49 protein-coding genes, 2 tRNA genes and 1 pseudogene (1 of these 52 running past the window's edge) are annotated in these 57,272 nt (G+C 59.9%); 19 read left to right on the top strand and 33 right to left on the bottom strand.

What is annotated here, in order from left to right; translation table 11 throughout:
* The 5 genes from surE to AC0L2H_RS12045 form a co-directional block, all read right to left on the bottom strand.
* On the bottom strand, window positions 1-589 hold the 5' portion of the coding sequence (surE, locus tag AC0L2H_RS12065; protein ID WP_473590428.1) for a 5'/3'-nucleotidase SurE. Its footprint begins 170 nt before the window's first position; 589 of the gene's 759 nt are visible here — the first part of the coding sequence; it begins with the start codon at window positions 587-589; its stop codon lies off the left edge, out of view.
* Window positions 589-2,109 (bottom strand): serine--tRNA ligase, encoded by a 1,521-nt coding sequence (serS, locus tag AC0L2H_RS12060; RefSeq protein WP_473590427.1) that lies wholly within the window; start codon window positions 2,107-2,109, stop codon window positions 589-591. Before serS ends, surE begins: the two co-directional genes overlap by 1 nt.
* A gap of 126 nt (window positions 2,110-2,235) precedes the next feature.
* Window positions 2,236-3,111 carry a twin-arginine translocase subunit TatC gene (gene tatC, locus AC0L2H_RS12055; RefSeq protein WP_473590426.1) on the bottom strand — a complete coding sequence of 292 codons (876 nt, stop codon included), beginning with the start codon at window positions 3,109-3,111 and terminating at the stop codon, window positions 2,236-2,238.
* Complete coding sequence (gene tatB, locus AC0L2H_RS12050; protein WP_473590425.1) at window positions 3,108-3,902, bottom strand: Sec-independent protein translocase protein TatB; 795 nt, start codon at window positions 3,900-3,902, stop codon at window positions 3,108-3,110. The genes tatC and tatB overlap by 4 nt, the downstream gene beginning before the upstream one ends.
* 29 nt (window positions 3,903-3,931) lie before the next feature.
* Window positions 3,932-4,153: a twin-arginine translocase TatA/TatE family subunit gene (locus tag AC0L2H_RS12045; RefSeq protein WP_473590424.1), complete on the bottom strand. Its 222-nt coding sequence runs from the start codon at window positions 4,151-4,153 to the stop codon at window positions 3,932-3,934.
* A gap of 16 nt (window positions 4,154-4,169) precedes the next feature.
* On the opposite strand from AC0L2H_RS12045, the gene AC0L2H_RS12040 reads away from it, so the two are divergent.
* Window positions 4,170-4,379, top strand: coding sequence for a hypothetical protein (locus tag AC0L2H_RS12040; RefSeq protein WP_473590423.1), 210 nt, complete (start codon window positions 4,170-4,172; stop codon window positions 4,377-4,379).
* Here AC0L2H_RS12040 and scpB read toward each other — a convergent pair.
* From scpB to AC0L2H_RS12010, 6 genes are all read right to left on the bottom strand, one after another.
* A complete protein-coding gene (gene scpB, locus AC0L2H_RS12035) occupies window positions 4,366-5,145 on the bottom strand; it encodes an SMC-Scp complex subunit ScpB (protein WP_473590422.1) in 780 nt (259 codons plus the stop codon). The two genes, AC0L2H_RS12040 and scpB, sit on opposite strands and share 14 nt — an antisense overlap.
* On the bottom strand, window positions 5,142-5,942 hold the full coding sequence (locus AC0L2H_RS12030) for a segregation and condensation protein A (RefSeq protein ID WP_473590719.1): 801 nt from the start codon (window positions 5,940-5,942) through the stop codon (window positions 5,142-5,144). Before AC0L2H_RS12030 ends, scpB begins: the two co-directional genes overlap by 4 nt.
* Before the next feature lie 61 nt (window positions 5,943-6,003).
* A complete protein-coding gene (nagZ, locus tag AC0L2H_RS12025) occupies window positions 6,004-7,023 on the bottom strand; it encodes a beta-N-acetylhexosaminidase (RefSeq protein ID WP_473590421.1) in 1,020 nt (339 codons plus the stop codon).
* A 121-nt stretch (window positions 7,024-7,144) separates the two neighbouring features.
* Complete coding sequence (locus tag AC0L2H_RS12020) at window positions 7,145-10,600, bottom strand: SPOR domain-containing protein (RefSeq protein WP_473590420.1); 3,456 nt, start codon at window positions 10,598-10,600, stop codon at window positions 7,145-7,147.
* A 103-nt stretch (window positions 10,601-10,703) separates the two neighbouring features.
* Window positions 10,704-12,461 (bottom strand): arginine--tRNA ligase, encoded by a 1,758-nt coding sequence (gene argS, locus AC0L2H_RS12015; RefSeq protein WP_473590419.1) that lies wholly within the window; start codon window positions 12,459-12,461, stop codon window positions 10,704-10,706.
* Between the two features lie 61 nt (window positions 12,462-12,522).
* Window positions 12,523-13,737 (bottom strand): deoxyguanosinetriphosphate triphosphohydrolase, encoded by a 1,215-nt coding sequence (locus AC0L2H_RS12010; protein ID WP_473590418.1) that lies wholly within the window; start codon window positions 13,735-13,737, stop codon window positions 12,523-12,525.
* A gap of 93 nt (window positions 13,738-13,830) precedes the next feature.
* Between AC0L2H_RS12010 and erpA the strand changes: the two genes are divergently transcribed.
* The 5 genes from erpA to AC0L2H_RS11985 all read left to right on the top strand — a co-directional run bounded on the left by erpA (window position 13,831) and on the right by AC0L2H_RS11985 (window position 16,284).
* Window positions 13,831-14,178, top strand: a complete 348-nt coding sequence (gene erpA / locus AC0L2H_RS12005; protein ID WP_107648129.1) for an iron-sulfur cluster insertion protein ErpA — start codon at window positions 13,831-13,833, stop codon at window positions 14,176-14,178.
* 4 nt (window positions 14,179-14,182) lie between these two features.
* On the top strand, window positions 14,183-14,695 hold the full coding sequence (locus tag AC0L2H_RS12000) for a hypothetical protein (RefSeq protein WP_473590417.1): 513 nt from the start codon (window positions 14,183-14,185) through the stop codon (window positions 14,693-14,695).
* Window position 14,696: 1 nt separating this feature from the next.
* Window positions 14,697-15,089: a VOC family protein gene (locus AC0L2H_RS11995; RefSeq protein ID WP_473590416.1), complete on the top strand. Its 393-nt coding sequence runs from the start codon at window positions 14,697-14,699 to the stop codon at window positions 15,087-15,089.
* A gap of 7 nt (window positions 15,090-15,096) precedes the next feature.
* Window positions 15,097-15,891 carry an exodeoxyribonuclease III gene (xth, locus tag AC0L2H_RS11990; RefSeq protein WP_473590415.1) on the top strand — a complete coding sequence of 265 codons (795 nt, stop codon included), beginning with the start codon at window positions 15,097-15,099 and terminating at the stop codon, window positions 15,889-15,891.
* A 75-nt stretch (window positions 15,892-15,966) separates the two neighbouring features.
* Window positions 15,967-16,284 (top strand): hypothetical protein, encoded by a 318-nt coding sequence (locus AC0L2H_RS11985; protein ID WP_473590414.1) that lies wholly within the window; start codon window positions 15,967-15,969, stop codon window positions 16,282-16,284.
* 30 nt (window positions 16,285-16,314) lie between these two features.
* Here the strand turns inward: AC0L2H_RS11985 and AC0L2H_RS11980 are convergent, their stop codons facing one another.
* The 4 genes from AC0L2H_RS11980 to AC0L2H_RS11965 all read right to left on the bottom strand — a co-directional run bounded on the left by AC0L2H_RS11980 (window position 16,315) and on the right by AC0L2H_RS11965 (window position 23,653).
* On the bottom strand, window positions 16,315-17,151 hold the full coding sequence (locus tag AC0L2H_RS11980) for a tetratricopeptide repeat protein (protein WP_473590413.1): 837 nt from the start codon (window positions 17,149-17,151) through the stop codon (window positions 16,315-16,317).
* Window positions 17,138-18,862: a dihydroxy-acid dehydratase gene (gene ilvD / locus AC0L2H_RS11975; RefSeq protein WP_473590412.1), complete on the bottom strand. Its 1,725-nt coding sequence runs from the start codon at window positions 18,860-18,862 to the stop codon at window positions 17,138-17,140. Before ilvD ends, AC0L2H_RS11980 begins: the two co-directional genes overlap by 14 nt.
* A gap of 301 nt (window positions 18,863-19,163) precedes the next feature.
* Entirely contained in the window at window positions 19,164-20,408 is a 1,245-nt protein-coding gene (locus tag AC0L2H_RS11970) for an outer membrane protein transport protein (RefSeq protein WP_473590411.1), read from the bottom strand.
* Window positions 20,409-20,869: 461 nt separating this feature from the next.
* The gene (locus tag AC0L2H_RS11965) at window positions 20,870-23,653 is read right to left on the bottom strand and encodes a valine--tRNA ligase (RefSeq protein WP_473590410.1); all 2,784 of its coding nucleotides are present in this window, start codon (window positions 23,651-23,653) and stop codon (window positions 20,870-20,872) included.
* Between the two features lie 293 nt (window positions 23,654-23,946).
* Here AC0L2H_RS11965 and AC0L2H_RS11960 point away from each other — a divergent pair, with 293 nt between their 5' ends.
* A complete protein-coding gene (locus tag AC0L2H_RS11960; protein WP_473590718.1) occupies window positions 23,947-24,588 on the top strand; it encodes a bleomycin resistance protein in 642 nt (213 codons plus the stop codon).
* 64 nt (window positions 24,589-24,652) lie between these two features.
* Here the strand turns inward: AC0L2H_RS11960 and AC0L2H_RS11955 are convergent, their stop codons facing one another.
* From AC0L2H_RS11955 to AC0L2H_RS11935, 5 genes are all read right to left on the bottom strand, one after another.
* Window positions 24,653-25,594, bottom strand: coding sequence for a PopZ family protein (locus AC0L2H_RS11955; RefSeq protein ID WP_473590409.1), 942 nt, complete (start codon window positions 25,592-25,594; stop codon window positions 24,653-24,655).
* A gap of 243 nt (window positions 25,595-25,837) precedes the next feature.
* Window positions 25,838-27,226, bottom strand: a complete 1,389-nt coding sequence (locus AC0L2H_RS11950; protein ID WP_473590408.1) for a TolC family outer membrane protein — start codon at window positions 27,224-27,226, stop codon at window positions 25,838-25,840.
* 183 nt (window positions 27,227-27,409) lie between these two features.
* Window positions 27,410-28,078 carry a protein-L-isoaspartate O-methyltransferase family protein gene (locus tag AC0L2H_RS11945; RefSeq protein ID WP_473590407.1) on the bottom strand — a complete coding sequence of 223 codons (669 nt, stop codon included), beginning with the start codon at window positions 28,076-28,078 and terminating at the stop codon, window positions 27,410-27,412.
* A 92-nt stretch (window positions 28,079-28,170) separates the two neighbouring features.
* A tRNA-Cys gene (locus tag AC0L2H_RS11940) sits at window positions 28,171-28,244 on the bottom strand.
* 374 nt (window positions 28,245-28,618) lie between these two features.
* A complete protein-coding gene (locus AC0L2H_RS11935; protein ID WP_473590406.1) occupies window positions 28,619-28,879 on the bottom strand; it encodes a hypothetical protein in 261 nt (86 codons plus the stop codon).
* Window positions 28,880-29,100: 221 nt separating this feature from the next.
* On the opposite strand from AC0L2H_RS11935, the gene AC0L2H_RS11930 reads away from it, so the two are divergent.
* Window positions 29,101-29,175 (top strand) — tRNA-Asn (locus AC0L2H_RS11930).
* A gap of 412 nt (window positions 29,176-29,587) precedes the next feature.
* The gene (locus AC0L2H_RS11925) at window positions 29,588-30,157 is read left to right on the top strand and encodes a hypothetical protein (RefSeq protein ID WP_473590405.1); all 570 of its coding nucleotides are present in this window, start codon (window positions 29,588-29,590) and stop codon (window positions 30,155-30,157) included.
* A 1,998-nt stretch (window positions 30,158-32,155) separates the two neighbouring features.
* Here the strand turns inward: AC0L2H_RS11925 and AC0L2H_RS11920 are convergent.
* The 6 genes from AC0L2H_RS11920 to AC0L2H_RS11895 form a co-directional block, all read right to left on the bottom strand.
* Window positions 32,156-32,782, bottom strand: a complete 627-nt coding sequence (locus AC0L2H_RS11920) for a hypothetical protein (protein ID WP_473590404.1) — start codon at window positions 32,780-32,782, stop codon at window positions 32,156-32,158.
* Window positions 32,783-33,536: 754 nt separating this feature from the next.
* Complete coding sequence (locus tag AC0L2H_RS11915) at window positions 33,537-34,601, bottom strand: dCTP deaminase/dUTPase family protein (protein WP_473590403.1); 1,065 nt, start codon at window positions 34,599-34,601, stop codon at window positions 33,537-33,539.
* Window positions 34,598-35,647, bottom strand: a complete 1,050-nt coding sequence (locus AC0L2H_RS11910; RefSeq protein ID WP_473590402.1) for an adenylosuccinate synthetase — start codon at window positions 35,645-35,647, stop codon at window positions 34,598-34,600. The genes AC0L2H_RS11915 and AC0L2H_RS11910 overlap by 4 nt, the downstream gene beginning before the upstream one ends.
* Window positions 35,629-37,506, bottom strand: coding sequence for a ribonuclease H-like domain-containing protein (locus AC0L2H_RS11905; RefSeq protein ID WP_473590401.1), 1,878 nt, complete (start codon window positions 37,504-37,506; stop codon window positions 35,629-35,631). Before AC0L2H_RS11905 ends, AC0L2H_RS11910 begins: the two co-directional genes overlap by 19 nt.
* 542 nt (window positions 37,507-38,048) lie before the next feature.
* Window positions 38,049-38,873, bottom strand: coding sequence for a 23S rRNA (adenine(2030)-N(6))-methyltransferase RlmJ (locus AC0L2H_RS11900; RefSeq protein ID WP_473590400.1), 825 nt, complete (start codon window positions 38,871-38,873; stop codon window positions 38,049-38,051).
* 176 nt (window positions 38,874-39,049) lie between these two features.
* Entirely contained in the window at window positions 39,050-39,745 is a 696-nt protein-coding gene (locus AC0L2H_RS11895) for an HD domain-containing protein (RefSeq protein ID WP_473590399.1), read from the bottom strand.
* 168 nt (window positions 39,746-39,913) lie between these two features.
* Here AC0L2H_RS11895 and AC0L2H_RS11890 point away from each other — a divergent pair, with 168 nt between their 5' ends.
* From AC0L2H_RS11890 to AC0L2H_RS11875, 4 genes are read left to right on the top strand one after another with little or no spacing between them, the layout of a single operon-like run.
* A complete protein-coding gene (locus AC0L2H_RS11890) occupies window positions 39,914-40,486 on the top strand; it encodes a hypothetical protein (protein WP_473590398.1) in 573 nt (190 codons plus the stop codon).
* Complete coding sequence (locus tag AC0L2H_RS11885; protein ID WP_473590397.1) at window positions 40,486-40,833, top strand: hypothetical protein; 348 nt, start codon at window positions 40,486-40,488, stop codon at window positions 40,831-40,833. The genes AC0L2H_RS11890 and AC0L2H_RS11885 overlap by 1 nt, the downstream gene beginning before the upstream one ends.
* Window positions 40,827-41,969 (top strand): hypothetical protein, encoded by a 1,143-nt coding sequence (locus AC0L2H_RS11880; RefSeq protein ID WP_473590396.1) that lies wholly within the window; start codon window positions 40,827-40,829, stop codon window positions 41,967-41,969. The genes AC0L2H_RS11885 and AC0L2H_RS11880 overlap by 7 nt, the downstream gene beginning before the upstream one ends.
* Window positions 41,966-42,817, top strand: coding sequence for a hypothetical protein (locus AC0L2H_RS11875; RefSeq protein ID WP_473590395.1), 852 nt, complete (start codon window positions 41,966-41,968; stop codon window positions 42,815-42,817). The genes AC0L2H_RS11880 and AC0L2H_RS11875 overlap by 4 nt, the downstream gene beginning before the upstream one ends.
* Window positions 42,818-43,219: 402 nt before the next feature.
* On the opposite strand, the gene AC0L2H_RS11870 is transcribed toward AC0L2H_RS11875, so the two are convergent.
* Window positions 43,220-43,468 carry a conjugal transfer protein TraD gene (locus AC0L2H_RS11870; protein WP_473590394.1) on the bottom strand — a complete coding sequence of 83 codons (249 nt, stop codon included), beginning with the start codon at window positions 43,466-43,468 and terminating at the stop codon, window positions 43,220-43,222.
* Between the two features lies 1 nt (window position 43,469).
* Complete coding sequence (locus AC0L2H_RS11865; RefSeq protein ID WP_473590393.1) at window positions 43,470-43,796, bottom strand: conjugal transfer protein TraD; 327 nt, start codon at window positions 43,794-43,796, stop codon at window positions 43,470-43,472.
* Between the two features lie 172 nt (window positions 43,797-43,968).
* Here AC0L2H_RS11865 and traA point away from each other — a divergent pair, with 172 nt between their 5' ends.
* Window positions 43,969-47,016, top strand: coding sequence for a Ti-type conjugative transfer relaxase TraA (gene traA, locus AC0L2H_RS11860; RefSeq protein WP_473590392.1), 3,048 nt, complete (start codon window positions 43,969-43,971; stop codon window positions 47,014-47,016).
* A gap of 129 nt (window positions 47,017-47,145) precedes the next feature.
* Entirely contained in the window at window positions 47,146-47,358 is a 213-nt protein-coding gene (locus AC0L2H_RS11855) for a helix-turn-helix transcriptional regulator (protein ID WP_473590391.1), read from the top strand.
* Window positions 47,359-47,702: 344 nt separating this feature from the next.
* On the opposite strand, the gene AC0L2H_RS11850 is transcribed toward AC0L2H_RS11855, so the two are convergent.
* The gene (locus AC0L2H_RS11850) at window positions 47,703-48,389 is read right to left on the bottom strand and encodes a hypothetical protein (protein ID WP_473590390.1); all 687 of its coding nucleotides are present in this window, start codon (window positions 48,387-48,389) and stop codon (window positions 47,703-47,705) included.
* 89 nt (window positions 48,390-48,478) lie between these two features.
* On the opposite strand from AC0L2H_RS11850, the gene AC0L2H_RS11845 reads away from it, so the two are divergent.
* On the top strand, window positions 48,479-48,793 hold the full coding sequence (locus tag AC0L2H_RS11845; protein WP_473590389.1) for a helix-turn-helix domain-containing protein: 315 nt from the start codon (window positions 48,479-48,481) through the stop codon (window positions 48,791-48,793).
* Window positions 48,794-48,947: 154 nt separating this feature from the next.
* On the opposite strand, the gene AC0L2H_RS11840 is transcribed toward AC0L2H_RS11845, so the two are convergent.
* Window positions 48,948-50,267, bottom strand: coding sequence for a tyrosine-type recombinase/integrase (locus tag AC0L2H_RS11840; protein WP_473590388.1), 1,320 nt, complete (start codon window positions 50,265-50,267; stop codon window positions 48,948-48,950).
* A gap of 317 nt (window positions 50,268-50,584) precedes the next feature.
* Here AC0L2H_RS11840 and AC0L2H_RS11835 point away from each other — a divergent pair, with 317 nt between their 5' ends.
* Window positions 50,585-51,091: a hypothetical protein gene (locus tag AC0L2H_RS11835; protein ID WP_473590387.1), complete on the top strand. Its 507-nt coding sequence runs from the start codon at window positions 50,585-50,587 to the stop codon at window positions 51,089-51,091.
* Window positions 51,092-51,204: 113 nt separating this feature from the next.
* On the opposite strand, the gene AC0L2H_RS11830 is transcribed toward AC0L2H_RS11835, so the two are convergent.
* Both AC0L2H_RS11830 and AC0L2H_RS11825 read right to left on the bottom strand, forming a co-directional pair.
* On the bottom strand, window positions 51,205-51,483 hold the full coding sequence (locus AC0L2H_RS11830) for a hypothetical protein (RefSeq protein ID WP_473590386.1): 279 nt from the start codon (window positions 51,481-51,483) through the stop codon (window positions 51,205-51,207).
* A 150-nt stretch (window positions 51,484-51,633) separates the two neighbouring features.
* On the bottom strand, window positions 51,634-51,858 hold the full coding sequence (locus tag AC0L2H_RS11825) for a hypothetical protein (protein WP_473590385.1): 225 nt from the start codon (window positions 51,856-51,858) through the stop codon (window positions 51,634-51,636).
* 1,712 nt (window positions 51,859-53,570) lie between these two features.
* Between AC0L2H_RS11825 and AC0L2H_RS11820 the strand changes: the two genes are divergently transcribed.
* Both AC0L2H_RS11820 and AC0L2H_RS11815 read left to right on the top strand, forming a co-directional pair.
* Window positions 53,571-54,392: a transporter gene (locus AC0L2H_RS11820; protein WP_473590384.1), complete on the top strand. Its 822-nt coding sequence runs from the start codon at window positions 53,571-53,573 to the stop codon at window positions 54,390-54,392.
* Between the two features lie 82 nt (window positions 54,393-54,474).
* A complete protein-coding gene (locus AC0L2H_RS11815) occupies window positions 54,475-55,908 on the top strand; it encodes a DUF1254 domain-containing protein (protein ID WP_473590383.1) in 1,434 nt (477 codons plus the stop codon).
* 320 nt (window positions 55,909-56,228) lie between these two features.
* On the opposite strand, the pseudogene AC0L2H_RS11810 reads toward AC0L2H_RS11815, so the two are convergent.
* A pseudogene (locus tag AC0L2H_RS11810) lies at window positions 56,229-57,272 on the bottom strand (calcium-binding protein); the annotation flags it as partial.

Genomic DNA, 57,272 nt, shown 5'->3' with positions numbered 1-57,272 from the left:
CGCGGCGCTCATCGACCCACAGGCTGTGGACGAGCTTGCCTTGCGAGGTCACCACCGTGCCGGCGACTTCTTCGGGGCGGCAGTTCGGAAAATTGACGTTGAGCAGCACGCCATCGGGCAACGGCGTCGCGACAAGCTTCTTGAGCAAAGCCGGCGCCAGCGCCTCGGTGGTCTCATAGGGAACGACGCGGTCCTCGCCGACATAGCTGTAACCTTGGCTGAGCGCGATCGAGCGCACGCCGAGCAGCGCCCCTTCCATGGCGCCGGCGACCGTGCCCGAATAGGTGACGTCGTCGGCGATGTTGGCGCCGGAATTGATCCCCGACAGGATCAGGTCGGGTGCCGCGGGCAGGATCTTCTTCACACCCATGATGACGCAGTCGGTCGGCGTGCCGCGCACGGCGTAATGCTTCTCGCCGATCTTGCGCAGGCGTAACGGCTCCGAGATCGATAGCGAATGCGCGTAGCCCGACTGGTCCTGTTCCGGCGCCACCACCCAGACATCGTCCGACAAGGTGCGGGCGACGCGCTCGAGCGACGCCAGGCCCTCGGCGTGGATGCCGTCATCGTTGGTCAGGAGAATGCGCATTATTTCGATTCGATCTTCGCAAGGCCACCCATATACGGCCGCAGCGCTTCAGGAATGGTTACGCTGCCGTCCTCATTCTGGTAGTTTTCGATGACGGCTATGAGCGCGCGGCCGACGGCGGTGCCCGAGCCATTCAGCGTGTGGACGAAGCGGTTGCCCTTGCCATCCCTGTCCTTGTAGCGGGCGTCCATGCGCCGCGCCTGGAAATCGCCGCATACCGAACAGGACGAAATCTCGCGATAGGCGTTTTGGCCGGGCAGCCAGACCTCGATGTCATAGGTCTTGCTCGCGCCAAAACCCATGTCGCCGGTGCACAGCGTCATGGTGCGGAATGGCAATTCCAGCCGTTTCAACACCGCTTCAGCGCATTCGGTCATCCGCTCGTGCTCGGCGAGCGAGGACTCCTGATCGGTGATCGAGACCAGTTCGACCTTGTAGAACTGATGCTGGCGCAGCATGCCGCGCGTGTCGCGCCCGGCCGAACCGGCCTCCGAGCGGAAGCACGGCGTCAGCGCCGTATAGCGCAGCGGCAGCTTTTCATGCGCCGTGATCTCCTCGCGCACGAGATTGGTCAGCGGCACTTCGGCGGTCGGAATGAGCCAGCGGCGAGAAGTATATTCGCCAGCCTTTGTTTCCTGCTTAACAAAATAGATGGCTGCTTCTGTCGCCTTCTGGGTTATTTTTTGGATTTCTCCAGTCATTAACTCGACCGCCTCCGAGCCAGAAGCATCGTTGTTCGAAGATAAAAGCTCTTTAATTCGTCTGTGTACTGACAATTCCAAAATACGATCGGAAATCTTATCAGCGTCAGCAACTATACGGTCCCACTCTATTACTTCAGTTTTGAACAAATCCTCTTCAAACTTCGGCAACTGCCCAGTCCCAAACATGGCATCGTCTTTGACCATCAGCGGCGGCTGGATCTCCTCATAGCCGTGCTCGGTCGTATGCAGGTCGAGCATGAACTGGCCGAGCGCGCGCTCCATCCGCGCCAGCCCGCTCTTCAGCACGGTGAAGCGTGAGCCCGACAGTCTCGCCGCCCGCTCGAAATCCATCATGCCGAGCGCTTCGCCGATCTCAAAATGCTCCCGCACCCAGTTCGGCCGCGTCGGCACCTGGCCCACGATGTGCTTGACGACATTGTCGTGCTCGTCCTTGCCGACCGGCACGTCGTCGAGCGGCACATTGGGCAGCACCGCCAGCGCGTCGTTCAGCGCCTTGTCGAGTTCGCGCTCGCGCGCCTCGCCATTCTGGATGAACGCCTTGATCTCGCCGACCTCGGCCTTCAGCTTTTCGGCAAGCGCGGAATCGCCAGAACGCATGGCGTTGCCGATCTCCTTCGAGGCGGCATTGCGGCGCTCCTGCCTGGTCTGCAGCTCGGTCAGATGTTCGCGCCGCGCCTCATCCCTGGCGATCAGATCGTCGACCGTGGACTGCGCATCCTCAGCCGACCAAGAGCGCTTCTTGAGCGCCTCGGCAAGGGCCTTCGGGTTGTCGCGTATCCATTTGATATCAAGCATGGTCTTGAACGCTCCTGAGCTAGGGCAGAGGGCGTAAACCGCATTTTTGATCGATGCAAGACGTCAGGCCGAGTTCCTTCACGCCCCTGCTGTCCTGCGGATGTTGAAAAGATAGAGAGCTACCGCCTACGAAGGAACCTTCTCCGAAGGCGCTTCCGCCGATTTCTCGGCTGCCTCTTCAGCAGCGTCCTTCTTCTCGCGCGCCACCCGCTGCTTTTCCTGATCCCGCTCGATCAGCCGTGCTGCCCAGATCGCCACCTCGTACAGAATGATGGTGGGAATGGCCAAGCCGATCTGGCTCATCGGATCGGGCGGCGTCAGCACGGCCGCGACGACGAAGGCGATGACGATCGCCCATTTGCGCTTTTCCACCAGCGCCTTGGACGACAGCATGCCGACCCTCGTCATCAGGCTGGTCACCACCGGCAACTGGAACACCAGGCCGAAGGAAAAGATCAGCGTCATGATCAGGCTGAGATATTCCGACACTTTCGGCAGCAGCGAAATCTGCACCTGGTCGTCAGTGCCGGCCTGCTGCATGGCGAGGAAGAACCACATCACCATCGGTGTGAAGAAGAAATAAACCAGCGACGCCCCCAGCAGGAACAGGATCGGCGAGGCGATCAGGAACGGCAGGAAGGCGTTGCGCTCGTTCTTGTAGAGGCCGGGTGCGATGAACTTATAGATCTGCGTGGCGATCAGCGGAAAGGCGATGACCATGCCGCCGAACATGGCAAGCTTGACCTGGGTGAAGAAGAATTCCTGCGGCGCCGTATAGATCAGCTCGACCTTGTGCGGATCGAGCCCGGCCCACTGGGTTGCCCATTTGAACGGGATCACCAACAGGTTGAACAGCTTCTTGGCGAAGAAGAAGCAGACGAGGAAGGCGACGAAGAACCCGCCGATCGACCAGATCAGCCGCCGACGCAGCTCGATCAGATGCTCCATCAGCGGAGCCGACGATTTGTCGATCTCGTCCTTTTCCGTCTCGGAAATACTCACTTGCCCGCCGTCTTTTTGCTGGCTGCAGCCGGTGTCTTCGGCGCGGTCGCAGTTGGTTTCGATGCCGCTTTTGCGGGCTTGGCTGCTGTCGGCACGTGGCTGGCGGCGGTTTTTGCCGGCACCGCCGGTTTCACCGCCCCAGTCGTCTTCAAAGCCGGAGTCGTCTTCACAGCCGCAGTCGCCTTGGCAACCGGCGCGGCCTTGGCCATAACCTTTGCGGACGCCAGTTTGGCTGCCGGCGCGGGCACAGCAGCTTTGCCGGCTTTTGGCGTCGCCGCCTTCGCTGATTTCCTCGCCGAGGCTTTTGGCGGCTCGGCCGCTGATGCCTGTGCTACCACCGAACTGTCGGTCATCACCGGAAAGATCGGCGCCGCCGGCGTCGCTTCCGGCGCATCCGCGCCCGGCAGCACCGTTGCGCCATTCTTCAGCGGCTCGGCGGCCTGCGGCGTCGAAGCGGCGGGCTCGGCGGGATCGGCGGCCGGCTTTGGCTTCATCGCCGCGTCCACTCCCGAACGAACATCGGCCGCCGCCTGTTCGAACGGATTGAGCTGCTTCCTGATCTCGGCGGCGGGGTTCAGGCCTCGCAGCGAGTCGACCGATTTCTTGACATCGTCAAGCTCGGCTTCCTTCAGCGCCTCGTTGAACTGCTTCTGGAAGTCGGCGGCCATGGCGCGCAGCTTTGCCGTCGTGCGGCCGAAGGTGCGCAGCATGTTGGGCAAATCCTTGGGCCCGACGACCACGATCATGACGATCGCGATCACCAGCATCTCGGTCCAGCCGATGTCGAACATGACTATACGTTCCGGCTAAAAGTGTGGGCTCAGCTTTTGCTGGCCTTTTCCTTGACTGCCGAAACGGTTTCGTCGGCACGGTGTTCGACGGTGCGCTTGTCGTCGGCAGCGTCGTCGTCGGCCATGCCCTTCTTGAAGCTCTTGATGCCCTTGGCCATGTCGCCCATCAGCTCTGGAATCTTGCCGCGGCCGAACACCAGCAGCACGATCACCAGCACGATCATCCAGTGCCAAATCGAAAATGAACCCATAGCAAATCTCTCTCGAATGTTTTCCCTGACGATGATCTATGCGTTTTCGCGTTGGGATTCAAACACAACCGCGAAAGAGTTTATGAATGGCTGGCTGAAGTCACGCTATTTCGGCGCGATTGCCCCGCTACCAATCCACGCAGCCCCAATTCGCGCGCCCTTAGTGTTGCTCCAAACTGTGGCGAATTTCGAGCGCCGCCGCAGGTTTGCGGTCAATCTTCCGTGACGCGCGGCGTCAGCAGGCCGAGTTCCTCGAGGTCGATGTCGGTCAGCGGATCCTCGTCGTCGGTTAGCGTATCCGGATCGGCCGGCGGCTGCGGGATGGAGAAATTCGACGGCATGCGGCCGGAAAGCAGCCCGGCGCCCTTTAATTCCTCCATGCCGGGAAGATCGCGGATCTCCTCCAGCGCGAAATGATCGAGGAAGATGTCGGTCGTGCCATAGGTGACGGGGCGGCCGGGCGTACGCCGCCGGCCGCGCATGCGCACCCATTCCGTCTCCAAAAGCGTGTCCAGCGTGCCCTTCGAGGTTTCGACGCCCCTGATGTCCTCGATCTCGGCGCGCGTCACCGGCTGATGGTAGGCGATGATCGCCAGCACTTCGAGCGCCGCGCGGGAAAGCTTCCTCTGCTGTACCGTGTCGCGGCTCATCAGGAAGGCGAGGTCGCCGGCGGTGCGGAACGCCCAGGCATCGCCGACGCGAACCAAATTGACGCCGCGCCGCGCATAGATCTGCTGCAAATCGGCCATCGCCGCCGCAATGTTGATGCCGTCGGGCAGGCGTGCGGCAAGCTGTTTTTCACTGACCGGCTCGGCGCTGGCGAACACGATCGCCTCGGCCATGCGTACGGCTTCGGCCATATGCAGCCGCTCGCCGGGATTCTGGGACAGGTTCTGGGCTATATCCTGTGCCGGGCTCTGGGCGGGCAGCCGCTCCTCGGTCTCTTCATCGACCTTGAAGGGAATGACCGAAGCGTTGGCGCGTTCGCTCATGATGCCACCTCGACTGCTCTAGTGCCTTGCGCGCGGCCGCGCAGATAGAGCGGCGCGAACACCTCGTCCTGCCGCATGTCCATTTTGCCTTCGCGCACCAGTTCCAGCGTTGCGGCAAAGGAACTTGCGACTGCGGTGCGACGCTCTTCCGGGCTGGACAGATACTCGATCAGGAAACTGTCGAGCGCCGTCCAGTCGGCAAGCGAGCCGATCAGCCTGGTCAGCACATCGCGCGCGTCCTTGAGCGACCACACGCCACGCTTGGCGATCGTCACATTGGTGATCGCCTGTTTCTGGCGCTGCTGGGCATAGGCGGTCAACAGATCATAGAGCGAGGCCGAGTAGGTGTTACGCTTCTCTACGATGACCATTTCCGGCATGCCGCGCGCGAACACATCGCGCCCGAGCCGGTTGCGGTTGACCAGCCGGGCCGCCGCGTCGCGCATGGCTTCCAGCCGCTTCAGCCGGAATTGCAGCACCGCCGCCAGTTCCTCGCCGCTTTCGCCCTCCTCGCCCGGTTGCTTGGGGATCAAGAGCTTCGACTTGAGGAAGGCCAGCCACGCCGCCATCACCAGATAGTCGGCGGCAAGCTCGAGCCTCAGCACCCTCACCTTCTCGACAAACGCCAGATATTGCTCGGCCAGCGCCAGGATGGAGATGCGCGACAGATCGACCTTCTGGTTGCGGGCAAGATGCAGGAGAAGGTCGAGCGGGCCTTCGAAACCAGCGACATCGACGACCAGAGCGGGATCGCCGGTCAGCCGCGAATCATCGTTCTCGGCCCACAGGCGGTCCATCGGTGCGGCCTTGCCGGCCTTACTATCCAATGTTTCCGCCACTTCCCGTTTCCCTTTGGTGCTAGGCCACAGCGTCGAAATAGGTGGCGAACTCGGCGCGTATCTCGGTTTCTTCAGCCGCGTCGCGATCCTTTATATAGGTCAGCGCTCGTTTGGCACGCTCCAGCGACTTGCCCTCCAAGCCCGTGGTGCGCGACGCAATACCAGCCATCTCCTCGAATACACCGTTGCAGTGAAGGACCAGATCGCAGCCGGCCGCAAGGATCGCGGCCGCCTTTGAAGGGAAATCCCCAGAAAGTGCCTTCATCGAGGTGTCGTCGCTCATCAGCAGCCCGTCGAAGCCGATTTCGCCGCGAATGATCTCATCGATGACCTTGCCAGAAGTGGTCGCCGGGTTCTTCGGGTCGATCGCGCTGTAGACGACATGCGCCGTCATCGCCATCGGCAGATGGTTGAGTTCCCTGAACGGCGCGAAATCGTGCCGCTGCAGATCGCTCATCGAGGCATCGACGGTCGGCAGTTCGAAATGCGTATCGGCAAAAGCCCGCCCATGACCGGGAATATGCTTCATGACCGGCAGCACGCCGCCCGACATCAACCCTTCAGCCGCCGCGCGGCCAAGCTCGATGACGGCGCGCGGTTCCTTGCCATAGGCGCGCGCGCCGATGACGTCGCTGGCGCCTTCGATCGGCACATCGAGCACCGGCAGGCAGTCCGCAGATATGCCGAAGCGCAGCAGGTCGAAAGCATGCAGGCGCGCCATCAGCCAGGCAGCACGGGCGCCGGCGTCGTGGTCGTTGCGCCACAGCGCGCCGAGCGCGCCACCGGCCGGATAATTCGGCGCCAGCGGCGGCCGCAGGCGCTGCACCCGGCCGCCTTCCTGGTCGATGAACACCGGAGCGTCCGGGCGCCCGATGCAGTCGCGCATCGCGGCGACCAGATCGCGGATCTGCTCAGTCTCACCGATATTGCGCGCAAACAGGATGAAGCCCCACGGGCATTCATTGCGATAGAATTTGATTTCATCGCGCGTCAGCGATTTCCCGGCACAGCCGAGGATCATGGATTTTGATTCGGTCATGTCAGCCAGTTTAGGGCTTCATGCGGACAAATGGAATCGCATCCGGCCATATGCATTTGGACAAACGAAACCCGGCGCGGCTTGACGGCCGCGCCGGGTTTCAGTTGAGGCTTTCGAGCAGCTAGCGCGACACGAAACAATTGCCGCCGGCGGCCTTGTAGCTGGTGCACAGGCTGATCGCATCGTTGCGCGACTGCGCCGGGACGCGGACGCGGTAGAAGGTCCCCTTGCCGGCGATTTCGGCCTTGACGATGTTGGCGGTACGGCCGGCAAGCACACTGCCATAGCGGCGCTGCAGGTCCGCATAGCTGGACTGGGCGCTTTCGACCGTCGGCTGCGACGCGATCTGCATCGACCAGGAACCGCCGCCGGTCGAGGCTGTCGTTGGGATGGACGCAACCTGGTCGGGCTTGACCTCGCCGACAACATCGACCGGCTGGTCGGACGGACGTTGCGGCGCCAATGGAACCGTTTCCGGCGTGTTGGCTGACTGGGTATCGCCAGATTGGGTGTCAGCAGATTGGGCCTTGGCTGCGGCGGCCGGTTTGGCCGCTTCCGGCTGGATGGTTTCGGTCTGGTTGCTGCTCGCCTGGTCGCCAGTTGCCTGGCCGCTTGCGAGCGGCACGGTGCCGGTCTGCGCCGAATTGTCAGCCTGGGCGGACGGGGCCACACGCTGCGGCTCTGGATCGGCAGGCTCGACAGCGGCCACTTGCGGTGCCGCGGGCGCCTGATCCTCGCGCGCCACCAGCGAACCATCCGACTTGACGATCATGGTCCTTACCTTGCGCGGCGCAACGGCAACGACATCGGGATTCCCGGACTTTTCGGCCTCCTGCAGAACCTGAGCGATACGATCCTCGGACTTCGGCGCCGGAGCAGCGGCAACATCATTGCCAGTCGCTTGCGCACCGCCAACCGGCTGCGTGTCGTCGGCCGCTTGCGCGCCTTCGACCGCGTTGGTGTCGCCAAGATCAACGATGGCGCTCTGCGGCTCCTTGGCCGTCACATCCACCGGCTCCTCGGTGTTGGTGACCAGCTTCTCCTGGACCGGTTCGGCAGGCCTCGTGCCCTTGGCCACCGCGTCATAGACCTTGTTGTCCTGGTTCGGCACCACAGTGCCACCCGGGTTTTCCGGCTTGACCTTGATCGGCGCATTGTCGGCCTTGACGATGACCGGCGCGTCGCCGCTGCCCTTGCCGCCGAACGACAGGGCAAAGGCGCCGAGTCCCCCGGCGACCGCCACCGCGCCGACGACCATTGCAATAAACAGGCCGCGGCTGCGTGGCTGCCTGTCCTGCTCGGCCAGGCCCGGAACCGACATCGCTTCGTCCAGCTCGGGATCATAGTCGAGTTCGTCCAGGGCAAAGTCGTCGGCCTGTGAAACGGGGGCCTGTGAAACCGGGGCCTGAGAAGCCGGCTTGCCGCCGCCGGGCAATTCATCCAGATCGAAGCCGCCGGCCGCGTCGGCATAGGCCGCGCTGGCCGGCACCTCAGCGGGTCTCGCCGCATAGGTCCGCGTTTCAACGCGGTCGCGCTGATAGCCCGAGTTGAACCCCGCATTGTAGGATTCATCGTCATAGGCCCCGCTCCGCACCGGGGCGGGAGCGACATCAACGGCGTTCATTTCCGTGAGCAGATTGGCGAAATCGGAGTCGAGATCGTCATAAGCAGGCGCCGCTGGCTCGTCTTCCTCGAAGTTGATCTCCGGGATATCGAGATCGTCCGCCAGCGCCACGACGCGCTCCGGCACATCGACCGTCTCGACATCGGGCATCTCGTCAAAGGCCGAAGGCTGTTCGGCCGGCGCCGGTGCCGCATAAGCGGTATCAGCCGCGACCGGCTCTTCTTGCCGGGACGGCGCCGCGGCCATTGGCGCCGTGGACGCGGGCTTCACCGAGGCCGCCGGTTGGCTTGCGAAAGCGGGCTGAGTATTAGCGACCGGCGTCACGCGGCTCCAGGAGCGGGCGGGTTCGGGCGGGATCGAGCGCGGCGTCCGCCAGCCGAGCGAATCATGCGGCTCTTCTTTCTCGGCGTCAGCCGCAATCCCGTCGCCGGCGGCATCGTGATCGAGGCCGATATCCCTGGCGAAAGCGGCATTGAGGTCGTCATTGTCGAAATCGGCATCTTGCGATCCGGCGGCATCTTCAGCGCCGAAATCCTGATCCTTGAGTTCATCAAGGAGAAACGTGTCGAGATCGGCGTCGGCTGCCTGAACCTCGTCAGGGTGCGCAGGCTCCACGGCAGCATGCTCATCGAGATCCCAGTCCAGCTCGCTGATAGGGTCCGCCGGCTTGCTGGCGGCTTTTTCAGCCGCTGCCACGGGGGCAGCCACCGGGGCAACCAAGGGGGCAGAACGTGTGTTCATGGCGCCCAGCAGCGCGTTCAACTCGTCTTCCAGGCTTCGCTCGCCGGCGATGGCGGCGGCCGGCTGGACCGCGACAACCGCTGGCGCGGCCTGCCGGGGCGCAACGCTGGCGACCTGTGCGACCGGCTCTTCAACCTTGTCCACGAGCGCATCATCGAAATTCAAATCGAAATCGTCGTCGAAAGCATTTTTCGAGGTGGCAGCGGACAGCTCGTCGGCAGCGACCTCCGGCTCGTCAATTTCGAGCTGATCGATTTCGGCGGATTCATCCGCGCGAACGTCGAAATCCATATCGACATCGGCCATGGCTTCATCGAAGTGGCCGGCAAGGTCCTGGTCGGCCTCGTCCGAAACGGCTTGAACAGGCGCAGCAGAAGCCTCGACGGCAGCCTGTTCCATCGGAACATGCTCGTCCAACATCAGCTCGTCTTCGAGCGAACTCGAGACGGCGTTGTCGAATTCATCATCGAAGTCGGGTTCGGCGACCGGCGCGGAGACTCCGGCAGCGGTGGTCTGCTGCTCCGGCGGCACATGCTCGTCCAGCATCAGCTCGTCTTCCAGCGAGCTTGCTATCGCATTGTCGAATTCGTCGCCGAAGTCAGGCTGCGCGGCCGTCACCAGAGCCTCGGCGGCAGCGCCGGGTTCATCCGTCACATCGTCTTCGAGCAGGAAATCCTGTTCGAGCGAGGCGGCAAGCTCGTCGTCCGCGAGCTTGTTGTCCGCAACGTCATCCAGATCGTCTTCGAATGGCGACACGTCCTCCAGCGAACTGGCGACCGCATCCTCGAAGTCATGATCGAAAACGGCGTCGGCCGCCGGCGTGGATAATTCGGCAGCCAAATCGATGTCGTCGGCGTAAGCGCCGTGGGCTGCTTCGTCCGTCGCATCGTCGCCCAGCAGAAGATCCTGTTCGAGCGAGGCGGCAAGCTCGTCATTCATCGGGTCGGCGGCTTCGAAAGCCGGCTCGCGAACCTCGGCGGCGCGATCATTGTCGTCGGCACCAAATTCGCCCATCAACTCCTTCTCGAGGTCGATGTCGAAATCACCCTCGTCCGCCGACTGACCGGCGGGAGCCGCCTTCGGCTGGTTAGGTGCCTGCGGCCTGACTGGCTGACGCGGGTCGAACCCCATGATCCGGGTCAATTCCGCGAAGGGATCATCGTCAGCGATATCGTTGTTGGCGGCTGCTCTCAGATGGGTTCTGTCTGCCATTATCGTTCCCGAACTCGCACTCATTCGGACGCCATGGACGTCGCGCAGGGTTGGCCCTTACCAGCGCAATGTGGGCAAAAGGTGACAGGTGTTTTAGTCAAACCTAACGCATTTCGGTGGGCGCTTCAGCTCCGATCAGCGTCAGGCCGGACGTCAAAACGTCCGAAACAGCCTGCACCAGCCCTAGTCTGGCATGCGTCAATTGTCGGTCGTTAACCTTAACAAAACGTAAGTCGGGATTCTCGGTGCCCCGGTTCCAATGTCCGTGGAAGCTGGAAGCGAGATCGTAGAGGTAGAATGCCAGCCTGTGCGGCTCGAGCGCAAGGGCCGCGGATTCAATCAGTCGCGGATATTCCGCGAGTTTTCTGATCAAGGCGATTTCGCCCATATCGGTCAGCGAAGCGGTCGCGGCGGCCAGCCGGTCGCGGTCGAAATTGGCCTCGCCCAATTGCTCGCTCGCCTGCCGGAACACCGAATGGCAGCGCGCCGAAGCGTACTGCACGTAGAACACCGGATTGTCCTTCGACTGCTCGGTCACCTTGGCGAAGTCGAAATCGAGCGGCGCATCGTTCTTGCGGTAGAGCATCATGAAACGGATCGGGTCGCGGCCGACTTCCTCCACAACCTCGCGCAGCGTCACGAAGTCGCCCGACCGCTTCGACATGCGCACCGGCTCGCCGTCGCGAAAGAGCCGCACCAGCTGGCAAAGCAGCACGGTGAGCTTGACCTTGTCGTCGGCGATCGCCCGGGCGAGCGCTTCCAGCCGCTTCACGTAGCCGCCATGGTCGGCGCCAAGCACATAGATCAGCTCGACGAAGCCGCGATCGACCTTGTCCTTGAGGTAAGCGACATCGGCTGCGAAATAGGTGAAGGTGCCGTCCGACTTGACCAGCGGCCGATCGAGGTCGTCGCCGACCGCCGTCGAGCGGAACAGCGTCTGCTCGCGATCCTCCCAATCGTCCGGCTTCTCACCCTTGGGCGGTGGCAGCTTACCCTTGTAGATATGGCCCTTCAGCGTCAGATCATTGATCGCCGAGCGGATCTTGCGGGCGTTGTCGGCATGCAGCGTGCGTTCGGAGAAGAAGACGTCGTGATGCACGTTGAGCAGCGCCAGATCCTCGCGGATCATCGCCATCATCGCATCGATCGTCCGGTCCTTGACGATGGCAAGCGCCTCCTCGTCCGGCATCTGCAGCAGGGACCGGCCGAATTCGCCGGCCAGTTCCTGGCCGACCGGAACGAGATAGTCACCGGGATAGAGACCGGCCGGAATCTCGCCGATGTCGTCGCCGAGCGCCTCGCGATATCGCAGCATGGCGGAGCGGCCGAGCACGTCGATCTGCGCGCCGGCATCGTTGATGACATATTCCTTGGTCACGTCGTAGCCGGCGAAAGCCATCAGATTGGCAAGCGCATCACCCACCACGGCGCCACGGCAATGACCGACATGCATCGGACCGGTCGGATTGGCCGAGACATATTCGACATTGGCCTTCCTGCCGCCGCCGACCGTCGAGCGCCCATAATTGCGGCCTTCGCCGAGAAGCGCGGTCAGATGCGCCTGCCAGAACCGGTCCTCGAGCCTGAGATTGACGAAACCGGGACCGGCGACGTCAGCGGCGGCGATATCGGGATCGGCGCGCAGCGCTTGCGCAAGCCTGTCAGCCAGCGCGCGCGGGTTCTGGCCGGTCGGCTTGGCCAGCACCATCGCCGCATTGGTCGCGAGATCACCATGGCTGGCGTCGCGCGGCGGCTCGACGGCGATGCGCGACAGATCAGGCGAGGCGCCCTCGCCGTCCTTCAGATCAAGCGCTTCGACAGCTCTTACGACTCGCGCGGTGAAATCGGCGAAGATGTTCATTGGTGTGGCTCTGGCGGCTTTAAGGGAACCGGCTCATTGGGCCGGCAAAATCGTGCCCGCCCTAGCTCAAATCCGGCGTATGGTCAAACAAGCGGCGATGTTCCTTCAAAGCGTAGGTATCCGTCATGCCTGCCAGGAAATCGGCGACGCCCCGCGCCTTGATCCGGTCTTCGGCCCGGTCGAGCCCTTCGCGCCAGCCATCGGGCATGGCGCGCGGATCGGCGAAATAGACATCGAACAGGTCCTTGACGATCTGCTCGGCGTCGACGCGCACGCGCATGACCTCGCTGTGCCGGTAGAGATGTTTGTATAAAAAGGCCTTCAACTCCTTTTCGAGCGTGGCCATTTCGGCGGAAAAGCCGACAATCGTCTCGCCTGCCGCCCGCACCGCTTCAGCACTATCCGGCTTGATGCGCGCAAGGTTGGCATTTGTCGACACAATGACGTCCTCGACCATGATCGTGATCTGCCGGCGCATGAGTTCGTGCCCCGCTCTCACATCGTCCAGCGCCGGATAGCGCTGGCGCACGGCTTCCAGGATCGATCCCGGCAGCGAGATCTTCTCCAGCATATCGAGCCTCAGGAAACCGGATCTCAGGCCGTCGTCGATGTCATGGGTGTTATAGGCGATGTCATCGGCGATCGCCGCGCACTGCGCCTCTATGCCGGCGAAGCGGTCGAGTTCGAGGTCGTGCAACTCTGAATAGTCGCGGATCGCCTGCGGCACCGGCCCCTTCAGGCCTTTCCCCTGGGCATCGGTCAATGGCCCGTTATGCTTGACCAGGCCCTCGAGCGTTTCCCAGGTGAGGTTCAGCCCGTCGAATTCGGCATAGCGCCGCTCCAGCCGTGTCACCACGCGCAGCGATTGCGCATTGTGATCGAAGCCGCCCCATCCGGCCATCTTCTCGTTCAGCGCCTCTTCGCCGGTATGGCCGAAGGGGGTGTGGCCGAAATCATGCACCAGCGCCACGGCCTCGGCCAGGTCCTCGTCGCCGCGCAGCGCCCGCGCCAGGGCGCGTGCAATCTGCGCCACCTCGATCGAATGCGTCAGCCGGGTGCGGTAATGATCGCCCTCATGCGCGACGAACACTTGCGTCTTGTGCTTCAGCCGGCGGAATGCCGTCGAATGGATGATGCGGTCGCGGTCGCGCTGGAACGGCGTGCGGGTTGGGCTCTCCACCTCATCGAACAGGCGCCCGCGCGACCTGGCCGGATCGCTGGCATAGGCCGCGCGCGGCCGATAGCCGAAGCCGATGTCGCCAAACTCACTGGTCATTGCCCCCAACTCACTGTCATAACCTTAGCCGCGGTTGACTTGCCCCCTCGCGCTTCATACCTATCATATCAAACCGAAAGCAAGGTGACGGCCATGGGCGCTGATGCCAAGACTGCCATGAAAGTCGAGATGACCGACGCCGCCGCGAGAAGGATCGCCAAGATCGTCTCCGGCGAAGCCGGCAAGACGGCGTTGCGCGTCTCAGTCGAAGGCGGCGGCTGTTCCGGCTTTTCCTACAAATTCGACCTGGTCGATGCCCGCAACGATGACGACGTCGCCATCGAGAAGGACGGCGCCACCGTGCTGATCGACGACCTCTCGCTGGTCTATATGGGCGGCTCGGTGATCGACTTCGTCGACGATCTGATGGGCCAGTCGTTCCAGATCAAGAACCCGAATGCGGTCGCCTCCTGCGGCTGCGGCACCAGTTTCTCTATATGAAGGCATGACGGCGTTCCTCGAGGGCAATGAGGATCCGAGGACGGTGCTTGTCGCTCGCGAGATAGGGGCGATCTTCGATGCCGACATTGTCGGTTGGGCCGGAGTACATACGGCGCCACCGGGCTACGCCGACGACCCCGACTATTTGCAACTTGTCCGGTGCAACCCAAGAAACGCTCTTGCTCTTGGGAAGGTTCATGGCCTTTTGAAGTCGTTGATCGAGCGGCGCTTTCCTGATTTCAATGAGAAGTCATTGGAGACCGGCGAAATAGCGCGCAAGTCGTTTCTTCGACGCCTCCGCACCTACCTCCAAGGCGATATCGAACCCATTCAGGTTTGCCGTATGGTCTCTCTCATTGAGCAAACATACGAATACCCGCACTGGCTTGGCGATCTCTACAATGCTTGTGACTGGGTGGACGAGCGCACGACGCGGGAGCAAGCATCGCATCTCAGGGATGCAATCGAACAAATACTTGCTTACAACGGCGAGAGCCAAGCATACGGGAGCAAATGAAATGCGTAGCGTTGGCGCGGTCCGTCAGATCGCGCTTTCGGCCGGACGCGACCTCGATGCGACTCTGGCCTTCTGGCGCGATGTCCTCGGCCTGGGCGTCCATGCCCGCTACGATCCGCCCGGCATGGCCTTCATCATGGCCGGTGATATCAGGCTGCTGTTCACCGACGGCGTGCCGGCCGGCACGGTCTATCTCGACATACAAGGCCTGGAAGCCTTCCACGCTGACGCGAAAGCCGCCGGCGTCCCCTTCACCGCACCGCCGGCGCTCGTCCATCGCGATACCGAAGGCACTTTCGGTCCAGCGGGGGAAAGCGAATGGATGGCCTTCCTAAAGGACCCGGCAGGCAATACGATCGGCCTCGTCGAACGCCATCCGCCTGAGCAGCAATGAGGCCGTCATGAAGATCGTCACCTGGAACATCAACGGCGTTCGGGCCCGTCTCGGCAATCTCACCCATTGGCTGAGCGAAAGCGCGCCTGATATCGCCTGCCTGCAGGAGATCAAGACCGTCGACGAGCAGTTTCCGCGCGCCGAGGTCGAGGCGCTCGGCTACAATGTCGAAACCCATGGCCAGAAGGGCTTCAATGGCGTCGCCATCCTGTCGAAACTGCGCTTCGACGAAGTTATCAGAGGCCTGCCGGGCGACGACGCCGACGAGCAGGCGCGTTTCATCGAGGGCGTATTCTCGACGGACAAGGGAAGCCTGCGGGTCGCCTCGCTTTATCTGCCGAACGGCAATCCGATCGATGACGAGAAGAAGTTTCCCTATAAATTGTCCTGGATGGCGCGGCTCGAACGTTGGGCGCAGGAGAGGCTTCTGCTCGAAGAGGCGCTGGTGCTGGCCGGCGACTACAATGTCATCCCCGAACCGATCGACGCCAGATACCCTCAGAACTGGCTGGGCGACGCGCTGTTCCAGCCACAGACTCGGCAAGCCTTCCGCCGGCTGATGAATCTCGGCTTCACCGAAGCCGTGCGCGCGGTCACCGACGCGCCGGACACCTACACGTTCTGGGACTATCAGGCCGGCGCCTGGCAGAAGAACAACGGCATCCGCATCGATCACCTGCTGCTGTCGCCGGAGGCCGCCAACCGCTTTTCGTCGGCCTCGATCGAAAAGCACGTGCGCGCCTGGGAAAAACCCTCCGACCACGTGCCGGTGGCCATCCAACTGTCGCTGCAGCCTGCTTGATCGACCGTTGCCCGACGGCACAGCCATAAGTTGACCTCTTATCGCCACAAATCGCGCGCCTGATGAGACATCATCATGGTGGCCGGGGTTCCCATGACTATTCGATTCGCTCTCTGCCCGATCGGCTGCGCGCTTGCGATAGCTTCGGCGACGCCGGCTTTTGCCGATGCGGAATGCCTGGCCAACGGAAAATCGTTTGAGATCGGCCAGGTCGCCTGCCTGACGCTTTCCGGCCGCAGCCATCTCGCCCGCTGCGACATGGTGCTCAACAACACGTCGTGGACGAGAGTGGACGACGAGTGCCCGAGAGACAGGCCGGCGCCACGTCCGCACGCCACGCCGATTTCGACGCCGGCACCCGGCCTGGCGCCTGCTGAGCCGACCGAGAATTGATTTTTTAGATAAGGGAAGCGGTAATCCCGCTTACTGGTCGCCGCCGCCCTTGGTAAGGATGTCGTCGGCCAGCGAAATCGCGGTGCGACGATCGGCTTCGCCGGCGGCGGCAAACGCCTCTTCCTGCATGCCGCGTATCCATGGCTGGTCGGCCGGCGCGGCGCGTTCGAGCGCAGCGGTCATCATTGCCAGCCCGCGCACGATCTTGCCGCTCTGGAAAAGCAGGTTGCCGAGTGTCGCCTGGGCGCCGGCGTGGCCCTTTTCGGCGGCGAGCTGGAACCAGCGGCCGGCCTGCTTGACGCTGGCCTTGACGCCGCCCTCGCCCTTCAGGAACATCTGGCCCATCTCGAACTGGGCGTTCGGGTTGCGGTAGTTGGCGGCGGCGCGCATGTAATATTCCTGGGCCGCCACTTCATTCTCGGCGACCGGACTGCCGGGAATGCCCTTGCGCAGATAGTCGCCGAGCGCCACCAGCGCGTCGGAGACATAGCTCTCTTCCGGCGAGCCGGGCTCGACATCCTGATCGACGATTTCGCTGAAGAACTTGTAGGCGGCGTAGTCGTCGCGCGTTACGCCATCGCCCTCGGCATACATGCGCGCAAGCTTCCAGGTGGCGCCTATCTGGCCGTTTTCGGCAGCGTATTTATAGGCTTCCGCGGCCTGCTCCTTGTGGCCGTTCTTGTAGGCGGAAAAGCCGAACTGGAACACCGCCCACGGACTCGACTGCGGCTTCACGCCGGTCTTGTCGTCGAACACCTTGTCGTCGAAGGCCATGGCCTGGCCCACGGCGCCGAAGGTCGCGCCAAAAGTGGCGATCGCGACCAGTGCCGAAAAGACAGACGACCTCAACAACTCAGATATCCGCATAACAATGTGTTTCTTTCGCACCGCCCGGATGGGTCACCGCGCCGTCGCGGGCAGGCCCCACCGTTTGTGCATATTTCCAGATCGCGCCCGACTGATAGTTGGTCGTGCGCGCCTTCCAGGCCTTTGCCCTCGCTGCCAGTTCCGCGTCGGATAGTTCGACCTCGATCGTGCCGTTCACGGCATCGATCGAGATAACGTCACCGTCCCTGAGCAACCCGATCGGGCCGCCCACCGCGGCCTCCGGCCCGACATGGCCGATACAGAAACCGCGCGTTGCACCCGAAAAGCGTCCGTCGGTGATGAGGGCCACTTTGCCACCCATGCCCTGACCGTAGAGAGCCGCCGTCGTCGACAGCATTTCACGCATGCCCGGGCCGCCGCGGGGACCCTCGTAGCGGATGACGAGAACCTCGCCTTCCCTGTAGTTGCGATGCGTGACCGCCTCGAAACATTCCTCTTCCGAATCGAAACAACGCGCCGGACCGGAGAATTTCAGCTCCGCCATGCCCGCGACCTTCACGATCGCGCCTTCGGGGGCAAGGTTGCCCTTCAAGCCCACGACACCGCCGGTCTGGGTGATTGGTCGATTGGCGGGACGGACCACATCTTGGCTATCATTCCAGGCAACGTGATCCATGTTTTCGGCCAAAGTGCGGCCGGTTACCGTCAGGCAATCGCCGTGCAGATAGCCGTGATCGAGCAGCGTCTTCATCAAGAGCGGAATGCCGCCGGCCTCGAACATGTCCTTGGCGACATATTTGCCGCCCGGCTTCAGGTCGGCGATATAGGGCGTCTTCTCGAAAATCCTGGCTACGTCGAACAGGTCGAACTTTATCCCCGCCTCATGCGCAATCGCCGGCAGATGCAACGCCGCATTGGTCGAACCGCCAGTGGCCGAAACCACGGTTGCCGCGTTTTCCAGCGCCTTCAGCGTGACGATGTCGCGCGGCCGGATGTTGTTTGCGATCAGTTCCATGATCTTCTCGCCGGAGGCGAAATTGAAGCGGTCGCGCATCTCATAGGGCGCCGGGGCGCCGCAGGAATAGGGCAGCGCCAGACCGATCGCTTCGGCGACGGTGGCCATGGTGTTGGCGGTGAACTGGGCGCCGCAGGAGCCGGCCGACGGACAGGCCGCCTGCTCGATTTCGAGGAGTTCGGTGTCGCCGATCGTGCCGACCGAGTGCTGGCCGACCGCCTCGAATACATCCTGGACGGTGATCTGCCGGCCCTTGTAGGAACCGGGCAGGATCGAGCCGCCATAGATGAAGATCGACGGCACGTTGAGCCGCACCATCGCCATCATCATGCCGGGCAGCGACTTGTCGCAACCGGCAAGGCCGACCAGCGCATCGTAACAATGGCCGCGCATGGTGAGTTCGACCGAATCGGCGATGACCTCGCGCGACACCAGCGACGATTTCATGCCCTGGTGGCCCATGGCGATGCCGTCGGTGACGGTGATGGTGCAGAATTCGCGCGGCGTGCCGTTGGCGGCGGCGACGCCCTTCTTGACCACTTGCGCCTGGCGCATCAGCGAGATGTTGCAGGGCGCCGCTTCGTTCCAGCAACTCGCGACCCCGACCAGCGGCTGCGCGATCTCGGCCGCCGACAGGCCCATCGCATAAAGATAGGAGCGATGCGGCGCACGCGCCGGACCGACGGTCACATAGCGGCTGGGCAGCTTGGCCTTGGAGATGACTCTGGCGTCCATACTCGTCCTTGCCGCGGGCGTGCGGCCTGCCTCATCGCTTGGCCTTCTGGCATGTGTCCCGAGACGGATTTGAGGTGCGCCGGGTTTATGGCGGGAAATGGGCAATGGTCCCGGCGAGGTTTCTACATTACAGGATGTTCAGAAACTGTTGCCGAAACGTCACAATCGCAAGAGGCGGAGGTGTGCCGCGTATATGCAACGCGGGCGGTGGCGCGGTCGTTGTGGCAACGCCGCCCGCAAAGTCCATTCATAACAAAAAGCCCGGGCAATGCCCGGCCTTTTTGTTATTGATATTAAGGGGTTACCACTTGACCTTGACGGAAGCCGCAAGCGCCGTGACGAGATCATTGCCGAACGTATACGTCACGTCGTTGCCTGAAATGTCGGTTCCATTGAATTCCGGTCCGACTTCGCCGCTGGTCATCAGGCCGATCGCGCCGCCAAAGCGAAGTTCGACGTTCTGCGACGGGGTAAAGGAAGCGCCACCGCCAACGGTCCAGGTATCGGTCTGCGTCCCGAGGCCCGTGGTGGTGCCACGATCCCAGGTCAAGGTGACCGCGCCGCTCCACTGTTCGTTGAACTTGTGGCCGATGCCACCGGAAACAGTCCAGCCGTCGCGATAGAGCAGGTCAAGCGAGGTAACGAAGCCTGGTCCTTCATAGGTACAGGGCAGAATACCCTGAATCTGCCTCGAACAAAAACTGACAAGCTGGAGTTGGCTCCAGTCGACCCATTTGATCGAACCGAAGGCGAGCCAGCCGGGCGCTATGCCGGATTGCAATTTGAACTCGACCGATTGCGGCATGGACTGGTTGCCGAAAACCGGAATGACCTGTCCATTGACCTGCGAAAGGTCGACCTGGCCGGTGATGTCGCCGAGGTCGACAGCGCTGTTGTAGACAAGGCTGGCCCGCAGCGCGATATCGGGAATTTCATAGGCCGTGCCAATACGCCAGCCAACCCCGTCTCCGGCAAGTTCCAGCAACCCTGTTCCGTCGCCGATGGAGGCGAATGCGGGTGCAACCTGCCTTAGCTTAAAGCCGCTGACTTCCTGGTAGAAAACGCCGCCGATGAAGCGAAGCTGCCCTTTGCCGACATCCATCTTGTAGGAACACGTCGCGGCATAGTTCTCGCTGTCGATCTTTGTTTCGATGTTGTTGTTGACGCCCATCCAGTCGCTGCCCGGATTGGTGTGGGCACCCCACGGCTCGGAATAGTCGGCCATACAGTCAACATGCTGGCCAATGCCGACCTTGATACCCAGACGGGGCGAAAAATAGTCTTCTGTTTCATGGATACCGTCGGTCTTTCCACCGCCGAGGCCGGTCGTCCCGATGCCATCGGACGGATCGATATCGACGACATTGTCCAGCGTCCGGTCGGGCATGACATAGGTGCCTGCGACCTCGCCGGTGACCTGCGACGGATCGAACAAAAGATCGATATTGTAGCCGCCGCGCTCGAGGCCGCCGGCCTGGGCCGTTCCGATCAGAGCCAGCGAAAAGCACCCCGCCCCCAACAGTGCTTTCAGACGGAAATTGTTCATGAATGTCCTCCCCGAATATTACTTGGTCAAGCTAGAACCAATTCAGGTTAATGGTGCAACAACGAATTCTTGAGGCGTACATGTACGCCTCAATCGAGCGCATTTTCGACAAAGTCCACGCGTTCGCAACAGAAGCGGAAAACGGTCTTCTGGTCGCGAATCGACGAAAAAAATCAGAAAAAACCGCTCAAAATGGCGCGAAAACAGCGTGTTTGGGAGGGATCGGGGCCCATTGTTACATTATGGCAACAATGGGGCCAAAACATTCCGTTTACGTCAAAATTTACGCTGCGGAATGCCTGTTTTTGAGGCAGGAGAGCCAGCGCCTGACCCCGAAAATCGGAATCGATTTCCGGAAAGGACCATGCACAAAATCAAGGTGCTACAGCTCCTTTGCGCGACCAAAAGGAGGCGCGGCGCTGTGGGCTCGAAGCAGCTTTCGCGACACGCGAATCTACCCGTCAACCGGCATCGCGAACCCGTGCGAGCGCCACCGAGAGCTTCTGTTGCGCCTCGCGATATTCGGCAAGTTTTTCGCGCTCGGCCTCCACCACCTCATCCGGCGCGTTGGCGACGAATTTCTCGTTCGACAGCTTCTTGTGCAGGCGGGCGATCTCTTCGGTCACCTTGGCCAGTTCCTTTTGCAGCCGCGCCGCTTCGGCGGCGAGGTCGATCAGGCTGCCGAGCGGCAGGCAGATGGTCGCCTCGTTGAGCACGATCTGGGCGGAACCCTTGGGAGCTGCGTCCGCCAGTGAAATATCGCCGACCCGCGCCAATCGCTTGATGGCAGGAGCATGGCGCTCTAGCCGCTGGCGCGTTTCCTCGCTGACGCCGATCACCACCAGCGGCGCGATTGCCGCCGGCGGGACATTCATTTCCGAGCGCACGGAGCGGATGCCCGAGACGAGGTCGACCAGCCAGTTGATGTCGGCGGCCGCTGCCGCATCCTCGAAGTCGGGCGACGGCCATGCGGCATGGCAAAGCAACGACTGCCGTTCCTGGCCCTCGCCGGCCGTTTCAGCCCACAATTCTTCGGTCATGAACGGCATCATCGGATGCAGAAGCTTGTAGATCTCGTCGAGCACGAAGGCGACGCAAGCCCGGCTTTCGGCCTTGGCGGCCTCGTCAGTGCCCATGAAGACCGGCTTCAGCAGTTCCAGATACCAGTCGCAGAACAGGTTCCAGACGAAGCGGTAGGCCGCACCCGCCGCCTCGTTGAAGCGATAGGAGGTGATGCCGTCGGTAATCTCGCGCGCGGCGCGCGTCAGTTCGGTCAGGATCCAGCGGTTGACCGGTAGCTTGGCGTCGTTCAGCCACAAATCGTCGTTTCTCGCGACCTCGTTCATCTCGGCAAAACGCGTCGCGTTCCACAGCTTGGTGCCGAAGTTGCGGTAGCCGGCGATGCGGGCCGGGTCGAGCTTCACGTCGCGCCCTCGCGCCGCCATCACCGTCAGCGTGAAGCGCAGCGCATCGGCGCCATATTCGTCGATCAGATCGAGCGGGTCGATGACGTTCCCCTTCGACTTCGACATCTTCTGCCCGTTCTTGTCACGCACCAGTGCATGCATGTAGACGGTATGGAACGGCTCCTCGCCCATGAAATGCAGGCCCATCATCATCATGCGGGCGACCCAGAAGAAAATCAGGTCGAAGCCGGTCACCAGCACGTCGGTCTGGTAGTAGGTCTTCAGTTCCGGCGTCTGGTCCGGCCAGCCAAGCGTCGAGAACGGCCACAGCGCCGACGAGAACCAGGTATCGAGCACGTCCTCGTCGCGGGTCAGGATCTCACCCGGCTGGAAGTTCTCGAGCTTGTCCTCGACCCAGGCCTTCCACGGCCCCTCCAGCGCCAGGTAATATTCAACCGCGGCCGCGAGCGCCTCCTCCTCGGTCTTCTCGACGAAGACACGCCCATCCGGCCCGTACCAGGCGGGGATCTGGTGTCCCCACCAGAGCTGGCGCGAGATGCACCAGGGTTCGATGTTTTCCATCCACTGGAAGTAAGTCTTCTCCCAGTTGCCAGGGATGATCTTGGTGCGGCCCTCGCGCACCGAGGCAATCGCCGGCTTGGCCAGTTCCGCCGCGTTCGCATACCATTGTTCGGTCAGGAGCGGTTCAATCGGCACGCCGCCGCGATCGCCATGCGGCACGGCGTGACGATGCGGCTCAACCTTTGCGAGGAACCCGCCCGCCTCCATCAATTCGACGACCTTCTTGCGTGCAGCGAAACGGTCGAGCCCATCGAGCTCGTCCCAGACCGCCTGGCGCTCGGGCGTGACTTCCAGTCCGGCCAGAAAATCCTCATTGTCCTTGAGGGTCACCGCCGCCTCGACGGTGAGGATGTTGATTGCCGGCAGCTTGTGGCGCCTGCCGACCTCGAAGTCGTTGAAGTCGTGCGCCGGCGTGATCTTGACCGCGCCCGAACCCTTTTCCGGATCGGAGTACTCGTCGGCCACCACCGGGATCTTGCGGCCGACGATCGGCAGCACGAGGTTCTTGCCGACCAGTTGCCGAAAACGCTCGTCGTCAGGGTGCACCGCAACGGCCGTGTCACCCAGCATCGTCTCGGGGCGCGTCGTCGCCACGGTGATGAAGGTCTTCGGGTTTTCCGGATCGAAGGCCACGTCCTCGACCGGATAGCGGAAGTGCCACAGATTGCCATTGATCTCCTGCTGCTCGACCTCAAGGTCGGAAATCGCGGTCAAGAGCTTCGGGTCCCAGTTCACAAGGCGCTTGTCCTTGTAGATCAGCCCTTCCTTGTAGAGCGTCACGAACACTTCGAGTACGGCCCTGGACAGGCCCTCGTCCATGGTGAAGCGCTCGCGCGACCAGTCGGCCGACGCGCCGAGCCGCTTCAACTGATTGAGGATCGCGCCGCCGGATTCGGCCTTCCACTCCCAGACTTTCTCGATGAACTCTTCGCGCGTCAGGTCGCGGCGGTGGATCTGTCTTTCCATGAGCTGACGCTCGACCACCATCTGCGTGGCGATGCCGGCATGGTCCATGCCGGGCTGCCACAGCACGTTCTTGCCGCGCATGCGCTCGAAGCGCACCAATATGTCCTGCAGCGTGTTGTTGAGCGCATGGCCCATATGCAGCGAGCCGGTGACATTCGGCGGCGGAATGACGATGGTGAAGGCTTCGGCCCCCTCCTCGGCCCCCGCGCCGGCGCGAAACGCTTCGGCCTCTTCCCAGAGTTTGGCGATCTTGGGCTCGACGGTTTTGGCGTCGTAAGTTTTTTCAAGCATGGAAAGGCGTCCGAGCTGTCGGGATTTGTTGGGTTTGGTGTAAATCGGAAGGCAGTTGGCAAGTCAACCAGCCGCGGAAGGCATGGCCGATAGATAGGGGCCTCATGGTTCGAGGCAATTCGTACAAGCGATCTTCCATTCAGCCCCGCCTCTTGACCAGCGATTGCAAACCGCCATAGCTTGCCGATGCTGCTGTAGGGCGCATCGGCTTTTCCGCCGGAGGGGCATTGCCCGCCTACGATACCTCAACCCTCACCGCGCCCAAGCCGGATTCGAACAGGCCGAATTCGAACATGTCGAATTTCGAGAACTTCAGGAAACAGGCCAAGCTCCACCTGCGCTGGCATCGCGAGCGCTACTACCCTGTCGCGGCTGCGATCGGGTCGATACTGCCGCGTTTCCGCCATCTGACCGATCGCCAGATCCTGGATCACAGCTTCAAGCTTGCCGATGCCCAGGAACTGGTTGCCAGGAAGGCAGGTTTCGAAAGCTGGCAGGCGCTGAAGAAAGATCTTCAAACCATGACCGACAGCATGATATCCGGCGCCGCCAAACCCCTCCTTGCCTTGGCCGAGCCGCAGCTCTTTGTCTCCGGCATCGCCACCGCGCGGGCGTTCTACGAACAGAAGCTCGGCTTCACGACGCGCTTCACCTATGGCGAACCGCCCTTCTACGCTCAGGTCTTCCGCGACGGCGCGCGGTTGAACCTGCGCCATGTCGACAAGCCTCTGTTCGACAAGGGCGCGAGAGCAAGCGAGGACCTTTTGTCAGCAACCATCGTGGTCGACGCCATCAAGCCGCTGTTCCTGGAATATCAGGCGGCAGGGGTCGGCTTTCACCAGACGTTGCGGACTGAACCGTGGGGCGCCCGCACCTTCATCGTTAGCGACCCCGACAGCAATCTGATCGCTTTCGCAACATCGGCGGAAAGCTAAGCCATAATAAAGGCGCCACCCTGGAACCAGGGCGGCGTTTTGATCTGGTATCGGACGATGAAACTTACTGCGCGCCGCGCGCGACGCGCTCGATTTCCTCGCGCACCAGCCGTTCAACCAGCGTCGGCAGATTGTTGTCCAGCCAATCCTGCAACATGGGCCGCAGCATCTCCTCGGCCATCTCGTCGAAGGTTTTCCTGCTGCGGCTGGCAAACGCGTCGGAAAGCTCGCCAAAGGCAGCGGCAACCTGCCGGCCCGTATGCTCGGAAAGGATCGCGGGACGAGAGGTCAGCGCCTCGCTTGTCACGGGATGCGCCAATCCGCTTCGCGGCGGAGCCGGCTCAAAAGCAGGTTCGGCCGCCGCCACTTTGTCCTCATCGACAAGCTCAGGCTTCGGTTCGTCCTCCGGCGGTCGATGCGTCTCGGTCCTGACCGGAGCGTTGCTCAGCCTGGTCACCGCTTCCTCGACTGGGGCGACCTCTTGCCGCCAATGGGCAACGATGCTGTCCGTCGTCTCTGCAACCCGTGCTGCCGCTGGCGCATCCGGCCTGGCGGCGGGAGCCGGCTCGGCGGCAACCCTGGAACTCACTGGTGCAAGCGTCAGTGGTGCTTTGGCCGGAGCCGGATCGGATCGTACCGGCGGCTCCATGCGTGCGATGACGGAATCGGCTGTCTGTACCTCCGCGCGCGTGGCCGGTCTCCCGGCATCCAGTCCCGGTCGCAATTCAGCGCGAAAAGCATCCACGGCTGGCGGCGCCTCGCCTGCCTCAGGTGCCGCCCCGGCTACCTCAGGCGGCGCCTTGCCTGCCTCGGGTCGCGCGCCGCGTGCCTCCGATGGCGCCTTGCTTGCCGGCGCAGGCACGGGAACTGACGCCAAATCCTGCAACAGGTCATCCGCTTCGCCCGGCTGCTTGCGGCCGGTGTCGCTGTCTTCAATGATCCTTCTGATGGAAGCCAGTATTTCTTCCATGGAAGGTTCGCGCTGTACGCTGCTTGCCGTCGCCATCGTCACATCCGCCGCCCTTGTGACACCTTGCAGATTTCCCACCGGTCAAAGCCGAATGCGAATCATGACGACAGCGTAACCCACGGATCGCCTTGGGAGAATCCCCAATCTGATGGCGTTTTGGATTTCAACAGATTAGAGCCCGCACGTCCTTCCGGCGCGCGGGCTCCAATACGTTGATATGCAGGCGATATCAATCAACCGGCTTTTGCGGTCGTCGGCGAATCTAAACCGCCGACGAAATCAGCGGCCATCCGGCGTGCGCAGGCCGATCCACTTGTCCTTGACGGCATTGTAGTGCTCTTCGGGCCGATATTTCGTCACCGGAAGGGCGAGACGCTCGGTCGACAGGCGGCCGATCGCCGAGAGGATGGCGTAGCTGGCCACCACCACATCGCGCTCGGAACTGGCCTGGTTGATCTTGGCGGTGATGACGGTCGCCTGCGCATTGAGGACGTCGAGCGTGGTGCGCTGGCCGACATTGCGCTCCTCGATGACGCCGTTCAGCGCCAGTTGCGAGGCGTCGATCACTTGTTTGTTGGCCGCAACGTTTTGCTGCGCGGCAGTGTATTGCGACCATGCCGAGGCCACGGCCTGGCGCACCTGGTCGCGGTTGACGTCAACCTCGATCCGCGCCTGGCTGAGCGATTCCTTGTTCTGGCGCACAATGGCCGATGTGCGGCCACCTGAATAGATCGGTATGGTCAGCGTTGCGCCGACACTGGCCGAATTGGTCGTGCCATCCTGCGTGGCGAAGGCGCCAGGCACGGTGTTGCGATAGGCGCTTGAAACACCGGCGGAAGCGGAAAGCTGTGGCAGCAACGCGCCTTCGGCCGATTTCACCGAAAATGCCGCAGCGTCGACCAGATGCTGGGTGGCAAGGATGGCCGGATGCTCGTTCGCCGCAATCCCGATCGCGGCCTCAAGGCTCCGGGGCAAGAGCTTCGACACTGGTGAAGCACCCCTAAGCTTGCCGGGCTCGTCGCCAATGATCTGGTGATAGGTCGCGGCGCTTGCCAGCGCCTGTGCGCGGGCGGCGGCCAGTTGTGCCACGGCCGAGGCGCGTGAGGCGTCGGCCTGCGCCACGTCGGTGCGGGTGCCCTCGCCGACCTCGAAGCGCGAGCGCGCCGCGCGTGCCTGCTCGGTCAGGAACTGCAGATTCTGTTCGGTCAGCACCGCAATCTGGCGGTCGCGAATGACGTCCATATAGGCGCTTGCCGCGTTGAACAGGATGTTCTCTTCGGTGTTGCGCAGGGTCTCGACAGAGGCACGGACCTGGGCTTCGGCGGCCGCGACATTGTTCCTGGTCTGAAACCCGTCGAACAGGGTCTGGTCGATCTGGATGCCGAAGTTGCCCGTGGTCAAGGCCACGCTTCGGTTAGAGCCGTTGAGATGGCTGCTGGAATAGTCGATGCTCGCGGACCCATTGATGGTCGGACGCCAGCCGGACTTGGCGATGGCGACGCCCTCGTCTGTGACGCGGACGCCGGCGCGGGCTGAATTCAGTTGCGAATTGTTCTGATAGGCTTTTGAAAGCGCGCCGGTGATGGTTTCCGCCGAGGCGGCCAGCGGAGAAAGCGCGGTCGCGGAAACGAGGACGGCGGCAAAAAGGCTCTTTCGTACAGACGGCACGTTATAATCCCTCATTCGTTTTGCACGGGAACCGCGCAACGCAAGCCTCTCTTTGTGATCAGCCGGCGCCGCGTTTGTATCGTTCCCCCGCTGAAAGCTCCCAGAATGCCCGGTTGTGCGATCAACAACGATTGTTCAAACGCAAGCGATCATGACAGCGCCTTTGCTGCAAGGCAAAACCACTCAGAATTCAAACGCATGGATGCGTTCAAATCCGGGTAGTGGCTTTATTGCCGCATTAAATGCGCGTCTTCCGGTTACAACCCCCCCGCTTTTAATAAATAAACGGGCCACGCCCGAATTTCCCTGACCTTCGACCGCGACAAGACGTCCGCCTTCCGCAAGCTGGTCGATCAGCGGCGCCGGCACCTTGCCGACGCTGCCGCCGATGAAGATGACATCGTATGGCGCCGCCGCGGCATGGCCTTCCGGCAGCGGTCCCTTGACCACGGTGACATTGTCGCAGCCCAGCGTCGAGAGCGTCGACAGGGCGGTCTCGGCCAGCGTCGAATCGCTCTCCAGCGCAACGACGGACCTTGCCAGCCGCGACAGGATCGCCGACGCGTAGCCGGTGCCGCAACCGACATCGAGCGCCGAATCAGTCGGAACGATCTCTGCCAGTTGCAGCAGCTTGGCCAGCGGCGAAGGTTCCATGAGATAGCGTGGGCCATCCGCTCCATCGGCGATGCGGATGTCCTCGTCGATATAGGCGAGAGCGCTCTGGCCGGGGGCGACGAAGGCCTCGCGCGGCACGGAAAGCATGGCGTCGATGAGTGGTGCGCTGGTCACGTCGGTGGTGCGGATCTGGCCATCGACCATCTTCACCCGGCGTTCGGCAAAATCAGCGCTCATCATCCTACCAATCCATTTGCCGCGCCAGGAAGCGCCGCCCGTTTCGACAGGAACCCTGGCCCCCGGCGCTGGCGCGCGAGAGCTTGGGCGCCTGGAGGCCTCGCCCGGAATCGAACCGGGGTGCAAGGATTTGCAGTCCTCTGCGTAACCACTCCGCCACGAGGCCTCATTGCTCCCGGCGTTCCACCGGGGTTCAATAGGTTGCGGCGAAAATGGCGTCAAGCGGCCATGGTGCATTCCGGACGGTTTCCCCTGGGCCATCGTGCCCGTGTCTCAACATGCCATGTCTCAATATGTCATGTCTCAATATGCTATGCGTCGAATCGTCGATGCGCATATTACGATTAGTATATTAGACAATTGTTAAACACCAAATATGGCGAAGGGAAGCCCGAGCCTGAACCTCGCGTCGGGCGGGCGGCAGGTTTCACCACGCTCAAGGAAATGCCAGGACTTGGAGCAACGCCCAGCGCACCAGCCATGGTGCATCGAGCCAGCCTCTTCAGAGGCTGCCGGCTTGCCATATTGGGCGCGAACTTCTCATTTCGGGCGCCGCCGTCGTTCCCACCAGACGACGAATCGGCGACGGTGGCGGCGCACCAAGGCAAACTCGTAGGAGAGCACCAGCAATCCGATCGGAATCATCCAGAAACCCAGGACGGGCAGGAAGCCGAGAATACCGCCGAAGATCAGGACGGCCCCGATCGCGATCCTGCGGCCACGCGAGCGCGGCATTTTGAACTCGCGGCCAAAGACCGATATTTTCCGCGCCGGCACCTGGTTGTCGCTTGTTGCGCTCATGTCTGGTTGATGATCCGCTCGGACGAAATAAAGACACTAGCAGACGAAAGCCGCAACCGCCTTTTCGGTTCCGCATTCCCGCCGGACGGCTCATATGAGGATGCAAATGCGCGATTGCGAGAAATCGCCGCTCGAAAAAGCATCGAAAAAATACGAAATGCTTCTTTGCAAAGCCGAAACGGGTTTGCTATAGGCTGCGCCACTCACATGAGAGCCTCTGTTCCCCGGTAGCTCAGTGGTAGAGCAACCGGCTGTTAACCGGTTGGTCGCTGGTTCGAATCCGGCCCGGGGAGCCAATCTTTTCAAAGGCTTAGTCTGTCCTTAAAATCTCTGGAAAGTGGCTGATCTACAGCATATCTACAGAATCTTGTTTCGCTATGGGCCTGATCTGATGATGACTGCGACGGCGTGACGGAAGGCTTTGTACGAACTTCAGGATCGCCCGACGACCTTTCACGGCGGTAACGGGGTTCGATTCCCCCTGGGCGTACCAGCAAAATCAATAAGTCTACTCGCCCGCTTCGGTCCCGATAAGAGACCCGAAAAGCAGGCTGCCGTGGCCGATTCAGCTGCTGCGCGATAGCCGGGTCGCAGCAGCATTCGCCAGGAAACCTCAATGTGTCGCCTGATCTGGGCTACGATGCGCGAAGGTTGGGTGGATGGCTCTCAAGCCATCAACCATCGATGAACAGCTAGGCGGATGACCCCATGCCCCAGAAGACGAAGCGCCAGAAAGGGCACGAAGACGGACACACGCATCTCGCCATCAGAGTAGAACACTGCGAGGCGATCGTCGAAGCTGCCATCAACTACAACGTCTACACGCCGGAGTCCGCTTGGAACTCAGATGATGACGATCCAGTGTATCGGTTCACTACGCGACTGACCGTCGCCGGAATATCCACCTCCCCAGAGGAACGGGCGGGCGACACCTATGAGGTCACAATCTTTGGCGACAACTTGGGCTCAGGCGACATTCGTGCGACGCTCAAGGATGTGCAGGAGCGCGACGAGCACGGCTCGCCCAAATATCGTCAATACCGCGGTAGGCAGATCCCGATCTACAAGCCACCTCCGGGCATGGGGCTCATCGACAAGATCCGCGGCGAGCCACGCTGGACAGCTTGGCTTCGTGTCTCACCACGCTTTACGAGCGACGCACTCGCGCTGCTGAGCAACGGACGAGCTCTGTTCCTGGCTATACACGAGCGCAAAACGAACCGCACGCGCTGGGTTCAGAGCGCGAGCTTGCAAACGACCGACCCTGCAGAAGAATAGACTGTTGGGACGAGTTAGCACTCAGGGGGCCGTGCGGCATAGGCACCGGTCTTGAAATTCGGTTGACGACGTCCTTACCCTTCCGCCGTTGTCCCGGCAGATCGTTCTCCGTCAAGGCTTTGGACTCGGTCACACTTTTTGTGGCGATTAATCCACCATTGTACCGTAGCGTTGCATAGCAAAAAGCGTAGCATCTGTTCCCCGCATGTTTGCTGCGGTACGGTCGTTATAGCAGTCCGCTGCTGTTTTTTACTTCGCGCCCAACCCCAGCCCGTTTGTGAGCAGCCACCAGATCGAGCCGCTCATTCCAACGGTTACGCTCAGCTCCAACATTCTCAATGCCGTCTGCCTCGCTTTCGGCGGCCGCACCACATTTTCGAGAAGAGTAGGGCGAAAACTTCGCATCCAAAAAACGATCCATTGATCACGTAGTGTTGGATCTCCATCGACCCCCGCAACCTCGTAGTACGCCTGGAGGCTGCGAAGATGTTTTCTACATAACGCCATTGAAAGTAGCCGTCGTGGATTTAATCTGGTGTCCAGGAGAATGGCATCTTCTGCCGGGCGCATATCGTCGGTTCGAGGTCCATGCAAGAATACGTTTACATACCCGTTGTCACTTCTGTGATAAGATAGCTGACCGCCCGACTCCGACAAATGATGCCGTGATATCGGCCGTTCGATCGAATTTAGTTCGGTTACACTGTCAAAGGGCCTAGTCCCATAAAACACGTCACATAGACGTTTATCGATCCCGCCCCATCGACCTCCGGGCGCGGTACCGAACCCGTGTCTGTCGACACGAATTTGGTGTCTCTCAACGTCAGCTTCGGCCGCAGCTCCATTGAAAAGATCCTCAGCAAATCTCAAGAAAAAGCTGAAATCTCCATTGCGTATCTGCCGGGCTGTTTTCATAGGGTATTCTTCTCCATCAACAGAGAAATGAGTCGACTTGACGTTGCCTATATACTTTGATCGACATGTTCTTGGGAGGGGAGCACTATTGTTTCGGATCATCTCCGCGTTGGCGATCGTCGGCATTTTCATGCCGGTAGATCCTGCATCGATCGGGCGGCCCGCTACGACTATCCCTTGGTCGGTCATCCCGGTTGAGGGCTGCTGTAAACATTGTTCGGCCGGTCAAGCTTGCGGCGACAGTTGCATCTCCAGGGAAAAACGATGCCACAAGGCGCCCGGCTGCGCATGTGTTGGTTAGAGGGAAGAAATGGTCGGACGAATTGCAATTCTGGCTGGTGCCGTGCCCGCGTGGCTGCGCGATGTTTTTGGCATTCGGTAGCCTAGACCCGTGACGCGTGAAGACGGACCTTGTGATCTTTCCACCTTTCGCAGAACGCGCGGGTACGCTCCACGATCTCGGTATCCGGATTGACCACAAAGAAGGTACGACAGCTGTAAGCAGTCGCCCTCACCGCGATCGCCGGCACCGAAAGGGCCTGTAACCAACTATCCACCTCGGCGTCATGCCCGCCTTTGAACCGACTATTGTGGTGATAAATTACCGCGCACCGCCCCGCGCTCAATGCGCGTGCCTCCGAGAGAGGCATTTGCTTGCCGAAGGCTGTGGCTTTCCGACGCCAAGCCTCATCACCAACTAAGCCATTGTCCGGATCTGCGAAGACGAGGTCGCACTGATCCAAGTGCGCAAGAGTCGTTTCAAACCAGTGCCTCCGCCGAGCGCTCCGCTCAGCAGCTGTCAGTCCGGTCGGGACAGGTTCAGCAACAAAGCGCGCCTCGCTATCGAAGGCCCTTTGAATGGCCTGCACTGACCTCTCGTAATGAACTACTTCCCCGAGAAGGTCGAACAGCGCCGGATCGAGATTTCGCCAAACCGCAGGCCTGGAGAGATAGGCAGTGTGCCTCCCGTCAGAATTGTGGCCTTCGTTGGGATGCAAGTACCACAATATGCCAAGTTGCCGACTAGGAGCGAGAGTACGCAATAGCCCCAATTTAATATAGTCCCCTATATCCCCGGCGTATCTATTTTGCATCTTGAGGGGTAGGCGCTATGCTTTGCATTTGAGGCGGATTCTGCCGCTCCCGATATCCTTCAATTTCACGCTGCAGAGAAGTTATCTCAAGCTCGCTCTTGCGCAACCGGTCCAGCATCTCTTCGTGTATCGCGCGCAATGTTTCGAGGCGCTCTTCTTGAGAACCATTCGCACTCCGAAGCTCGGCTACTATCAATCCAACTTGCGCCACATTGCCCGACACCGCATTTATATCGTTCCGAAGCCCGAAATAGAACGTGGCCCAAAGTGTCACAAGCGCAACGGCCGCAACAAACGCTCCAACCCAAGCAATCCGATTAAATAACTCTTTAGTCTGCTTTGCCTCCATCTGCGCAGCGAGCGCGTTCGCGGTTGCTTTATTACTGGCATCCAGTGCTTCATTTGAAGCCTTATTGGCCCTATGCGCTTCACCCGTAGCTATCGATACCATTTTGGGTATTGAGCTTCGAATCCCGATGCTGGGCCTTCCTTCAATCAGAGGCTTCGCAGCTTTCCTAAGGAACTCTTCGATGTCCCAATGTTCGGAATGTTTGTCGCCATCTGCAAGAGTGACCCGGCCAAGCTTTGAGTCTGACGTGGTCTTCGTGAACTCCACCCAAATCAACCCCTCCCTGATGGGAATCTCGTAGGGCTCATTGGTTAAATTGTGCAGGGGAATGCACAGTTTCCCCCAGTATCCAGGGTCCACCAGCGGGCCAGTCCCGAGTAAAAGCCCTCGATGCACGTGCCTTATCTGCAAATTGAAACGAATACCAATATACCTCGGGAGCCTAAACTCCAAATCGCACTCTACAAATACTATAGAGTTCGCCGGTATCAGTAATGGCATGTCCGGCACCAGAACCGGAATCAACTCGTTACTGTTTTCATCGAAGACATAGGCCTTGCTCCCAATTCTCCCCTCATAGGAGGCTTTCTTGAGGCGAGCCTTTCGCCCCCCCTCCCGTATAGAATGGTGATATGATCCCAATCTTTTGAATATAATTTTCGATATGCTCTGCAGATAGCAACGATGGAGCGACATCTAACGCGAAGGGATCAGCCTTCTTCATAAATGACGCGGCCCTCTTGGCAGCTTCCACGGTCGACAAAGCAAGTATTTCTGGATCTTCCCCTTCGGGTGTCAAGTCGGAATCCTCGCTGGCTCTATTACCTCCATGCGGAGAACCCGAACCTATCAATCCTGCGGTTAATAGATCGCTCGACATCCTCACGGAATGATAAGAGGTTTAGGGAACACACCCGGAACACCCCAAGTTTGCGGCCCGCGCCAACATGCCCGAGTAGGGATAGCTTGAGATAGTCGCTGATACCGCCGGCGTATCTATGCTGCAAGATGGACTACCCTATCAAAGTTTCTCATCCGACCGACGTTCCGGCGAGGCTTGGTTGCGTAACACTTTACGAAGGCTTGCATTCTCGATTTCCAGCGCATTGATGCGCGTTTCAAGATCCGATCTGGTCGCTTTGACCGTGGTCTGCAGGTCCTCAATTTGACCCCGTATCTGAGAGATATCTTTTCCGAAACCGGATGCCGCTTTGACTGGCTCGCCTCCCTGCGACAAAAGAAGATTGTAGGCCGACTGCATGAAACTACGATTGGTGTAGATCTCGCCCATAAATATGATCACAAAAGTAATGACCAGAGATAAGGCTCCAACTGCACCCACGCCCTGGACCCATCTCACGCTTCTCAAGGCTTTTGTGGCTTTTTTCTCTACCCGTTCGACGAAAGGTTTGATCGAACTACGAATGGCGACTTCACGATCTAGATATCCGTCATAAGAAGCTTTATGAAGCCACTTCAAGCCGTCGGATATTTGCTTGTACTCTGGGTAGTATCCATACTGGAGTTTACGATCTTGATTGTAGGTTGTCCGCGTAAACTCTATCCAAATAAAGCCATCATCTTTACAAATGTAATAGTCCTCGGAAGTCAGATTGTGTAGCGGTATCAGGAGACGACCGCGAAACCCGGGATCAACGAGAGGACCGGTGCCAAGAAGGAGTCCCCGGTGCACATGCTTGATCTGTAAGTTAAAACGGGCGGCAATGTATCGTGGCAGCCTAAATGTGACGCTGCTTTCAACGAAGACAATCTCGTTGGCTGGAACCCTAAGCCAGCCATCTTTCAACGGGATCCGCTGAATCCCCTTGCGGTCGTAAATGTACGCGTTCTTGCCAATACGGTCCTCATAAGATGCGTGCTTTAGCTTCTCCGGAGTCGCATGAAACGGTGAGATCATCGCGGTCTTTTCGACGTACCGGACTATGTCCTCGGCCGATAGCAAGGAAGGTGCGACTTTATCCTGCGTCTTGTGAAATGGGTCATGATCAAACACGTTTTTTGCGATTTGATCTGCTTCTTCGTCGGTCCAGCTGAAAAGCTTGGGCTCAGGCGTAGAACTGGTCATCTTGAGAACGCCACTTGAGGTCTCTCGACGATCGAGAGGGGGTCAAAGCCGAGCCAGTCGATCTTTTGATTGATCGCAGTCTCCACCTCAGAGACGAAGCTACGGACTCCACTCGTCGGCTGGTCGAGATCCTGTACAGGTCCAACGTAGTCCATGTGGTTGAGCACGATTCGATGCGGCGCATTTGCGCGGATGGCCCTTCGCACAAGCTCTCCATCGAACTCGCCCACCCGCCGCAGCTTCCTAGTAACAGTCGTATATTCCTTGAGATCGTCCGCGCGGAGAGACCGTTGTCTTATCTTCTCCCAGGTGGTCTCTCCAGGCAGAGGACCTGAATCGCCAGCGACCCTTATCGGGAAGCTTCGAATGACCAGCGTGATGTCGTCAACGTGTCGAGGGCTGACGCCGGCTTCGGCCAAAGCTGCGGCGGCCGTTGTGGAGCGGGCCGTCGCCTTCGGCCAATAGCCTCCATCAAGCAGTGATAGGCCAAACCCCTGTGAGCCCTCAACAACGATCCTGCGATCGAGCTGGAGTCCATTATGCAGCGCAGTTGTCGTATCGCGCAGAAACGGCTGGAGTAGGCCATGGTCCCGAGCGTGTAGAGCCTTGACGGGGAAGTTTCCCGCCTCTCGGGCTACGGACGCCATAACGGCCGTGCCAACTCCGGACCCTGTCGAACCAATTGCTGAAATCAGTCCTGCGTTCGTCTCCCAAGCTTTGTGCTCCTCCGTGATGACGTTGGCGAAGTGACTGATGAATATGCGTTCCGAAGGATAGGCAAGATCCGCAATCTCACGCAGTAGAATCTCCACATCCAAATACGATCCGGCAGGAAAAACAACGTCGACATTGCGATCAATGCACGCGGCAGGCATCTGCCGAAGAGCCCATTTTTTCCCATCGCGATCATATGCGGTATGGCCTGAGTTCGGCCCGCCAACGCGGACGACGGTTACTGGGCCACGGGTGCGCCGCACGATCTCAAGCGCGACCTTTCCTTTGCCTTCAGATCCAAATTGGCCACCTACTACGATCGAGATTGGCATGTCGTACCCTTCAACTCCGCAGCCAATTTCATAGCCCAGGGACCTATGTCCTCCATACGTCCCTCATTCAAGAACACTCGATGCGCCAGGGAACGCATGGATTCCACCTGCCCCTCAACTTCGGAGCCGGCTACTGCATCGAAATCACCTTCGACAGCCCGTTTGTTGTATCTCTTGCGGCGCATATTCTCGTCAGCGTCAATATAGACGTGGACATAGCTTCCGCCAGCACGCTCTGCAAGGAACGCATGGTCTTCAAGGAAACGGAGCCCGTCTACCACGACGGCTGAGGCCTCGCCGACACGGGAGAGTGTTCGCTCAGCTAGCCAGCGCTGTTTGCCTGTACGATTTATTTCGTTGCCCAGTGCCTGCCGATTACTCCTGTCCAGAGGCTGACCTCGAGCCCTCAACTCGTCATCGATTACGAGGCTGAACCGCGTGTACGCGAAACCTAGTTTTTCAAAAGCCCGTGCGACAGTCGTCTTTCCAGCGGCGATCGGACCACTAATGCCGATAATGGTGGGATGGGCCTTGCCATCAAGCTTTGGAATGATCAATGGCGGCTCCTCGGAGGTTCCCATGGCTTCTACGAGACCAGCCCAATGAAACGAGCCTACCAGCGCCGAAGTGATAGCGTCGAGCTCATCATGAGACGCGACAGTTAAATCGCTGATCACACCAAAATCGGCGAGACCCAGCTTCAACCATTCGACACCGGCTCCCTTTCTGGGAATACGCATGATATCCTGCGCGGCGCCAGGATAGCTTTCAATAACCGGAACTCCAAGGTTCCTAAAGGATTCCGCTAGTCGGATTCCTCGCGCGGTCAGTTTCTGCATACTCGGCAACAGGCACGGATAGACGTTAACGCCGCGCCTCTTCAGCTCCCGTTCGCATTCCCGCATGATTCCAAAGCGCTCTCGCCCGGGGTCGGCATCGTCGACGCTTGTTCGCCCGGCCGGAAGGCACAGTGGGGAGTCAATGGATACAAGGTCAGGTTTACTGCTCAGCGTGTGCCGAAGGATATCTTCGTCAGTAAAGACCGTCTTGAACGACGCCTTCTTTCCTTCGAGCAAGCACCAGCCGGAACCTCGGGCCTCGGAACCCGTAAGATCAATTCCAACGATGCGGGCGCCTTCTGCCGGGCTACCTCCGAGGAGCTGGTCAAAATCAGGAGCGGACGACAACTCGGTTCTAGCAGCCCCGAATTGCGGAATGTCGATCCATCCGGATGGCGCCGCCCAAGTCTCAAAGGCCGCGCGTTTCAGGAACAGGTCCGGCTCGATCTGAAGTCTGTCGATGACGTGATCAAAAATAGCACCCATGGCAGCAATGTCGGCCCGGTTGTACCGGACGAGGGTCTCCAACGCAGCGACGTCGCCACGGAGGTAGCGATGCCAGAGCAGGACGGCAGCGAAGCCATCGACATTCGCAACTTCGCCACGTAGCGCAAGCCCTAACTCTCTCTCGATCGCCTTTTGTCCCCCTGTGAGGCCTACTCGGCGGCAGAGGTACATCAGATCGATGTGATGCGGTGGCAGTGCGACATCCGGAAATTCCTGCCGGATGAACCTTTGGTCGAACCGAATACCGTTGAAGGTGACAAGGGCAAGCGCATCCATGGCGTCTTCGCGCAACCGTTGATGGCTTTCCCCCTTGATCATGGTGGAAGCTCGGCCACCGACGGACCACCCGATGACGGTGATTTCGTCATAGTGATGACTCAGCCCGGTTGTCTCTATGTCAAGAAATAGCACGCGCTCCGGGAATTGGCTGCACAGGGCCAGTTGCTCCTTAAGGCGCAAAGGCAAGGCCGGCCGGCGCTTACTTGCATTGGTTCTCGGCGTACGGGCGAGCATCACATGGTGTCCCTGACAGCCCACGCGAATGTAGTCGCATGGTGGTTGAAAGGCACAATTTGAGGGCTCTCGTGATCGGACTTCGCATGTGCGACTAGGCTCCCAGTTGGCCTGATGGCTGGCACCCTCATTCTCCGATTGTTTCCCCGCTTTAGGCTACCTCTATCAGGTCCTTTTGGCGATAATTGGCGATTCGTTATACAAAGGATATTCGATACGGTCGTGACATGCACGGTGACCCATGAAGCGAAAGAAGTCGGAATACGTGGTTGGGAAGTACGACGTGACGATTGAGTCGATTGTCGACGATGTGTCGCGCCTTCACGACTACGGCTTCAGCCGCTCTACCTGGTATCGAGGCGCGAACTTGATGGTGCGTCTTGGGTCTGATCGTGCGCTTGAACTCATGGATGCAAAGGCGGACCGGGCGCTATCTCGGGGGGATCTCGCAATGTGCCATAAATGGCGAGATCTAATGGGGGTGATCCACGCGATCGAGTCTGATGAACCTCAACCGACGGACAGGATTCATTAAGGTCGAGCTAACGGCCAGGCACTAGTTCTACCGACCAGGAACTGTGCTTGCCGCCCAAAAGCGCCGCGAGTTCCTTGCAGAGGCGCCGGAGCTTGTCGTCGATTCTCCAAGGAGGATTGCAGATAGTCAGACCGCTGCCCGCCAATGTTACGCCGTCACGCCGATATGGACAGAATTCTGTGCGTAGGACGCTATTAAACCCCGCTGCAGTTGCGGCGGCGGTGATACAGTCGCCTAAGACGGCATCTTTGATGGGGTACCAAATTGCGTAAATCCCAGTTGCCCATCTGCGATTTCCGGCTTGAAGCGCAGCCGCGATCTGATCCGGCTCGTCCTTCCGCTCAAATGGGGGATCTATAAAGACCAATCCCCGACGTTCCGGGGGCGGTAGCATCGCCCCTATTGCTTCATAACCATTACGCTGATGGACAGAAACGCGACGGTCCTTGCGGTATCGCTCCTTCAGCAGCCATCCGTCCTCCGGATGCAGCTCACACACGTTAAGGCGGTCCTTTTCCCGCAAAGATTGTCTGACTAGCTCCGGTGAGCCGGGGTAGATCCTCAGGGATTGCGCATTGAGGGATTCGAGAGTTTTCAAATACCTGGGCGCCGATGAAAGGGTTCTGCCGAAAATCCTATTCACGCCCGCATCACGCTCGTTGGTTCGCATCGCTTCATCTGAACACAGGTCGTAGATGCCTATACCCCCGTGAGTATCAAGCACGGCGAAAGGGGTCGGTTTCTGCAATAGGTGTTCAAGAATGAGCGTCAAGGCGGCATGCTTGAAGACTTCGGTGTGGTTGCCAGCGTGGAACGCGTGTCGATAGTTCATTCCTTTTCGATGCCTTTCCCTCGTGAGCCGCAGACTACTCCAAGGGGTATTAGATCGAAGGGCGGCTTTAGAGAAGGTCGGAACGAGCCGATCTGGCGTGATCACGCCAACGTTGGTTTTATCCGTCTAGCGCCGCCAACGAAGAATGGAACAGCGAACTCGGAGAATGTTGACCCTCAGATTGCAGCAGAACCTCGATACGAAACGATCCTCGCCTCTTTTCGAAATTCGTCCACGAAACGAAGCATCTTGTCGTGACGGATGCGAGCCAGCTGCTCCCCAGTGACCGTTTTGAAACCCGAAGCAAGACTCAAGAGCTTTGTGTGGAAGTGGTCGAGCGCATATCGGCTGTCATCATATGGTCGGCCTTTCGCGTCCGGGTCGGACAGGTCATAGAGGGCTTGCCCCAGTCGGCCACTGACATAAAAGCAGCGAGCAACGCCTATAGCACCTATTGCATCCAGTCTGTCGGCATCCTGAAGAATTCGCGCTTCTAGCGATCTCGGCTCTATTCGTGCTGAGAAGCTGTGCGCCTCAATCGCATGCCCCACCGCTTCGATTTGATGAGGTTCCCAGTTTTCATCAAGCAGCAGGCTGTGTGCACGTGTCGCCGCTAGGCAGGATGCCTGCGAGCGGAGTGGGGAATTCTTCTCGACGGAAACGCAATCGTGAAGCAGACAGGCAGCAATAAGAACGTCGAGGCTCCCGCCCTCCTCAGCCTGAATCACCTGCACATTTCCCCAAACTCGGACAATATGCGCGAGATCATGCGAGCCGTCGCTATCATTGCCCAGTTTCGGCAAGAGAGAGGCGGCAAGCGAGCCATAGGGGGAAAAAGCGTCCCGAATCGAATTGATAACCGAGCTCTGCATTTCGACAAGATGCTTTGCCTCGATGTTTCAGGCAATGGTCCAGCGTCTGCAAGAGGTCGACTCCGGCCGATGCGGAAAGGTCGGCTTCTGACATACGTTCAGAAAATTGTTGACATAGCGCATCAGCAACCCCATTCTCACGCCAGACACGTGAGGAAGGTGACGAATATGAAAATGAACATGGCAATCATTGGAAGCGGCCCGGTGCTATCCGGCTCTATCAATGGCAAAGCTGCTTTTGCGGCCTTTGTGAAGGCCATTGATCGCGAGCCGGCTGCGCCGACGCCGCTGTTCCTCGATTTTGCAAACATCGATGTGGCTACCGCCAGCTATCTGCGAGAATCGGTGTTCGCTCTGAAAACGTACATGCGCACCCTTTCATCCAAGTATTATCCTGTCGTTGCGAACATAAACGACGATATTTTGGATGAATTGCTGGTTGTGGCGAATACCAAAGGTGATGCGATTATGAGCTGCCACCTGGACCGCAACGAACGCGTCTCGGGAGCGGATTTGATAGGCAGCCTTGATCCGAAGCAACAGATGACATTCGACTTGGTGAACGAATATAATGAGGTTGATGCCAACCATCTCATGGAAAAATTTGGAGAAGCAGAGCAAACCAAGAGTACGACGGCGTGGAACAATCGCCTTGCCAGTCTTGCGGCTCGCGGTGTGATTCGTGAGTTCGCCCAGGGTCGTTCGAAATACTATCGTCCGTTATTTGAGGAGGTAACTTGATGGGAGTCGAGTTTTTAAACCGAACAAAGAAAACGATACGTAAGCACGTCGATACGAAGCGGGCAGAGCTTGCGACGCCGGGCTTGTTCACGGTCAATCCCACGAACCAGCCGCGCCGCGCGATTGCATCGATCACCGCCGGGGCAAATGTCGCCAACGGTGAAGTACTCATTGTTGAGACTAAGGGCGGTCGGGTGAGTTTGCGCCGAGGCAATAGCGTCGTCGGCTCGTTTGATAATCCCGCTGGCGACGTGATTTCTGCAATCGAAAAATCGGGAGGAGCAGCGAACGGTATCGTTGGCCGAGTACACAAGCTTTCGAAGAAGGCAGAAGTATCTCTGTGCTGAACCCCCTTCGTCCAGATACACGTAGCCATGAGGTGATCGTTCGGTCGCTAACAGACGATCCCTATCGGAACACCATGGCCTTGGGTTGCCCCGGATGCCCGCACTTTTCTGAGTGCGGCGGCCTGTCGGTACGTGATCCACTTTTCGATTGTCTGCAACTTTGCTGCGAGGACTCGGCTCACTGCACGCGCGTCTGCCGGCACAAGCCGCAACTCTTTGTACAGCAGATGCGGGAGGTTGGCGGCTTCGGATTTGAGGACATTCCACGCACAGCCATTTGTTCTGCCCAACTGAGCGCGGATATCGTGCCGCTCATCTACCATGGAAGCAGCCGAACGACAGCTCTCGCTGGGGAAGCGTTCGCCTTGCGCTTGCCCGATCTCATCGACTTCAAGCGCGGGAAGCTTCACTTCGAAACGCGCGAAGCTTTGTGTCGGGCATATAGCTTGGACCCGGTGGCTGACCTGATTCTAACCGGCGTCAATCACGATCACCGAATTGAGCCCTGGTGGACCCTTGGCGAGCAGCGCATCTCCATTATCAAGGCGATGAGGGCAGTTGGAATTGCACTCGTAACGGCGCCAAACTTCAGTCTTCTCCTTGATAACCCGCGAACAGATGATCTTCACGCCATGAAGCGCATCGCCATCACGTTCGAGGAATTCCAGCGTGAAGGGTTGCTCTGCGCACTTCATCCCAACGGCCGGACCTATCGGGACTTTGAGCGCTGGTCGAAGTTCATTGCAGAGCGCCCCGAGATCGAGACGATATCTTACGAATTCATCACCGGCTCAGGCCAGAAGCTCAGAACGCGGTTTCACTTGGATAGGCTCGCTGATCTCGCCAAGGCTTCCGGCAGGGAACTGGACATTGTGGTTCGCGGCGATCCTCAGGTCATTCCCTTCCTGCGGCAATTCTACCGTAGCGTCATCTACATCGAGACCAATGCTTTCATGAAAACCTTGAAGCGCCGGCGCGCCGAACGACTGGACAACAATGCACTTCGTTGGCCCCCGGCGCCGACCGTTGTCGGCGAGACGGTCGACAAGCTTTTGAGCCACAATGTTGAAGAGCAGATCGCCTTTCTGCGAGCCACCTACTACGGCTGCGATGCGCCTTTTGCAAAAGCTGCGTGAGGTGGAAAATCGAGACGCTGACCTTCGATCTTGTAGATGACATTTGCCTCGGAATGCAGAGCGGCACGATCACGGAGGCTGACCTGCCGAGGACCAATGCCGATGGCCTCGGGCCGCTCTTAGAGTTGCGGCACACGCAGCCAAACATCTTGAACCGAGATGGCGGACCCCTTTGGCTAACTGCGGACAACTACCGCGAACTTGTGCACAATATGCGTGAAACGGATGCTTGGTTCGCGCCAAAGTCAGCACGCCAGGGATTTATTTCGGTCGACATACTTCGGCGAGATGAGCTCGCATGGACGGACTTCGTGCTATGCGCCAAACGGGCGGCGATGTCGGCTGGTTTTTCTGGCGACTATGGCGGTAAGCTAACGGCGGCCATTGGCGAGTTTTATGCGAACGTCATCGACCATAGCGGGCGTATCGATACCGGCTACGTTGTCTATAGCGCCCTTCCCGGCCGCTTTGAATTTGTTGTGGCGGATGCTGGAATGGGGGTCCTGAACAGCCTTCGCAGCAACCCGACGTATGCCCATCTGGTCGATGCGGGCACCGCGCTCGAATTGGCCCTGGACGAAGGAGTATCCCGTTACTACACGGAACAAGGGCATGGGTTTGGGTTTCGGCCATTGTTTGTCGGCCTAGCCAACATTAGCCGATATATGCGGTTTCGATCGGACGATCACAGTCGGTCGCTGACAAGGAGAGCCGACGGATCGATAGATGCCCAAACCAGCCAACTCGCCACCACGAACGGTTTTTTCTGTTGCGTGGTTTGCGACGTCGAAATCCAGACACCAGCCACTCATCCGGACCAGGCGCCGAAAGATGCTGAGAGAGGGTAGTCGATGTCAGTCAGCATGAAGGAGGCGACCGATTTCGCGCGCATCGAACAGCTCCTTTGCCGCCGGGATCAAAGTTCGCTCCCTGTAATCCTTTGCGACGTCGAGCCAACACGCTCCACCTACGCAGCGTAGTCGTCTGGAGTTGCTAATGAAAGGGCTCGTTTCCGCGTCGATCTGACCCGTTCTTTGGGGTCAGGCGGCTCATTGCGATGTGTTCCCCGGCTGCTGCCCGCCGGATCTGAAGTCTGCTTCTGAAGATTTAGCGTCTCGAACTGCCGTTCCGCTGTTGGCCCCAAGTGATCCCTTCGAGGTTTTAGTGTCTAGAATCGACTGTTGGCGCAAAGCGGGAGGCACTGCGATATTTGAGGTCTCGGCGCCGCGCGCCGCGCGTACCAAACATCGCTACGTTCGCTGGCCCGTTTTCTCCTCATGCTGTTCCGCATAGAATGCCTGCTTTCCCCTCACAGCCCATAGCTCCCGCGCATGCTTGTTTTCATCGCTCTGTAGCTTGGCGGCCACCCAGAGGAGCGCGCCGTATATCGTGGCGCGATCATCGGCGGTCAGATCAACGATGCCTGCCTTGACGACGAGCCCGCCGAGTTCGATCAGGTGTCGGGTGCGCTTGCGGCGCTCGACCTGCCATATGCGCATGTCATTGCGAGCCAGAGCCGCCTGCTGGCGATTGCGCGCTGCTTGGTAGCGCTGGAGCGCTACGCCCGTTGCTTCCAGATGCCGGAGCAGTTCGCCGTGACCGGCTCTCGAAAAACGTCGCCCCGCGCTTGGCCCATGCCTCACGCTTTGCGGCCTCTTTCGTTTCGGCGATTGCAACGAGTGCGCCAGCCAGTTCGTCGGTGCTGAGCTGATCGGCGCCGGTGGCGATCACCAGCTCGCCAAGCTGCTGGACCTTTCGCGTTTTGAGTTCTCGCGCTTTGTCCTCCAGCGCCTTCAGTTCGGCGTCGAAGTCACGTGGTTTGCGCATAGCTGTCTCCATTGATTGTCGATCTCTGGATGATAGTTGAGCGTCCGCCGGAAGGCTTCAGGGTTGCCGAGACAGCCCGGGACGGGCTGGTCCATCCCGAGAATTTTTCGAGGGAGGGCGCGCTTATACGTCGTGCCGACGTGCGCTTTGCCGTGCAAATGATCTGGTCGCGATGGCGATCTATCATCTTCACGTCAAGGTCATTGGCCGCAAGGCCGGCTCAAGCGCTGTCGCGTCGGCGGCCTACCGCTCGGCGTCGCGGCTGCGTGACGAGCGGATCGAACGTACTCACGATTTCTCGGCCAAGCGCGGCGTCGTCCATTCCGAGGTGATGCTGCCTGCGAATGCACCGGAGGCCTGGCGCGACCGCGAACGGCTGTGGAACGATGTCGAGGCGTTCGAGGTCCGCAAGGATGCGCAGCTTGCCCGCGAGGTCGAATTTGCGCTTCCGCGTGAACTCAGCCAGGCGCAAGGCGTCGAACTGGCGCGCGACTTTGTACAAGTCGAGTTTGTCAGCAAGGGCATGGTCGCCGATCTCAATGTGCACTGGGACAGGGCAGAGGATGGCAGTCCCAAGCCGCATGCTCATGTCATGCTGACCATGCGGTCGGTGGACGAGAATGGTTTTGGCGCCAAGGTTCGAGACTGGAATGCTACCCAGATGGTCGAACGCTGGCGCGAACGGTGGGCGGAGCTGGCCAATGAGCGCCTGGCCGAACTCGACATCGACGCCCGCATCGATCATCGCAGTTTGGAAGCGCAGGGCATTTCACTGGAGCCGCAAACGCAGATTGGTGCGCCGGCCCAACGCATCGAGGGCGGTGGCCTTGCTGCTGGCGACATTGAAGCAGATCGCGCCGAACTGCACCGCGAGATCGCGCGCAACAATGGAGCGCGCATCATTGCCGATCCATCCGTGGCGCTGGACGCCATCACCCATCAGCAATCGACATTCACTCGAAAGGACATTGCAAAGTTCTCGCATCGCCACAGCGACGGAATCGAGCAGTTCAACGATGTTGCGCGAGCCATCAGCAATGCACCCGATCTGGTCGAACTCGGCAAGGACGGACGCGGCGAAGACCGCTTCACCACGCGGCAGATGATTGAGACCGAACAGCGCCTGCACCGCGCTGCGGAGCGCATCGATATGGACGAGCGACACGCGGTGGGTAACGCACATCGCGAGGCAGCTCTGGCGCGGGCTGCGCAACACGGGCTTGTCCTTTCGAGCGAGCAGAGCGATGCGCTTGCGCACATCACCGATGGCCGCGGGCTTGGTGTCGTCGTCGGCTTTGCCGGGACGGGCAAGAGCGCCATGCTGGGCGTTGCGCGCCAGGCATGGGCAGCGGCAGGGTACGAGGTTCGAGGCGCGGCACTCTCCGGCATTGCCGCCGAGAACCTTGAAGGCGGATCAGGCATTCCGTCTCGGACCATAGCCAGTATGGAGCATAGCTGGGGACAGGGCCGCGATCTGCTCACCACGCGCGATGTCCTGGTGATCGATGAGGCCGGCATGGTCGGCACGCGCCAGTTGGAGCGCGTGCTCTCCCATGCGGCGGACGTTGGCGCGAAGATCGTGCTGGTTGGCGATCCGCAGCAGTTGCAGGCGATCGAAGCCGGCGCTGCCTTCCGTTCCATCCATGAGCGCCACGGCGGCGTCGAAATCGGCCAGGTGCGCCGGCAACGCGAGGACTGGCAGCGCGACGCCACGCGCGATCTGGCAACCGGCAGGATCGCCGCTGCGATCGATGCCTATGAGGCACAAGGCATGGTGCATCAGGCCGCGACGCGCAATGAGGCGCGAGGTGGACTCGTCGAGCGCTGGGATCGCGACAGGCAGGCGCACCCAGAGGCAAGCCAGATCATCCTTACCCACACAAACGACGAGGTGCGCGCACTGAACCAGGCAGCGCGCGAGCGCATGCGCGCTGCCGGCGATCTCGGCGACGAGGTCCATGTGGATGTGGAACGCGGTGCAAGGACCTTCGCCAGCGGCGACCGGGCCATGTTCCTGCGCAACGAGCAAGGACTTGGCGTCAAGAACGGCACGCTTGGCATCGTGGAGGAAGTCAGCACACAGAGTATGGCGGTTCGCATCGACGATGGCAGATCGGTTCGCTTCGACCTGAAAGACTATGCCCACATCGACCATGGCTATGCCGCGACCATTCACAAGGCGCAGGGCATGACCGTCGACCGGACCCATGTGCTCGCAACGCCTGGCATGGATGCACATGGCAGCTACGTCGCCCTGTCGCGGCATCGAGACGGGATGGAGCTGCATTATAGCGGCGATGACTTTGCCACTAGAGAAGGACTCATTCGGACATTGTCACGCGACCGCGCCAAGGACATGGCGTCGGATTACGAGCAGATCGACCCGGCGCAGAGCTATGCCGAGCGGCGCGGTATCATTTTCCGAGAGCGCGTGGTCGAGATTGTGCGCCGGATCGTTCCGGAGAAGCTGCGCGACAGGATCGGCGGACTGCTCGACGGGTTGCGCGCGCCCGGAGACGGCGAGCCCAAGCCCGAAGGTGGGCGAAGACCGGAAAGGAAAGAAGTTGCGGCGCGGATCGGAGATGTAGGCCCGACGCCCGGCAGAGGAAATCTCGCCACCGGAGTGCCACGCAACGCGAATGTGCCGGTGGACTCGGATGCGGCGTTGCGCAGCGCTCGTACGAAGGCGCTTGTTCGTCACGCGCGCGCTCTCGACACGATATCGCACAACGGAGATGCGGATGGGCTGGGCAGTCCCGAGCAGATGCGCGAGTTGAGGGATGCCCGTAGCGCTTTCGAGAAGGTACGGCCGCATGGCTGGCGCGATGCCGAAGCGGCTTATATGAAAAATCCCGAGCTGGTTCGTGAAGCGGGTGCCGGCCGCGTCAATCGAATCGTGCTTGCTCTCCAGCTTGAAACGGAAATCCGTACCGGGATGGACATCGATCCCGGCCGCCGCGCCGACCGTTTCGTCGAACGCTGGCAAAAGCTCGATCGGACGGGACGGGAGCAATATCAGGCCGGCGACATGTCGGGTTATAAGTCAACGCGTTCGGCCATGTCCGATATGGCCAAAAGTCTCGAACGCGATCCGCAACTCGAATCGCTCCTCGCCAACCGCAAGCGCGAGCTTGGCATTCATACCGATTCCGCCCGGCGCCTCGCTGCGGAACTCGCATTCAGCCATGGCATCGGCAGGGGACGCGGCATTGGGATCTGAACACGTCCGATTCGCAGCCGTTTCCACGCTGGGGCAAGACGACCCGGAAAACCCTCTTGCGCGTACGCAAGTGCCTGTCGTCTCTGGATCAGGAGCAATCCGAACCAACCAGCAAGAGGCAGTGCGACCATGCCTGAACCAGACCGGATCATCCGCCTGAAAACCGTCCTTTTCCGGACCGGCCTGTCTCGGTCCACGATCTATCGCAAGATCGCCGAAGGCACCTTTCCACGCCAGATACAGATCAGTATCCACGGTGCAGGCTGGCACGAAACCGACATCAATCGCTGGATCACCAATCCCCTCTCGTGGCGTCCGCAAGACCAGGGCGACAAGTTGTGATGAGAGTGATGCACAACTGCGCGGAAAGCTGGGCTTCATCGAGACGCAGCGGTCACGGCGGCGAGGCAATTGCTTGAACCCATGTGGACCATGTTCATTAGGACCATCGCCGAGGCGAACGAACACGGCAAACCAGGAGCGATAGTCGGCCTCGCCCACCAAGATGGGTTACTCAAGGAGGGCAACTTTGGATCGAACCGCACACAACTGGCCGCTTATCTGCTTTCCCAGCCCACGCCGGATCGGTCGCCGCCCCTGAGACTGACACAGCAAGCGCTCAGCGCAGCGGCCGTGACAGCGGCCACCGATCAGGCCTACTTCGAGGCAGACTTCTTCCTCACCGCCTATGAGGGGCTGTCAACTAACGGTTGCCCAATCGATCTGGCAATCGTCGCCGGATCGATATTTGTGGTGGCGGCGAGGTCATCCAGCACAGATCGGATATGCGGCCAGGGGAAATCGTCTGGATGTTCCCAGTGCTCACCGTCACGCAGGATCACCTTGAGCTTGGCCAAAATGCCTTCGATGGACGTGGCCGCTATCTGCGGTAGATCGTCCAGAAGGGCGCTTTCGGCTGTTTCCGATTGTCGGATCAGTTCGTCTGTTCTCGAATAGCCGATCTCAGCATCAGCAGCGTCCCAGCGCGCCTGGTGTGCCGCGAAATCCGCGAGCGCCCTGCCCCACTCGACTTCATTTTCGGGAGAGTAGGCATCGTTCAGGCTCTCTATGGAATGGAGCGTCACGTCCGTACCATCGGCAAGCCGCACCTTGGCGCAGGGAAAGCCGACCGTCCTGGCGAGGAGTATCTCCAACCGCTGCTGTTCGCGGCACAACGCCAGTGTCTCATCGTGGATATTTTGCCAGTTCCCACACAGACGAAGAGCAGGATCGGCCGCGCTGTTGCCGTCCGTCAGTTCGGCGGCCCGCGTCTTTCCATGGAAGGGCCAAGCCGCCGCGGCCGCGGTCGTGCCCGCCAGCACGCGCCGCCGGGTGACGAACAACGCACTCATGCTATTGTCGGAATCAGCCATGATCCGAGCTCCTAACAGCTGGGTTGCGGTGAGGCCGCATCGAGTGTTCGCGCATTAGGTGCGGACGCTTTCTGAAAACGAAAGGATTATTGGTTTTTAGAAAGCCGCTGTCAACGTTTTCCGAAAAAGCTTGCGATTTTCATGAGTTATTACCAGTTTGCGACATGGATTCTGCTCAATGTCGCGCCGCACGAGCGTTGCTGAAATGGACGCAAGAGGATCTCGCCGCCCGCTCCGGCGCGAGTGCTGTTACCATTCGCAATTTCGAAAACGACCGTTCTGTTCCTCAAACTGGAACGCGATACCTCCTCCAAAAAACGCTTGAGAATGCCGGCATCGAGTTCATTCCTGAAAATGGCGGTGGTGTCGGCGTGCGTCTGTCACGGCGTTCCGAAAGAACGTAGGATCGGTGAAGTAGCTCCCGGTAGGCAAGGCAGCGCGTCCATTAGACGACAATCATTCGATTGCGGCGGCAGTCAGAGGGATCAAGATCAACCGCGAAGACTTCGGCGAGCAGCAGCAAGGTTTCGGGGGCGAACGGCGACTGCGCAGACCGGTTCATGCAACTGCCTTCGCTCGCAGCGGTTCGATGTTGCCCTTGCCTGCAATGATGCCGGCAAGCCGATCGGCCCAAAGCTCCAAGGCGTCCCGTTTCTCGCTCATATAGTCGTAGCGCGCATATACCCGCGACGTGATCGTACTCTTGGTCGCCGAAACGTGGTTCAACACTTGCCCAACGATGAACGGCGAAATGCCGATTTCTTCCATGCCCGTCGCAGCAGATCGCCGAAGGTCATGCGGCGTCCACGGTGCAATGCCCATGATCATTGCTATGCCGCGCTTGCTGATCTCTTCTCGCTTCACTGCCTTCGGGACAGATGCGCCGGTGACGGCGGCACGGGCGCCCGGTCCAGGAAAAACGAAAGGCGGTACCGCCCTGCCCTTGCGCTCCGACAGCGCCTTCACGTCTGCGATCTGATCGCCCATGATCCGGATTGCCATTTCGCACAGCGGGACAACATGGTCGCGGCCGTTCTTCGCGCGCCTGGCTGGTATCGTCCAAAGGCCGCGTGTCAAGTCCAGTTCGCCGTGCTCCATGCCGGCGATCTCGCCAACACGCTGTCCGGTAACCAGGCACAGGCGCAGAATGCGGCGGGTGCTTTCCCGCATGTCGGCTTCGGGCAAGGCTGCCCACATCGTCTTGATCTCGTCGGCCGTCAGCACGCGGTCGCGCTCGACCGTTTCGGTCGGCCTCGCCATACCTTCGGTCAAGTTGCTGTCCAGATCGCCACGACCGCGCCCCCATCGGATCATGGCACGAATGTCCTCGAACACCCGGTTCGCCTCGACGGCCGCGCCCCGATCCTTCACCGCGTCGATCGCCTTGGTGATGTCGCGACGATGCAGGTCCGCGAGCTTCACCTCGCCGATGCAGCCAGATGATGCCTTCTCGACCTTCTTTCCGTCAGCATCATAGCCGGACACATTCTTGCGCAGCCGGCGCGCAATCTCATCGACCGACCGCCGCGATGATGCCCGGCGGGTGAGATAGCTCTCGACCAAATCAGAGACGGTCATCGAGGCGGCATGCGCCTTCTTGGCGGCCACAGGGTCGCCGCCCCCTTGCACGCTTGCACGAGTGTCCTTGGCCTTCTGGCGAGCGCCCTTGTCGGTGCCGAGCGGTGTCTCGGGATAGGTGCCGAGCTTCAACCATTGCCGCTTGTCGGGCGGCCCGTAAACCACGAACCAGGTCTTTTGCCCACCCGCCGAGACGCGCAGCACAAGACCTTTGACGGTAGTATCGAAATAGTCGGCTTTTCGGCCGGAACCGGCCTTGGCGGCCTGGCAGAATTTGTCGGTGAGTTCGAGTTTCGGCATCTGTCCAGCGACCAATCTTGCTACAACCGGTTTGCCCGGGGTTCCGTGAGTGATCTACAAAATGATCTACAAAAAACCACGCGCTTTGTCGATACCGGCTGCGACAGGTCGCGACGGGATGAGACACTAATTAGTTGTTATTAAAAGAATTTTCAGAAATTCAGGCTGTCGCACGCTGATCCAGAAAATCGCATTAGAAACCCTCTGTTAACCGGTTGGTCGCTGGTTCGAATCCGGCCCGGGGAGCCAACATTTCCAAAGACTTAAGAGATTTCTCACCTTCGGCAAATTTGCCGGAAGCACTCTCAGGGCTACGGATGACCAAGTCAGAGCGAATCGCGGAGATGTATCGCCAGCTTCCGTTGATGCTGTTCTCCGTTAACACTCTCGTTCAAGTCCGGTCGCTCGGCCGCATGAAAACTGAGACCGATATGGCCTTAGACCAGGAGGACTGGATAAAGGCGTATGACTGCTTCTGGTTTTGGACCTTGGGCGCCTATGAAATCATCCGAACGATGGATGAGAACAAGCAGTGCTTTGCCATCTCTATCGCTTCAAGAATCACTCCCTTGAAACTTCGGCTGGCCCTCATCAGGATGCCGTTTGCCAAACAGCAATTTGCCAACCAGAGAGGCCGACCGAGAGACCGGCACATTCGGAGCGAGAATAGCGTCGTCAACGTCGACGTTAACAAGTCACTGATCTTCAAGATCGAAGGCGAGACTTTCAGTTCTCGCAGCCTCATGAACGAGGTGGCCGAATTTCTGGCGTCCATAGAACCTGCAGATATTCTCCAGCGCATGGGACCCAGCCCGCCACCGTGAGGCAGCGGGCCAATCCTGTAAATTTACAGCTTTTTCTTCAGTAGGTGTCCGGCTGCTCCCGCTCGGTGTCGGCATTTAGTCTGGCCGAAAAAGGTCCCCGAAGCCGCCATCAATTATAGCCAGTTAAAAAACCACGGACTGGTTTCATACCCTAAGCGCGGATTAGGCGGATTATAATGATCCAGGAAGTTTGCGCCCTGATTTGATGGTCGCGCGACAACGGTGCGTGTCGATTTACAATGCGGTTTCGGGGTCGGCTTGCTGCCAGCCTTCATATGAGCTGCAGAACACGAGGTTCTAGCCTGAGCGGTGGCCACCTTTTTCTTCTCTTTCGCAACAGCTGCTCCGGTGGCGGCCAATACCATTACTACGCCAAAGACAACGAGTTTCATTGAAACGCCCTCACCCTGCACAATCCGAAAATGATCGCGCCCAGCTAACGTTACGTCAACGACATTTTGTCCGCAACAACGGCGAATAGTGCCAGTAAAAAGAGCCCGCCACCGTTAGGCAGCGGGCTGGGTCTGCCAATTGGCGGAGGCTCAATGACGGCCCTTCGGCGCTTCCAGAAACTCAAGGAACGCGTTGGCTACTTTCGTGCCGCTGGCGTCGGTGCGGGCGGTGTCGCAGCTCCGCACGATGGCGGCGGCGATCTGGAGCATGTCAGCCCGGCTCCCAACGATCCTCGCGACCACGACGTTTTCTGGACTGTTGTCCATGGTCGAGCGCTGAGCAACAAACAGGGTGAGCCGGAGATTGTCGCCCATGCATGCAGTCGGCCGGTTACGCGATCCAGCAAGGCGTGTACGATCTTGTAGGGACTACGAGCCGGTCAAGCATCGATCCATGCAGGAGCGCGCCGCCAGAGGCGGGTTTAGTTAGCTTCGGTCACTTGAGCTGCTTGGTCTGGAATCAGAACCACCCGGTAGGTCACGCCCTCGCACTTGAGCAGATAGACGGTGTGATTGGGGGCGGACTCCGCTTCGATACGCTCAGCCGAGCTTGGATTGTCGCACGGAAAAGCCTGGCTTCGGACCTGGTCGCCAACGATCCTTACGTCAGCGCTCTGGTCTTGGGCTGTGGCGGTCGCAATAGGACCTCCGAGACTAACCGATAAGAGAACGCGCATGGCGAGGGATCGAATCCACAACGATCTTGGACCGCTATTCATTGCGCTCTCCTTGGCACGCGGCACGCAGTAAACTGGTGCACTGCAGCCGAGACCGCTCTTCGTCTATCAGGCGGTTCGTCTTCCATCCTCATGGCGCAATTCGTGTTTTCCAGCGACCGCAGTAGCCTATCGCATGGAGGCGGTAGCGGAAAGTAAGTTACGTGGGTGACGGGGTATTTGCTGAACATCCCGCAGCGAGCGCGGTCGGCATGAACGCCCATAAATGGCGCACAAGGCAGGTTACACGGCGTTCGGCAAGGCAATACACAAATGGACCACGACAGAGCCAGCCGGACTGAGGAAAGGGCGCTGCTGGCTGTATGCGGCTGTCCTGCGGTCAGGGAGGGTGATCGCCGGGCCAAGGCCGGATATTTTCTGAAGATCGGAGGCGCGCGGTGAGCACGATCTAGCAGAGCATATGCAGGCTCTTCTCCGTTCGACGATGTGGAAAGGATAGGACCGGCTTCCGCGCCACGTAACTTGGACGCCCGCGCCTTAACTCGGCGTCCATGTTTGAGAGGTTCGCGTTAAACAGCGCTAGTCTAACGGAGAACAAACGCTGATTTGGTGGGCGATCATTATGATCGCCGCCCGGTCACTCGCAGTCTAATGTGCCTGCTATGGAACGAGCAGGGAGCGCCAGGAGCGGTTGTTAACGCGATCAGGTCGAGCGGCAGTAGCCGACCCCTTGCGGACACTCACTCAATATTGGCACATGGCCGAAGTAGCGCAATTTGCGGACGCTCCGAGTTGCCCTACTACGCGGCTTTGGAAATCTAGTATGAGTCAGTGACCAGCCAAGCATCTTGTTTCAATTGTCCGATTCGTCCTCGATGGTATTGCGCAAGATCAGTGACGTTGCCTTATGCAACCTTGAGGGCGTCAAAGCCTTTTCTTCGTCACTGCGTCTGGCGTCGCCGCAATGGTAAAAACCGCGCGACACAAGTGATCTTATAGGACACGTATCGCCGGCCCCTTTCCAGAAGCATCATGAGGCCCCATGGGTCTTCACCTGTGAAGGGCAGCGCCAATTTTCAACACTATCCACCCGTTGCCGATCTTTACATGGTCAGGTTGCATCGTCCTCAGGACGATTGCTGCCGTTCGGACTACAGTTGCCCACGTAAGTTACACCCCCGCGACTTGCCCTATGGAGTATGGGCTGCCTTATTCTACGCCAGCAACCGTTGGCTAGCACTCACGGCCGCGGAGCCCCGGGGTCGAGCGTTGAATTTAATATCTGCGTAGCATGGCAAGCACCGGGCGTTCGGTGACGCCCAACATTATTCCGCACCGACTTGAGGGGCAATGGATATTCGATCTGCTACTCGGGTTCTGCAAGTTACAGCCTTGTTCTTTCCGGCGTTGTTGTTCAGCGGCGCGGCGTCTGCCCAGGACGACACCCAGGAACTCGCCAAGAAGCTGTCGAACCCGATCGCCTCGCTGATCAGCGTGCCGTTCCAGTTCAACTACGACAGCGGCTACGGCCCGAACGACGGCGAGAAAGCCTATGTCAACATCCAGCCGGTCATTCCCGTCTCGTTGAATGCCGACTGGAATATGATCTCGCGCACGATACTGCCGGTGATCTGGCAAAATGACATAGCCGGCCCGTCGGGCGAGCAGTCTGGTCTCGGCGACATAACCCAGAGCCTGTTCTTCTCGCCCTCCCAACCGACCGAATCGGGCATCGTCTGGGGCGTCGGCCCGGTGTTCCTGGTTCCGACCGCGACAGACGACCTGCTCGGCGGCGGCAAATGGGGCGCTGGCCCGACCGCAGTCGTGCTGAAGCAGAGCCACGGATGGACGGTCGGCATGCTGGCCAACCACATCTGGTCATTCGCCGGCGACAGCGACCGCAGCGACATCAGTTCAACCTTTCTGCAGCCCTTCGTTTCCTACACGACGAAGGATGCCTGGACGTTCACGCTGAACACCGAGAGCAGCTACAATTGGGAGGCCGAGGAATGGTCGGTTCCAATCAACTTTCAGATCGCGAAGCTGGTCGTCGTCGACAAGCAGCCAATCAGCCTCTTCGCCGGTGTTCGCTATTGGGCTGAAAGCCCCGACAGCGGCCCTGACGGGTTTGGTTTTCGCACCGGGATCACGTTGCTGTTTCCGAAAAAGTGAGAAGACCGGCGCCGCCTGCCGGCGCGAACCTTATGAAACACACGAATTCGATAACTCATCGAATGACAAAGGAGTACGGCAAATGTTGACAAAGCGAGATTTACTTCGCTCAGCCGCGGCGATTGCCGCTGGCGCCGCGATTGCGAAGCCAAGCCTGCTGATGGCGCAGAGCTACCCCGGCATCATCGAGGCCAAGGACATCGCCGAGGAAGGCTTCGTCTACGGCCTGCCGCTCGTGATGTATTATGCGGTCATGCAAGAGTTCGCCGTCGACAAGAACTCGGGGCAGTTCAAGGCGCCGTTCAACGAAATCAACAACCAGCACCACGTCGCCACCCCTGAGGACACGGCAGTCATTACGCCGAACAGCGACACGCCGTACTCGTTCATCTGGCTGGACTTGCGCGCCGAGCCGATGGTCATCTCGGTGCCTCCGGTCGAAAAGGACCGCTACTACTCGGTCCAGCTCATCGACGGAAACACCTACAATTTTGGCTATATCGGCACGCGCGCCACGGGGACCGAGCCGGGCGACTACCTGGTGGTCGGCCCCGATTGGAAGGGTGAAACGCCCACAGGGATCAAGAAGGTCTTCCAATCGACGACTCCGTTCCCGCTCGCGCTTATCCGCACTCAGCTCTTCAACCCCGATGACATGCCGAACGTCGAGAAAATTCAGGCCGGCTACAAACCGCAGCCGCTTTCCGCTTTCCTTAAACAACCCGCCCCGTCCGCCGCGCCGAAGATCGATTTCCTTCCCGCCACCACCGCCGGAATCAAGGAAAACTTCTTCCAGTATCTCGACGCGGCCTTGCAATTCGTCCCCGAGACGGCAAGGGACAAGGCTGTTCGCGCGAAACTTGCGAGAATTGGCATCGGTCCCGGCAAGACCTTCGATTTCAAGGAACTGTCGCTCGAACACAAAGCCGAAATCCTGGTGGCCATGAAGCAGGGTGACGACAAGGTCGACAAATGGCTGGCCAGCGGAAACAAGGTCATCAACGGCTGGAACGTCGGCTCATTCTTTGGCGACGAGGCCTTCTACAACAGCGATTGGCTAATGCGGGCCGGGGCTGCAAAGGGCGGTCTCCTGGGCAACGATTCCGTAGAAGCCATGTACCCCTATACAAGAACGGACGCGAACGGCGCGCCGCTCGACGGCAGCAAGCACAATTACACCATCACCTTCGCACCCAACCAGTTGCCGCCGGTGAATGCGTTCTGGTCCGTTACGATGTATGACGGCAAGAGCCAGTTCCTGGTCAAGAATCCGATCCATCGCTACCTCATCAACTCGCCGATGTTGCAGGGGATGAAGAAGAACGAGGATGGTTCGCTCACCCTCTATCTCCAGAAAGACAGCCCCGGCGGGGACAAGGAAGCAAATTGGCTGCCTGCGCCCAATGACAAAATCTACCTTGTTTTGCGCCTGTACTGGCCGAAGACGGAAACGCCTTCGATCCTGCCGGCCGGCGAAGGCAGCTGGCAGCCACCCGGTGTCGTTGCGGCGAAATAGCGTTTTGTGCGGCGGCCTGAGGGCTCGTCGCGATTGGCGAGCACTCATTCGGCCGACGGTCTTGTACCAGGCCTTCGAGCCGCGACTGGAAGCAGCCGCCGATGGCACGACGACAGTCTGGTTCTCGCCGGAACAACCTGAAGGCGTCGCTCGGTGCAATTCGAGCGGATGGTGCTCCATCCGCTCGATCGATCTTCAGGCGAAGGCTCAATGGCTGCGGTAAGCGATTGCCGCGCAAAAAGGCCGCCCTCAAAAGCGGCTTCATTGTTTTCAGGGCAGCCTAGAACGTGTGCAAGCCCCTCGGCGACGGTGTCCCGGACTCAGGTCACGAAGAACGAGTTTGCCGTGAGCGAGAGGCCTGGAGAAAGCGTGGCGAACTGTATCTGTGCCGCGCCGCCGATGCCGTCGCTGTCGAAGGAGAGCGCGCCGGTTGAACTGTTGTAGATGATATGGTCGGAGCTGTCGTGCGCGGCCGTCCCGGCAAAGAAAGCGGCGGCTGTGAGCGCGCCCGCGCCAAGCCCGGCAAAAATCGCGTTCTCAAGGTGAATCTTGTCCTGGGACGCGCTGAAGTCGGTGATCCTGTCGACATTGCCAGACCCAAGGGCGGTATTGAAAACGAAGGTGTCATTGCCGCCATAGCCTCTCATCGTGTCGGCGCCACCCAAACCGTTGATGACATTGGCGCCGGCATTGCCCTGTATGGTCTGGGCGAAATCATTGCCGGTCAGGTTGATCGCCGCCGTGCTGTCGGCGTTCGTGGTCGTAAGAATCTCGATCGACGAACCGGCCGAAAGCGCATAGCTCACCGAGGTGCGCACCATGTCGGTGCCGCCGCCCGCCGCCTCGATCACCCTGTCGCCGGCGTTGTCGACATAGTAGGTGTCGTTGCCGCCAAAGCCGCTCATCTTATCGGCACCGCCACCGCCGCTGATGACGTTGGCGCCGGCATTGCCCTGGATGGTCTGGGCCAGCGTGTTGCCGTTCAGGTTGATAGCGGTGGTGCCGGCGTCGTTGGTGGTGCCAAGGACTTCAATCGACGAACCGGCCGTGAGCGCATAGCTCACGGGGGTCCACACCCTGTCCTGGCCCTGGCCAGAGGCCTCGATCACTTTGTCGCCGGCATGGTCGACATAGTACTCGTCGTTGCCGCCATAGCCGACCATCGTGTGAGCACCAGTAGCCCGAAGGATATCGCCGCCGCTGGAGCCATAGACAGTATCGGTATCGGTGGTCGGAGGTGGGGTGGTCGGAGGTGGAGTGGTCGGAGGTGGAGTGGTGGTGGTGCTGGTGTTGTGTTCCTTGAAAAAGGCTTGCATCGAAGAGGTATTGCCAAGCGAGGTTTCGCCGTTCTGCGAGGCCCATTT

It is taken from the genome of Mesorhizobium sp. WSM4871, assembly GCF_055811295.1.
This window is presented reverse-complemented; position numbering and strand designations above follow the sequence as displayed.

Coding starts and splice junctions, on each gene's coding strand:
- scpB (WP_473590422.1), bottom strand. CDS start 5,145: ATGAGCGAACGCGCCAACGCTTCGGTCATTCCCTTCAAGGTCGATGAA.
- AC0L2H_RS11870 (WP_473590394.1), bottom strand. CDS start 43,468: ATGCGCATATGGCAGGTCGAGCGCCGCAAGCGCACCCGACACCTGATC.
- AC0L2H_RS11855 (WP_473590391.1), top strand. CDS start 47,146: ATGCCTGAACCAGACCGGATCATCCGCCTGAAAACCGTCCTTTTCCGG.
- AC0L2H_RS11945 (WP_473590407.1), bottom strand. CDS start 28,078: ATGAGCGCTGATTTTGCCGAACGCCGGGTGAAGATGGTCGATGGCCAG.
- AC0L2H_RS11835 (WP_473590387.1), top strand. CDS start 50,585: ATGACCAAGTCAGAGCGAATCGCGGAGATGTATCGCCAGCTTCCGTTG.
- AC0L2H_RS11900 (WP_473590400.1), bottom strand. CDS start 38,873: ATGAACTATCGACACGCGTTCCACGCTGGCAACCACACCGAAGTCTTC.
- AC0L2H_RS12010 (WP_473590418.1), bottom strand. CDS start 13,737: ATGACCAGTGAGTTTGGCGACATCGGCTTCGGCTATCGGCCGCGCGCG.
- AC0L2H_RS11910 (WP_473590402.1), bottom strand. CDS start 35,647: ATGCCAATCTCGATCGTAGTAGGTGGCCAATTTGGATCTGAAGGCAAA.
- AC0L2H_RS11985 (WP_473590414.1), top strand. CDS start 15,967: ATGGTGGCCGGGGTTCCCATGACTATTCGATTCGCTCTCTGCCCGATC.
- AC0L2H_RS11915 (WP_473590403.1), bottom strand. CDS start 34,601: ATGACCAGTTCTACGCCTGAGCCCAAGCTTTTCAGCTGGACCGACGAA.
- erpA (WP_107648129.1), top strand. CDS start 13,831: ATGGGCGCTGATGCCAAGACTGCCATGAAAGTCGAGATGACCGACGCC.
- serS (WP_473590427.1), bottom strand. CDS start 2,109: ATGCTTGATATCAAATGGATACGCGACAACCCGAAGGCCCTTGCCGAG.
- AC0L2H_RS12045 (WP_473590424.1), bottom strand. CDS start 4,153: ATGGGTTCATTTTCGATTTGGCACTGGATGATCGTGCTGGTGATCGTG.
- AC0L2H_RS11830 (WP_473590386.1), bottom strand. CDS start 51,483: ATGAAACTCGTTGTCTTTGGCGTAGTAATGGTATTGGCCGCCACCGGA.
- nagZ (WP_473590421.1), bottom strand. CDS start 7,023: ATGACCGAATCAAAATCCATGATCCTCGGCTGTGCCGGGAAATCGCTG.
- ilvD (WP_473590412.1), bottom strand. CDS start 18,862: ATGGACGCCAGAGTCATCTCCAAGGCCAAGCTGCCCAGCCGCTATGTG.
- AC0L2H_RS11895 (WP_473590399.1), bottom strand. CDS start 39,745: ATGCAGAGCTCGGTTATCAATTCGATTCGGGACGCTTTTTCCCCCTAT.
- tatB (WP_473590425.1), bottom strand. CDS start 3,902: ATGTTCGACATCGGCTGGACCGAGATGCTGGTGATCGCGATCGTCATG.
- AC0L2H_RS11865 (WP_473590393.1), bottom strand. CDS start 43,796: ATGCGCAAACCACGTGACTTCGACGCCGAACTGAAGGCGCTGGAGGAC.
- AC0L2H_RS11955 (WP_473590409.1), bottom strand. CDS start 25,594: ATGGCGACGGCAAGCAGCGTACAGCGCGAACCTTCCATGGAAGAAATA.
- AC0L2H_RS12040 (WP_473590423.1), top strand. CDS start 4,170: ATGTTTTCCCTGACGATGATCTATGCGTTTTCGCGTTGGGATTCAAAC.
- AC0L2H_RS11815 (WP_473590383.1), top strand. CDS start 54,475: ATGTTGACAAAGCGAGATTTACTTCGCTCAGCCGCGGCGATTGCCGCT.
- AC0L2H_RS11960 (WP_473590718.1), top strand. CDS start 23,947: ATGTCGAATTTCGAGAACTTCAGGAAACAGGCCAAGCTCCACCTGCGC.
- AC0L2H_RS11905 (WP_473590401.1), bottom strand. CDS start 37,506: ATGCTCGCCCGTACGCCGAGAACCAATGCAAGTAAGCGCCGGCCGGCC.
- traA (WP_473590392.1), top strand. CDS start 43,969: ATGGCGATCTATCATCTTCACGTCAAGGTCATTGGCCGCAAGGCCGGC.
- AC0L2H_RS12020 (WP_473590420.1), bottom strand. CDS start 10,600: ATGGCAGACAGAACCCATCTGAGAGCAGCCGCCAACAACGATATCGCT.
- AC0L2H_RS11965 (WP_473590410.1), bottom strand. CDS start 23,653: ATGCTTGAAAAAACTTACGACGCCAAAACCGTCGAGCCCAAGATCGCC.
- AC0L2H_RS11820 (WP_473590384.1), top strand. CDS start 53,571: ATGGATATTCGATCTGCTACTCGGGTTCTGCAAGTTACAGCCTTGTTC.
- xth (WP_473590415.1), top strand. CDS start 15,097: ATGAAGATCGTCACCTGGAACATCAACGGCGTTCGGGCCCGTCTCGGC.
- AC0L2H_RS12000 (WP_473590417.1), top strand. CDS start 14,183: ATGACGGCGTTCCTCGAGGGCAATGAGGATCCGAGGACGGTGCTTGTC.
- AC0L2H_RS12030 (WP_473590719.1), bottom strand. CDS start 5,942: ATGGACCGCCTGTGGGCCGAGAACGATGATTCGCGGCTGACCGGCGAT.
- AC0L2H_RS11995 (WP_473590416.1), top strand. CDS start 14,697: ATGCGTAGCGTTGGCGCGGTCCGTCAGATCGCGCTTTCGGCCGGACGC.
- AC0L2H_RS11885 (WP_473590397.1), top strand. CDS start 40,486: ATGGGAGTCGAGTTTTTAAACCGAACAAAGAAAACGATACGTAAGCAC.
- AC0L2H_RS11970 (WP_473590411.1), bottom strand. CDS start 20,408: ATGAACAATTTCCGTCTGAAAGCACTGTTGGGGGCGGGGTGCTTTTCG.
- AC0L2H_RS11850 (WP_473590390.1), bottom strand. CDS start 48,389: ATGGCTGATTCCGACAATAGCATGAGTGCGTTGTTCGTCACCCGGCGG.
- AC0L2H_RS11890 (WP_473590398.1), top strand. CDS start 39,914: ATGAAAATGAACATGGCAATCATTGGAAGCGGCCCGGTGCTATCCGGC.
- AC0L2H_RS11935 (WP_473590406.1), bottom strand. CDS start 28,879: ATGAGCGCAACAAGCGACAACCAGGTGCCGGCGCGGAAAATATCGGTC.
- AC0L2H_RS11925 (WP_473590405.1), top strand. CDS start 29,588: ATGCCCCAGAAGACGAAGCGCCAGAAAGGGCACGAAGACGGACACACG.
- argS (WP_473590419.1), bottom strand. CDS start 12,461: ATGAACATCTTCGCCGATTTCACCGCGCGAGTCGTAAGAGCTGTCGAA.
- AC0L2H_RS11825 (WP_473590385.1), bottom strand. CDS start 51,858: ATGGGCGACAATCTCCGGCTCACCCTGTTTGTTGCTCAGCGCTCGACC.
- AC0L2H_RS11840 (WP_473590388.1), bottom strand. CDS start 50,267: ATGCCGAAACTCGAACTCACCGACAAATTCTGCCAGGCCGCCAAGGCC.
- AC0L2H_RS11980 (WP_473590413.1), bottom strand. CDS start 17,151: ATGCGGATATCTGAGTTGTTGAGGTCGTCTGTCTTTTCGGCACTGGTC.